The 57,671-nt window shown below is 60.1% G+C and carries 54 protein-coding genes, 2 pseudogenes and 1 CRISPR repeat array (2 of these 57 only partly in view); of the genes and pseudogenes, 26 read left to right on the top strand and 30 right to left on the bottom strand.

The features are described from left to right. Window positions 1-229 carry the 3' portion of a hypothetical protein gene (locus ACZ5GQ_RS03835; RefSeq protein WP_498857306.1) on the top strand. Its footprint begins 131 nt before the window's first position, so the window shows 229 of its 360 coding nt (coding positions 132-360); its start codon lies beyond the left edge, outside the window; it ends in the stop codon at window positions 227-229. Here the strand turns inward: ACZ5GQ_RS03835 and ACZ5GQ_RS03830 are convergent. Then, window positions 219-1,253 (bottom strand): DUF1152 domain-containing protein, encoded by a 1,035-nt coding sequence (locus tag ACZ5GQ_RS03830; protein WP_498857305.1) that lies wholly within the window; start codon window positions 1,251-1,253, stop codon window positions 219-221. The two genes, ACZ5GQ_RS03835 and ACZ5GQ_RS03830, sit on opposite strands and share 11 nt — an antisense overlap. A 90-nt stretch (window positions 1,254-1,343) precedes the next feature. Beyond that, on the bottom strand, window positions 1,344-2,108 hold the full coding sequence (locus tag ACZ5GQ_RS03825) for a Rossmann-fold NAD(P)-binding domain-containing protein (RefSeq protein WP_498857304.1): 765 nt from the start codon (window positions 2,106-2,108) through the stop codon (window positions 1,344-1,346). Between the two features lie 72 nt (window positions 2,109-2,180). Between ACZ5GQ_RS03825 and ACZ5GQ_RS03820 the strand changes: the two genes are divergently transcribed. The 4 genes from ACZ5GQ_RS03820 to ACZ5GQ_RS03805 are packed head-to-tail and all read left to right on the top strand — an operon-like array spanning window position 2,181 to window position 4,831. Then, window positions 2,181-3,080, top strand: coding sequence for an ABC transporter ATP-binding protein (locus ACZ5GQ_RS03820; protein WP_498857303.1), 900 nt, complete (start codon window positions 2,181-2,183; stop codon window positions 3,078-3,080). Further along, complete coding sequence (locus tag ACZ5GQ_RS03815) at window positions 3,081-3,839, top strand: ABC transporter permease (RefSeq protein WP_498857302.1); 759 nt, start codon at window positions 3,081-3,083, stop codon at window positions 3,837-3,839. Then, window positions 3,836-4,453 (top strand): hypothetical protein, encoded by a 618-nt coding sequence (locus ACZ5GQ_RS03810; protein WP_498857301.1) that lies wholly within the window; start codon window positions 3,836-3,838, stop codon window positions 4,451-4,453. Before ACZ5GQ_RS03815 ends, ACZ5GQ_RS03810 begins: the two co-directional genes overlap by 4 nt. A gap of 42 nt (window positions 4,454-4,495) precedes the next feature. Continuing rightward, window positions 4,496-4,831, top strand: a complete 336-nt coding sequence (locus ACZ5GQ_RS03805) for an RNA-binding protein (protein ID WP_498857300.1) — start codon at window positions 4,496-4,498, stop codon at window positions 4,829-4,831. Here ACZ5GQ_RS03805 and ACZ5GQ_RS03800 read toward each other — a convergent pair. Next, window positions 4,800-6,134 carry a signal recognition particle protein Srp54 gene (locus ACZ5GQ_RS03800; protein WP_498857363.1) on the bottom strand — a complete coding sequence of 445 codons (1,335 nt, stop codon included), beginning with the start codon at window positions 6,132-6,134 and terminating at the stop codon, window positions 4,800-4,802. The two genes, ACZ5GQ_RS03805 and ACZ5GQ_RS03800, sit on opposite strands and share 32 nt — an antisense overlap. A gap of 76 nt (window positions 6,135-6,210) precedes the next feature. On the opposite strand from ACZ5GQ_RS03800, the gene ACZ5GQ_RS03795 reads away from it, so the two are divergent. Next, the gene (locus ACZ5GQ_RS03795) at window positions 6,211-7,296 is read left to right on the top strand and encodes a DUF711 family protein (RefSeq protein WP_498857299.1); all 1,086 of its coding nucleotides are present in this window, start codon (window positions 6,211-6,213) and stop codon (window positions 7,294-7,296) included. On the opposite strand, the gene ACZ5GQ_RS03790 is transcribed toward ACZ5GQ_RS03795, so the two are convergent. Next, entirely contained in the window at window positions 7,293-7,709 is a 417-nt protein-coding gene (locus ACZ5GQ_RS03790) for a hypothetical protein (protein ID WP_498857298.1), read from the bottom strand. The two genes, ACZ5GQ_RS03795 and ACZ5GQ_RS03790, sit on opposite strands and share 4 nt — an antisense overlap. Window positions 7,710-7,816: 107 nt before the next feature. On the opposite strand from ACZ5GQ_RS03790, the gene ACZ5GQ_RS03785 reads away from it, so the two are divergent. From ACZ5GQ_RS03785 to ACZ5GQ_RS03775, 3 genes are read left to right on the top strand one after another with little or no spacing between them, the layout of a single operon-like run. Next, window positions 7,817-8,074 (top strand): hypothetical protein, encoded by a 258-nt coding sequence (locus ACZ5GQ_RS03785; RefSeq protein WP_498857297.1) that lies wholly within the window; start codon window positions 7,817-7,819, stop codon window positions 8,072-8,074. Window positions 8,075-8,106: 32 nt separating this feature from the next. Further along, window positions 8,107-8,985, top strand: a complete 879-nt coding sequence (locus tag ACZ5GQ_RS03780) for a hypothetical protein (RefSeq protein ID WP_498857296.1) — start codon at window positions 8,107-8,109, stop codon at window positions 8,983-8,985. A 57-nt stretch (window positions 8,986-9,042) separates the two neighbouring features. After that, window positions 9,043-9,879, top strand: a complete 837-nt coding sequence (locus tag ACZ5GQ_RS03775; protein ID WP_498857295.1) for a deoxyribonuclease IV — start codon at window positions 9,043-9,045, stop codon at window positions 9,877-9,879. On the opposite strand, the gene ACZ5GQ_RS03770 is transcribed toward ACZ5GQ_RS03775, so the two are convergent. After that, window positions 9,876-10,178: a CpXC domain-containing protein gene (locus ACZ5GQ_RS03770; RefSeq protein ID WP_498857294.1), complete on the bottom strand. Its 303-nt coding sequence runs from the start codon at window positions 10,176-10,178 to the stop codon at window positions 9,876-9,878. The genes ACZ5GQ_RS03775 and ACZ5GQ_RS03770 overlap by 4 nt on opposite strands. Before the next feature lie 183 nt (window positions 10,179-10,361). On the opposite strand from ACZ5GQ_RS03770, the gene ACZ5GQ_RS03765 reads away from it, so the two are divergent. Further along, a complete protein-coding gene (locus tag ACZ5GQ_RS03765; protein ID WP_498857293.1) occupies window positions 10,362-12,839 on the top strand; it encodes a tRNA(Met) cytidine acetyltransferase TmcA in 2,478 nt (825 codons plus the stop codon). A 21-nt stretch (window positions 12,840-12,860) separates the two neighbouring features. On the opposite strand, the gene ACZ5GQ_RS03760 is transcribed toward ACZ5GQ_RS03765, so the two are convergent. The 3 genes from ACZ5GQ_RS03760 to ACZ5GQ_RS03750 all read right to left on the bottom strand — a co-directional run bounded on the left by ACZ5GQ_RS03760 (window position 12,861) and on the right by ACZ5GQ_RS03750 (window position 14,526). After that, window positions 12,861-13,349, bottom strand: a complete 489-nt coding sequence (locus tag ACZ5GQ_RS03760) for an SAM-dependent methyltransferase (protein ID WP_498857292.1) — start codon at window positions 13,347-13,349, stop codon at window positions 12,861-12,863. Window positions 13,350-13,447: 98 nt separating this feature from the next. Then, a complete protein-coding gene (locus ACZ5GQ_RS03755; protein ID WP_498857291.1) occupies window positions 13,448-13,939 on the bottom strand; it encodes a flavin reductase family protein in 492 nt (163 codons plus the stop codon). Window positions 13,940-13,965: 26 nt separating this feature from the next. After that, window positions 13,966-14,526, bottom strand: a complete 561-nt coding sequence (locus ACZ5GQ_RS03750; protein WP_498857290.1) for a hypothetical protein — start codon at window positions 14,524-14,526, stop codon at window positions 13,966-13,968. Between the two features lie 194 nt (window positions 14,527-14,720). Between ACZ5GQ_RS03750 and ACZ5GQ_RS03745 the strand changes: the two genes are divergently transcribed. The 5 genes from ACZ5GQ_RS03745 to ACZ5GQ_RS03725 all read left to right on the top strand — a co-directional run bounded on the left by ACZ5GQ_RS03745 (window position 14,721) and on the right by ACZ5GQ_RS03725 (window position 20,633). Further along, window positions 14,721-14,888, top strand: a complete 168-nt coding sequence (locus tag ACZ5GQ_RS03745) for a DUF3311 domain-containing protein (RefSeq protein WP_498857362.1) — start codon at window positions 14,721-14,723, stop codon at window positions 14,886-14,888. Next, window positions 14,885-16,384, top strand: a complete 1,500-nt coding sequence (locus tag ACZ5GQ_RS03740) for a sodium:solute symporter family protein (RefSeq protein WP_498857289.1) — start codon at window positions 14,885-14,887, stop codon at window positions 16,382-16,384. The genes ACZ5GQ_RS03745 and ACZ5GQ_RS03740 overlap by 4 nt, the downstream gene beginning before the upstream one ends. 105 nt (window positions 16,385-16,489) lie before the next feature. Further along, entirely contained in the window at window positions 16,490-18,187 is a 1,698-nt protein-coding gene (locus ACZ5GQ_RS03735; RefSeq protein ID WP_498857288.1) for a zinc-binding metallopeptidase family protein, read from the top strand. A gap of 45 nt (window positions 18,188-18,232) precedes the next feature. After that, a complete protein-coding gene (locus ACZ5GQ_RS03730; protein ID WP_498857287.1) occupies window positions 18,233-19,399 on the top strand; it encodes a pyridoxal-phosphate-dependent aminotransferase family protein in 1,167 nt (388 codons plus the stop codon). A gap of 55 nt (window positions 19,400-19,454) precedes the next feature. Beyond that, on the top strand, window positions 19,455-20,633 hold the full coding sequence (locus ACZ5GQ_RS03725) for an MFS transporter (protein WP_498857286.1): 1,179 nt from the start codon (window positions 19,455-19,457) through the stop codon (window positions 20,631-20,633). A gap of 97 nt (window positions 20,634-20,730) precedes the next feature. Here ACZ5GQ_RS03725 and ACZ5GQ_RS03720 read toward each other — a convergent pair whose 3' ends face one another. Genes ACZ5GQ_RS03720 through tldD form a run of 4 tightly spaced genes read right to left on the bottom strand, consistent with a single transcriptional unit; the run spans window position 20,731 to window position 25,549 of the window. After that, a complete protein-coding gene (locus ACZ5GQ_RS03720; protein ID WP_498857285.1) occupies window positions 20,731-22,392 on the bottom strand; it encodes an SLC13 family permease in 1,662 nt (553 codons plus the stop codon). 12 nt (window positions 22,393-22,404) lie between these two features. Next, window positions 22,405-22,902, bottom strand: coding sequence for a hypothetical protein (locus tag ACZ5GQ_RS03715; protein ID WP_498857284.1), 498 nt, complete (start codon window positions 22,900-22,902; stop codon window positions 22,405-22,407). Window positions 22,903-22,950: 48 nt separating this feature from the next. Further along, window positions 22,951-24,210: a TldD/PmbA family protein gene (locus ACZ5GQ_RS03710; protein ID WP_498857283.1), complete on the bottom strand. Its 1,260-nt coding sequence runs from the start codon at window positions 24,208-24,210 to the stop codon at window positions 22,951-22,953. A 4-nt stretch (window positions 24,211-24,214) separates the two neighbouring features. Continuing rightward, the gene (tldD, locus tag ACZ5GQ_RS03705; RefSeq protein ID WP_498857282.1) at window positions 24,215-25,549 is read right to left on the bottom strand and encodes a zinc metalloprotease TldD; all 1,335 of its coding nucleotides are present in this window, start codon (window positions 25,547-25,549) and stop codon (window positions 24,215-24,217) included. Between the two features lie 83 nt (window positions 25,550-25,632). Between tldD and gcvH the strand changes: the two genes are divergently transcribed. The 6 genes from gcvH (at window position 25,633) to ACZ5GQ_RS03675 (ending at window position 30,401) form a co-directional block, all read left to right on the top strand. Then, on the top strand, window positions 25,633-26,058 hold the full coding sequence (gene gcvH / locus ACZ5GQ_RS03700) for a glycine cleavage system protein H (RefSeq protein ID WP_498857281.1): 426 nt from the start codon (window positions 25,633-25,635) through the stop codon (window positions 26,056-26,058). Between the two features lie 13 nt (window positions 26,059-26,071). Continuing rightward, complete coding sequence (locus tag ACZ5GQ_RS03695; RefSeq protein ID WP_498857280.1) at window positions 26,072-26,749, top strand: AIM24 family protein; 678 nt, start codon at window positions 26,072-26,074, stop codon at window positions 26,747-26,749. Window positions 26,750-26,852: 103 nt separating this feature from the next. After that, window positions 26,853-28,604 (top strand): succinate dehydrogenase/fumarate reductase flavoprotein subunit, encoded by a 1,752-nt coding sequence (locus ACZ5GQ_RS03690; protein ID WP_498857279.1) that lies wholly within the window; start codon window positions 26,853-26,855, stop codon window positions 28,602-28,604. 12 nt (window positions 28,605-28,616) lie between these two features. Next, window positions 28,617-29,108, top strand: a complete 492-nt coding sequence (locus ACZ5GQ_RS03685) for a succinate dehydrogenase/fumarate reductase transmembrane subunit (RefSeq protein WP_498857278.1) — start codon at window positions 28,617-28,619, stop codon at window positions 29,106-29,108. An 11-nt stretch (window positions 29,109-29,119) separates the two neighbouring features. Continuing rightward, on the top strand, window positions 29,120-29,479 hold the full coding sequence (locus tag ACZ5GQ_RS03680; RefSeq protein WP_498857277.1) for a succinate:quinone oxidoreductase: 360 nt from the start codon (window positions 29,120-29,122) through the stop codon (window positions 29,477-29,479). A gap of 10 nt (window positions 29,480-29,489) precedes the next feature. After that, a complete protein-coding gene (locus ACZ5GQ_RS03675) occupies window positions 29,490-30,401 on the top strand; it encodes a succinate dehydrogenase/fumarate reductase iron-sulfur subunit (protein ID WP_498857276.1) in 912 nt (303 codons plus the stop codon). Window positions 30,402-30,537: 136 nt separating this feature from the next. On the opposite strand, the gene ACZ5GQ_RS03670 is transcribed toward ACZ5GQ_RS03675, so the two are convergent. From ACZ5GQ_RS03670 to ACZ5GQ_RS03655, 4 genes are all read right to left on the bottom strand, one after another. Beyond that, window positions 30,538-30,660 (bottom strand): hypothetical protein, encoded by a 123-nt coding sequence (locus ACZ5GQ_RS03670; RefSeq protein ID WP_498857275.1) that lies wholly within the window; start codon window positions 30,658-30,660, stop codon window positions 30,538-30,540. Window positions 30,661-30,729: 69 nt separating this feature from the next. Beyond that, a complete protein-coding gene (locus ACZ5GQ_RS03665; protein ID WP_498857274.1) occupies window positions 30,730-30,948 on the bottom strand; it encodes a hypothetical protein in 219 nt (72 codons plus the stop codon). After that, a complete protein-coding gene (locus ACZ5GQ_RS03660) occupies window positions 30,935-31,279 on the bottom strand; it encodes a hypothetical protein (protein ID WP_498857273.1) in 345 nt (114 codons plus the stop codon). Before ACZ5GQ_RS03660 ends, ACZ5GQ_RS03665 begins: the two co-directional genes overlap by 14 nt. Before the next feature lie 498 nt (window positions 31,280-31,777). Continuing rightward, window positions 31,778-32,848, bottom strand: a complete 1,071-nt coding sequence (locus tag ACZ5GQ_RS03655; RefSeq protein ID WP_498857272.1) for a hypothetical protein — start codon at window positions 32,846-32,848, stop codon at window positions 31,778-31,780. A 554-nt stretch (window positions 32,849-33,402) separates the two neighbouring features. On the opposite strand from ACZ5GQ_RS03655, the gene ACZ5GQ_RS03650 reads away from it, so the two are divergent. Together ACZ5GQ_RS03650 and cas6 are read left to right on the top strand one after the other, a co-directional pair. After that, window positions 33,403-33,918 (top strand): hypothetical protein, encoded by a 516-nt coding sequence (locus tag ACZ5GQ_RS03650; RefSeq protein ID WP_498857271.1) that lies wholly within the window; start codon window positions 33,403-33,405, stop codon window positions 33,916-33,918. After that, complete coding sequence (gene cas6 / locus ACZ5GQ_RS03645) at window positions 33,915-34,826, top strand: CRISPR system precrRNA processing endoribonuclease RAMP protein Cas6 (protein WP_498857270.1); 912 nt, start codon at window positions 33,915-33,917, stop codon at window positions 34,824-34,826. Before ACZ5GQ_RS03650 ends, cas6 begins: the two co-directional genes overlap by 4 nt. Before the next feature lie 409 nt (window positions 34,827-35,235). Here cas6 and hutI read toward each other — a convergent pair whose 3' ends face one another. The 3 genes and pseudogenes from hutI to ACZ5GQ_RS03630 all read right to left on the bottom strand — a co-directional run bounded on the left by hutI (window position 35,236) and on the right by ACZ5GQ_RS03630 (window position 38,787). Then, window positions 35,236-36,462 carry an amidohydrolase family protein gene (hutI, locus tag ACZ5GQ_RS03640; RefSeq protein ID WP_498857269.1) on the bottom strand — a complete coding sequence of 409 codons (1,227 nt, stop codon included), beginning with the start codon at window positions 36,460-36,462 and terminating at the stop codon, window positions 35,236-35,238. A 9-nt stretch (window positions 36,463-36,471) separates the two neighbouring features. Continuing rightward, window positions 36,472-37,880 (bottom strand): annotated as a pseudogene (locus tag ACZ5GQ_RS03635) (aromatic amino acid ammonia-lyase). Then, window positions 37,843-38,787, bottom strand: a complete 945-nt coding sequence (locus ACZ5GQ_RS03630) for an arginase family protein (RefSeq protein ID WP_498857268.1) — start codon at window positions 38,785-38,787, stop codon at window positions 37,843-37,845. The pseudogene ACZ5GQ_RS03635 and the gene ACZ5GQ_RS03630 overlap by 38 nt, the downstream one beginning before the upstream one ends. A gap of 858 nt (window positions 38,788-39,645) precedes the next feature. Between ACZ5GQ_RS03630 and ACZ5GQ_RS03625 the strand changes: the two are divergent. The 3 genes and pseudogenes from ACZ5GQ_RS03625 to hutU form a co-directional block, all read left to right on the top strand. After that, window positions 39,646-40,146: pseudogene (locus ACZ5GQ_RS03625) on the top strand (amino acid permease); the annotation flags it as partial. Window positions 40,147-40,156: 10 nt separating this feature from the next. Then, a complete protein-coding gene (locus ACZ5GQ_RS03620) occupies window positions 40,157-40,741 on the top strand; it encodes an APC family permease (RefSeq protein WP_498857267.1) in 585 nt (194 codons plus the stop codon). 188 nt (window positions 40,742-40,929) lie between these two features. Continuing rightward, window positions 40,930-42,786, top strand: coding sequence for a urocanate hydratase (gene hutU, locus ACZ5GQ_RS03615; RefSeq protein ID WP_498857266.1), 1,857 nt, complete (start codon window positions 40,930-40,932; stop codon window positions 42,784-42,786). 512 nt (window positions 42,787-43,298) lie between these two features. Here hutU and ACZ5GQ_RS03610 read toward each other — a convergent pair. The 11 genes from ACZ5GQ_RS03610 to cmr4 form a co-directional block, all read right to left on the bottom strand. After that, entirely contained in the window at window positions 43,299-44,924 is a 1,626-nt protein-coding gene (locus tag ACZ5GQ_RS03610) for an ATP-binding protein (RefSeq protein ID WP_498857265.1), read from the bottom strand. Between the two features lies 1 nt (window position 44,925). Then, complete coding sequence (locus tag ACZ5GQ_RS03605; RefSeq protein ID WP_498857264.1) at window positions 44,926-46,098, bottom strand: DNA double-strand break repair nuclease NurA; 1,173 nt, start codon at window positions 46,096-46,098, stop codon at window positions 44,926-44,928. A gap of 34 nt (window positions 46,099-46,132) precedes the next feature. Continuing rightward, a complete protein-coding gene (locus tag ACZ5GQ_RS03600) occupies window positions 46,133-46,336 on the bottom strand; it encodes a hypothetical protein (protein WP_498857263.1) in 204 nt (67 codons plus the stop codon). Window positions 46,337-46,456: 120 nt separating this feature from the next. Continuing rightward, entirely contained in the window at window positions 46,457-47,356 is a 900-nt protein-coding gene (locus ACZ5GQ_RS03595) for a type III-B CRISPR module-associated Cmr3 family protein (RefSeq protein WP_498857262.1), read from the bottom strand. A gap of 11 nt (window positions 47,357-47,367) precedes the next feature. Next, a complete protein-coding gene (gene cas10, locus ACZ5GQ_RS03590) occupies window positions 47,368-50,268 on the bottom strand; it encodes a type III-B CRISPR-associated protein Cas10/Cmr2 (RefSeq protein ID WP_498857261.1) in 2,901 nt (966 codons plus the stop codon). After that, window positions 50,244-51,086 (bottom strand): type III-B CRISPR module RAMP protein Cmr6, encoded by an 843-nt coding sequence (gene cmr6 / locus ACZ5GQ_RS03585; protein WP_498857260.1) that lies wholly within the window; start codon window positions 51,084-51,086, stop codon window positions 50,244-50,246. The genes cas10 and cmr6 overlap by 25 nt, the downstream gene beginning before the upstream one ends. Beyond that, entirely contained in the window at window positions 51,083-51,823 is a 741-nt protein-coding gene (locus ACZ5GQ_RS03580; protein WP_498857259.1) for a hypothetical protein, read from the bottom strand. The genes cmr6 and ACZ5GQ_RS03580 overlap by 4 nt, the downstream gene beginning before the upstream one ends. Window positions 51,824-52,023: 200 nt before the next feature. After that, complete coding sequence (locus tag ACZ5GQ_RS03575) at window positions 52,024-52,416, bottom strand: hypothetical protein (protein ID WP_498857258.1); 393 nt, start codon at window positions 52,414-52,416, stop codon at window positions 52,024-52,026. Further along, window positions 52,413-52,808 (bottom strand): type III-B CRISPR module RAMP protein Cmr1, encoded by a 396-nt coding sequence (gene cmr1 / locus ACZ5GQ_RS03570; RefSeq protein WP_498857257.1) that lies wholly within the window; start codon window positions 52,806-52,808, stop codon window positions 52,413-52,415. Before cmr1 ends, ACZ5GQ_RS03575 begins: the two co-directional genes overlap by 4 nt. Then, on the bottom strand, window positions 52,801-53,268 hold the full coding sequence (locus ACZ5GQ_RS03565; protein ID WP_498857256.1) for a type III-B CRISPR module-associated protein Cmr5: 468 nt from the start codon (window positions 53,266-53,268) through the stop codon (window positions 52,801-52,803). The genes cmr1 and ACZ5GQ_RS03565 overlap by 8 nt, the downstream gene beginning before the upstream one ends. A gap of 18 nt (window positions 53,269-53,286) precedes the next feature. After that, window positions 53,287-54,129 carry a type III-B CRISPR module RAMP protein Cmr4 gene (gene cmr4 / locus ACZ5GQ_RS03560; protein WP_498857255.1) on the bottom strand — a complete coding sequence of 281 codons (843 nt, stop codon included), beginning with the start codon at window positions 54,127-54,129 and terminating at the stop codon, window positions 53,287-53,289. A 525-nt stretch (window positions 54,130-54,654) separates the two neighbouring features. Beyond that, window positions 54,655-57,671: direct repeats of the CRISPR family, unit length 24 nt; unit sequence GTTTCAACACCATCCTATGGTTTC (it continues 299 nt past the right edge of the window).

Here is a 57,671-nt window from a genome sequence, read left to right as displayed (position 1 = left end):
CGCCAGGCAGGAGGGCGCCTCAGAGGTGATGATAGCTAACCTGTCAAACAGGCTTGACAAGGTTGAGAGGGACCTGAAGCTCAAGGTCACCATGATGGAGGGCAGGTACAGGCAGCTTGAGGAGGCCCTGGACTACATACTCCAGAGGCTTGACTCGCTGGAGGACCTCATAGGCGAGGTTAAGGCGAAGAAGGCCATAGACGTAGAGCAGGAGAGCGTCAACACTTGATGGGCCTGCAGCCCTGCCTCACGAGCCTTCCTATGCCCTCCCTCCTGATGTCCTCGAGACTCATTGGCCTAGGGCTTGCGGCGCCCCTCATGTTAAATAGATCATACTCTAGGTCGAGCTCCGTGTAGACGCACATGGAGTTGAGCACCTGCCTGGCCTGTGATATCCCCATGGTGCCTGAGACCGCCTTTGCCAGCGGGCTCCTGTTGTAGACCGTAAGCGTGTCCATCACGTAGGTGGTCGCCAGGGCGGGCGAGAGCCTGACGGTCCTCGTGCCTCCCCTTATCTTCTGGTCTCCCCTCCTGCCCCTGAAGGCCAGCAGCGGCATCAGCGACGCCTCGGTCTCTATGGCCTTAGTGGCCCTGTCCAGCAGCTCCGCCTCCTCCTCGTTTATGCCGTATATGCCTAGCAGGCCCCCCTGGGAGGCCACGTCTGCTATGTAGGAGAGCACCTGGTCCGTCGAGAGCTCCCCGTCAGCGCCTGGGCCGTGCACAGCGATAAGGGAGTCGACGCCAGCCGAGCTGAGCCCTGCCAGAGACACGGAGTCCGCCAGGGGGCTCCAGAGGTTCTCCTCGCACCCAAGGGCCAGGACGTCCCCTCCAACGTCAACCCCCAGCACGAGCTCGACACCGAGCTGGTCCCTGGCTGCCTCAATAGCCCTTCTGACGCCCTCGCTCCCCTTGCTTATGTCAACGAAGAGGGCCTTCTCGCCCAGGAGCTCGGCCGCCCTGACTATCTGGGGCCTGATCTGCCTTCCAAACCTTATTGCATATGAGCTCCCGCTCACGAGGGCGGCTGAGTCCCCGAGTACGTCAACGTCCACCATGGCCTCAAGGGGTATTGGCCCAGGGTATGGGTCTATGGCGTACCTCTCCCATACCACGGAGCCAAGTATTGGCCTTCCGCCGAACCTCCTGACCTTCTGGTAAAGGTAAAGGGCCCCTGCGGCGTCTCCCCCTCCGCCTATGCCGAGCACCAGGACCCTCCTGTTGGTCACGGCCTCCTCAAGGCTCTTGAACTTCAACCCAAGGCCCCAGCAGGACGTGCCCCCTTTGCTTTTAAAAGGCTCCACCAGTCCCTATGATATGGATTCCCGTTACATGAGGAATCCATATCATAGGGACTGCAGCGTGGCCCCATCGAAGAGCACCGTAACGCCAGTGAGGTACTCCGGCGAGAAGGCGAGCCAGGCTATCAGGTCCCTCAGCTCCTCAGGCCTCCCAAGCCTCCTCAGGGGTGACATGGAGGCCACCCTTGACCAGTACTCGTCAACGCTGACGCCCTCCCTCCTCGCGAGCTCCCCTATTAGCCTGTCGGCCCCAGGGGTCCTGAAGCTGCCCAGCTCAAGTACTATGACCCTGAGCGACCTGGGATAAAGCCTGGAGAAGAGCTTAGCCATGGCCGGGAGGCCGGCCCTCAGCACATCGCTTACCCCGGTGGGCCACATGGGTGACCTTGAGGAGAAGCTGGAGACAAGTATAACCGTGGCCTTCCTCCCGTTTACCTTGGCCAGCCTCCCCATGAGCCTAGCAGGGAACACCAGGTACATGGAGGCCGCGTACTGCCACTCGTCCCAGCTGGCATCAGCTGGCTCGCAGGGCTCGCAGGGCGGGTTGCCGTAGCTCACGAAAGCCACGTCGACGTCCCCCAGGAGGGACCTGGCGTCGTCGACTATGGCCTCAGAGTCCCTTGAGGTGATGTCCGCGGGCCTAGGTATGGCCCTCACCCCGTACTTGGAGGACAGCTCCTTTGAGGCCTCCTCAAGCCTTGCCCTGTCCCTGGCGACCAGGAGCTCGTCGCAGCCCCTCGAGGCAAGGGCCCTGGCGGCCTCAAGGCCTATGCCGCTGCTGGCCCCGGTGACTATTGCATTGCAGCCCAACTGAGCCCCGGCCCCCTAGTATTATTAAAGGAAAATTAAGCCCGCGCTCACAGCAACCTGGGAGCTGAAGCTTTGGGCCAGGCTGTGGTGGAGCTGAGGGACGTTAGGAAGAGGTTTGGAGACAGGGAGGCCCTCAGGGGCGTCACCATGAGCGTCGGGGAGGGGGAGTTTCTAGGCCTTGTCGGCCCAAACGGCGCAGGCAAGACAACCCTCATAAGGGTCTCCCTGGGCCTCCTGAGGAGGGACTCGGGAGAGGTCAGGCTGTTCGGCAGGGACCCGTTCCTTGAGCCTGCCGCCAGGGAGAGCGTGGGGGTCATATTTGAGAGGCCCTCCCTCCCGGCCACAATGCCAGTTGTGGAGCTGCTCAGGAGGGCCGCAAGGATCTACGGCGTGCCTGAGGCGGAGGTCAAGGAGGCAGTTAAGCTGGCCGGCCTGGAGGGCCACGAGTCCAGGCCCTTCGGCCAGCTCTCAGCGGGGCTAAAGCAGAGGGCCGCCATTGCGCACGCCCTAATAGCCTCGCCTAGGTTCCTCGTGGCTGACGAGCCCACCAGCAACCTGGACCCAGTTGAGAGGGCGTCAGTGCTCGAGGTCCTCTCAAGGCTGAAGAAGGAGAGGGGGGTCACAATACTGCTCTCAAGCCACGTGCTCTCGGAGGTCCTGAGGGTGGTGGACAGGATAGTGGTCATAAAGCAGGGCGCCGTGGTGGCCCAGGGGGCGCCTGACGAGGTAATAGGGTCCATAAAGGTCGCCAGGGTAAGGGCGCCGGACCCGCAGGCCCTGGCCAAGGCGCTGAGCGAGAGGGGCCTCAGCGCCGAGGCAGGGGTCCAGGAGGTCACTGTCAGGCTGAGGGGAACCGACGACGAGAGGGCACTCCTGCTCGCCCTTGCAGATGCAGTGAGCTCCGGCATAAGGTACTACGGCATAGACCTGGTGGAGCCCGGCCTTGAGGAGCTCCTCAGGGAGGTGAGCTAATTGTCCCTCAGGAGGGCCCTTGAGCTGCTCTACCTCGACCTCTGGGACGCCCTCAGGCCGCCGGGCTTTGACATAATGCTGCTCGTGGTCGCAGCCATGGGCGGCGCCCTCTCAGTGCTTCAGCCCATCTCAAGCCCCGTGGCGGCCCTCGGGCCGGGCTTCACCTTCAGCCCCGAGTCGCTGGCGCTGTTCGTGACAACCATATACATCGCGATAAGGGCCTCGTCGGACCTTGTCAACATAGTGCAGGGCGGCATAATGCAGGTCTACATGAGCTACCCCATCTCAAGGAGGGCCGTGGCGGCCGTCCTCTACATAACCAGGTCCCTGCTGCCCGCTGCCATGCTCCTTGGGGTGCCAGCCATAGTGACTGCCATAATGCTCTACCCAGTCGTGCTCAAGGGGCCCGCCCAGTACGTGGCCATGTGGGTCTCTTACCTGGTGCAGAGCCAGCTCTACGGCACTGTCTTCCTGCTGCTGGCCAGCAGGTTCAGGTCCACGGGCACAGCAATAATTGCAAGCATATCGTTCTACTTCGGCTACGTGGCCCTCTCGGGCGTGCTCTACCTAATAGGGCTCCTGGACAACATACAATCGCTCGTCAACGCCTCAAACTCGATGGGGTTCTACTTCGACGTCTACTACGGCCTCACTGGACAGGCCGTCGCAGCCTGGCAGTACCTGGTGGTGCCCCTCTCGTACGTTGTGTTATTAGGCCTGTACTTCTACTACTTCGAGAGGAGGTTTGAGCCGACTTGAGGTGGTACAGGACAGCGGTCTCGAGGCTTCTGCTCTTCGTGGGCGTGGCCCTGATAATATCGAGCCTGGTGGCCACCTACTACGGCGTCCAGCTGGGCACCTCGTACTCAACGGCCGTGCCCTCGTCCCAGGTGGGGGCCGCGGTCGCAGTTGTCATGCCCACGACCTCCCAGGGAGTTGCAACGCTGAGGGTCACGGGGGCCTCCCAGGTGCTCTACCTGAGCCTGCAGGCCAACCCAATAGCCCTCCTCCCCCAGGTCAGGGGCCTCGGCCTTAAGGTTGTCACGCTCTCAACGGACGAGGACTTCAGGGCGGGCGTGATGATTGAGGTCGCGGGCCTCCAGGGGAACCCCATATTCGTCGAGGAGGCCTTCCAGAACGCGGTGAAGTACTCCAAGCCAGTGGACGGCGTCTACACTGTGAGGAGCTACGTGAACAGCTCCAGCTACCTCGTGGTGGTCGCCGTGCCGAGCAACTCTAGCTCAAACGTGGGCGTTAGCGTGAACTACAGGGTGACGGGCTACGGGAGGCTCTCAAACCTAGGCGCAGTGACGGGGGCCGTAGTCCTCGTGGCGGCGTCGCTGGCCTACGACCTCCTCAGGAGGGCTGCCTAACGCTTTTATTGCCAAGCCTCCACCCGCCTTGAGGCGAAGGATATGTCGCAGGGCCAGGAGAACGTGGTGCTCATAGGCAAGAAGCCCGTGGTTAACTACATGCTTGCCCTCATAGAGGTCTTCAACTCCTCCCCCTCGGCCGAGGTCAAGGTTAAGGCCAGGGGGAAGGCCATATGTAAGGCCGTTGACGTGATAAGCGCCGTGAAGGCCAGGTACTTCACGAACCTCTACGTTAAGTCCTTCTCAGCTGACTACGAGGAGGTGGACACGGGCAACGGCAACAAGGTGAGACTTCCGGCCGTGGAGATAACCGTTGCCCTGGCCCAGCAGGAGGGCTCCCAGCAGCCTAGTCCCCAGCCTGCAGGCCAAACCTCCTGAGGAGGGACCTGTCCCTCTTCAGCCTCTTGACCACGGCCTTTACCGACTTGTAGTAGGTCAGCAGCTCCTTAACGTCATTTACCGTGGTCCCACTGCCTATGGCTATCCTCCTCATCCTTGACCTGTCTATTATGTCCGGGTTGTCGAGCTCCTCATAAGTCATGCTCTCTATTATGTGAAGCCACCTGTTAATCTTCTCCTCCCCTAGCTTCACCTGCTCGTCGCCTACCTTGACTGGGAGCGTCGATATGGGCAGCATCTCGAGGACCCTGCTCAGGGGTCCCAGCCTCCTTATTGACTTGAGCTGGGCGTATATGGTCCTCATGTTGACCCTGCCCTTCTCTATGTCCTCCTCAACTACCTTTACCGCCCTCTCCTCAGCCTCGGCCTCCCTGACCCTCTCAAGGAGCGACCTCACGTCGCCAAGCCCCATTATCCTTGAGACGAACCCCTGGGGGTCGAAAGGCTCCAGCTCGTCCACCTTCTCGCCGGTGCCAACGAACTTAACTCTCGCCCCGGTGGCCGCCACTGCAGAGAGCACTCCTCCGCCCTTGGCGGTGCCGTCAAGCTTCGTAACTATTATTGTGCCGATGGGGGTGGCCTCGTGGAACCTCCTGGCCAGGTCGAAGGCCCTCTGGCCTATGGCGGCGTCTATTACAAGGGCCACCTCGTCAGGCTTCACGGCGTCCGCTATCCTCCTCATCTCGTCAAGCAGCGCCTGCTCGTCGCCGTAGCCGTGCCTCCCGGCGGTGTCAACTATGACGACCTGTGCCCCCCTTGACTCGAGCTCCCTTACCCCCCTGGCAGCTATCTCCTCAGCCCTCCCGGTGGGCTCGCCGTAGAACAGGGCCCCTGACATCTGGGCCAGCGTCCTCAGCTGCTCGAGGGCCCCGGGCCTGTAGGTGTCCGTCTCCACGAGGCCCACCCTGTAGCCCCTGGCGCTGTAAAACCTTGCCAGCTTCCCGGCCGTCGTAGTCTTCCCGGAGCCCTGCACGCCCACGAGGAGGATGACCCATGGCACCCTCCTGGGCTCCACGCTTGGGGGCTCCTCGCCCCCGAAAACCTTGACTAGCTCCTCGTAAACTATCTTAAGGAACCAGTCCCTCCTGCTGACGCCCGGAGGGGGCTCCTGCTCGAGGGCCCTCTGCCTTATGGTGTCGCTGAGCTTCTTGACAAGTGCAACGTTTACATCAGCCCTTATGAGCTCCCTCTGCAGGTCCCTTATGAACTCCTCCACCGAGTCCCTGTAGGTGGAGCCGCCGCCGAGGAACTTCCTCACGGCCTCCCTGAGGCCCTCGAGCACCAAGACCTCCTTCCCTTGGTTCCCTCGGCGATTGAGGCTAATAACCTCAAGGCCTCCAGTGGCCTAGGTGCGGGCCGTGAGCTTTGAGGTAAGGGCCGTAACCCTTCACCTGGGCACCGCTGAGGGCGATGAAATTGCTGAGTCCCTGGAGGACGCCGTCAGCAGGCTGCTTGACGCCGTCGACTCCGCGGCCTCCCAGCTCGGCATTAGGCCAACGTACGTGAGGGTGGCAATCCCAAGCCCAGGAGGGGCCAGCCTGGGCGAGCTCGCAAAGGAGCTTGAGCACCTCACCTCCCAGGCGTCAATAAGCGTCGGGCAGCTGGAGCTCAGCGTCAGCCAGGAGGACCTGAAGGCCCTGACCTCCGCCGGGCTCTACGCGTCCCTTATGCTCAGGGAGCCCTCGTGGGATGAGGCCAGGTCAGCGGCCTCCCTGGTAGCTGGCATAGCCTCAGAGGACCCGACGCTGGCCACCAGGGTGGCAGTCAACGTCTCAGGGGAGAGGAACTTCGTGACCCCTTACTACCCGCTGGCCTCGGCAGTCCCAGGCAGGGTCGGGGTCACGGCGGCCCTCACCTACCCATCTTACCTGGCCTCGGCGTACAGGTCGGGCGGGGTTAAGGGCATGGTAAAGGCCATAGCTGAGGCACACGGCAGGGCAGAGGCCCTGGCCAAGGCCGTCGCCAGCTCCCTGAGGGCCGAGTACATGGGCGTGGACCTCAGCGTCTCCCCCTGGATGGAGGACTCCTCGCTGGGGCTCGTTGAAGAGGTCGCAGGGGTGAGGATGCCGAAGCCTGGCTTCGCGGTCGGAGTCAGGCTCGTCAACGAGGCCATAGCTGAGGCCTCCAGGGGGCTGAGGACAGTGGGCTTCAACGAGGTCATGCTGCCGGTCGGCGAGGACTCAAAGCTCAAGGCGAGGGCCAGCGAGGGCGACGTGAACGCCAGGTACCTTGCGATGCTTAGTGGGGTCTGCGTGGCAGGCCTTGACATGGTGGCCGTCCCAGCCGACCTGCAGGGCGTCGCTGGCCTCATACTTGACGTGGCCTCATACTCAAGGGCCAAGGGCAGGACCCTCGGCGTGAGGCTCATACCTGTTGACGGGGCCGAGCCCGGGGACAAGGTGGACCTGGGCCGCTTCGGCGAGGCGCCCGTCATAGCAATTTAGCCAGTATATGTGAACTGACAGCTCGCCTGGTAGCCAGAGGCCGTGAACACGGTCACCGTGTAGGGCTCGTAAGGGTTAAGGGCCATGACGTACATAGTTATGGGCACGTAGTGCCTGGGAGGTATGTAAACCTGGGTTGTGTTGGAGGCGTCCTCAAAGCCAGAACTGTCATAAAGGTAAGCGCTAGAGACCTCGACGCCGGAGGTGCCGTTGTTATATGCTATTGCGTAGACCTGAAGCATCCCCTGAGGCGTGGTCGTAGCCCCGCAGGAGAGCAGCGAGACCCTCTGCTGCGTTACAGCTATCCCAGGGGCCCCTATCCTTGAGGCTATCATGGGGGAGAGCCTGGCCAGCATCAGAGCTATGAGAACTGCGGCGGCAAACATAGCTATGGCTGGCAGGTTCTCCCTCACCGGAAGCCCCGGCAGCCTAGGCCTCGGCGAGCTCTACGGCGTCCACGTACCTCAGGCTGTCCCCAGGCCTCTCCCAGCTGTACTCACTAAACATCGTGGTGCCCCCCGTGGCGACGCCCGGCCACATACAGATGCTTTACGTGAGGGGCTACGTAGTTGACGCCATGACACTTGGGCTCTCCCTCCTGCCCGTGCTCTTCCTGCCGCTGCTGTCGTGGAGGTGGGCCCCGGCGTTGCTGCCGTTTATAGCGCTTCTGGCTTTCTCTCCCTACGGGGGCTACCACTACCCTTACTTCTTCAGGTTTCAGTACCCCTCAATAATAATGGCCCCCGTCTGGCTCGGCACCATAGAGGGGCCTCACTGATATCAAGGGGCTCGCGGAGGGCCGCCGTCTACGTGGCCGCCGGGGTGCTGGTAGCGTCGGCTATAACTGCGGCCTTCTTCGAGCCCTACGGCCCGCTTAACTACATGGCCTTCACGGACTACCAGCTCCCCCAGTGGACTAACTTCAACATGACGTACTATGAGGACTTGATAAACGTCATAGACATGGTGCCCCGCAACGCCGCCATGATAGCGGCCCAGGACAACATGCCCGAGCTGCTGCCCAGGCCCAACGGCGACGTCCTCCTGGGCTGCGTGGAGGCCAACCAGAGCCAGTACATAGTAGTTAATGTCATTCACAGCGTCTACCTCTACTATGATAATACTGACGTGTGCGGTGAGAGCATGCTTGAGGTAGCGGACTGGGCCCTCAGGTCAGGCTATGGAATAGTGGCCGAGGAGGGGGGCACTATGCTGCTGGAGAGGAACTACTCGGGCAGCGTAGCGGCCTTCAGGCCCTACTCCTACAGCTACGGGGCGGGCAGCCTCTGGCCCCTCTTCACGGCCTGGTACGGCAACGGCTACATAAATGTGACGAACTTCCACTACAACAGGCTCGAGGGGCTCTTCACGGAGCCCCACGCGCTGAACTTCCTGCCCGGCAGGTACAACGTGACGTTTTATATAATGAACTACAGCCTGTCGCCGTCCACCAGGCTCTACGCGGTTGTCACAGGTTATTACATAAATGAAGGCGGCCACCTGACGCAGGTGACCCTCCTCAATGAGAGCCTGCCGGTGCCGCTGGCCCCCCAGGGGAGGTGGGTAAGGGTGACCCTGAGCTTCTCGTCGCCGACCCTGGTGGGGTTTGGCTCCGTGACGCTACTCTCCGACGACGTAAATGGAACCCTCCTGATAAGGGGCTTCACAGTAACTCAGATTTCCCCTTGAGCGTAAGTGTTCCCCCTTTTACCTCCCCCTGCCCAAAGCTTCTAGCCGGGGAGAGGCTTGACCAAGCTCAGGTTCGGCCCCGCTGGGAAGCCCACTAACTTCAGCGGGGACTACGAGGACGTGCCCCCTGTCCTGAGGCAGATGGGCCTTGACGCCCTTGAGTACGAGGCCGTCAGGGGGGTCAGGGTGACCAGGGAGAAGGCCGAGAGGATAAGGGAGGCGGCCCAACAGTACGACATAACGCTCAGCATGCACGCCCCCTACTTCATAAACCTCGCGAGCCCTGAGGAGGAGACCGTGAAGAGGAGCGTGGAGAGGCTCAGGGAGGCGGCCCAGGCCTCGGAGTGGATGGGGGCCTACGCCGTCGTCTTCCACCCCGGCTACATAAAGGGGAACTCGAGCAGGGAGGAGGCGCTCAACAGGGTTATTGAGGCGCTAAAGCAGGTCTTCGACGGCCTTGAGCTCAGGGTCGCCTGGCTGGCCCCTGAGACCACGGGCAAGGAGTCCCAGGTAGGTGACGTGGAGGAGACCATAAGGATATGCCAGTCCCACGACAGGCTCAGGCCGGCCGTTGACTGGGCCCACCTCCACGCCAGGACCGAGGGGGCTGACATAAACAGCGAGGACGACGTGATCAAGGTCATTGATAAGATAGAGAAGGAGCTGGGCTCGTGGGCCGTGAGGCCGCTGCACACCCACTTCTCAAAGATAGAGTACGGCAAGGGCGGCGAGAGGGAGCACCACACGCTGGGCGAGAAGGACTTCGGGCCCGAGTGGGAGTACGTCTGCAAGGCCTACGTGGACACGGGGATCGACGGGGTCATAATAAGCGAGAGCCCCATACTGGAGCAGGACGCCCTCCTGATGAAGAAGGTCTGCGAGAAGTACCTTTAGCCTGTCCCAGCTGTAGCCAGCCCCTTGACCTCAGGGCTTATCTCACTTATTAGCTTGGCCTTCTCAACGAGGGCCATGGCCTCCGGGACCAGCAGGTACCTCAGCCTGTAGAGGCCCTCGAGGGGCACGTAAACTGTGCCCTCCTCAACGTGGCCGCAGGTCTCACACCTGAAGTGGTGCTTAACCTCCACGAAGGCCTGCCCGTCCCTGACCACGGGGCCTGAGACCTCGTAGTGGTACTCCCCAAGGGCTCCGCACGACGGGCACACCGCGGGCCTCGTTATTGACCTTGTCTCCACGCCGGCCCCCGTACTACTCTTGTGAAGTGACTATAAAGGGGCGGAGGCCCTGCCGGCGGCAGCACAGAAGCCCAGTGCTTTGGGCAACGGCCGCGGCCAAGGGCCTTCGCTTAGGCCTTAAGTGCAAGGCCCGCCCTTAATAGGGCCGACCAGCCTTCAGACTTTTGGCCGTGGTGTCCCGACTTGAGGAGGAGCCCTGAGGAGAGAGAGAAGGTCAAGAGGCAGGCTGAGGAGGCTTCCTACGAGCTGGGCAAGGAGCTGCCTGAGTCCGTGCTCAGGCTCAGGAGGCTGCTGAGGAGGGCCATAAAGTACGCAGTGGCCTCGAACACGAGGGTCATGGTCGTCCTCAGCGGCTCCGACCCGGTAAAGGTCGGGGTCGCCACGGCCAGCGCCCTGATAACCTATGAGCAGGTCATGAGGTCTCTGAAGGTCAGGCCCCAGCTCAGGGTCCTCTACGCCTTCAACCAGGACTACGAGGACTCCCAACTGAGGAAGGAGCTCGTCAAGAGGTCGGTCAAGGAGAGGGGCAACCTCCTTAAGCTCACGATAATAAAGTCGGAGGACTCCAGGAGGTACCTGGGAACGACCTTCCAGGGCCTCGTGCTTGACCTGGTGAACGACCTCAGGCCCAACAGGGTTGGCATCCTGGTCGGCGTGGTCGAGGGCGGCGGCATAATAATATTCCAGGCCCCCTCGTGGAGCTCGTGGGACCAGCAGCTCACTGACTTCAGGAAGAACCTCCTGGTGCCAGGCCACGACCAGCCAAGGTACGTCTTCATAGGCTGGTTCAAGAGGAAGCTGCTGGAGCACCCTGAGAACATATTTGTCGTCGACCTTGACAATGACAGCATCATAAGCGGGCAGCCGACCAAGCTCCCGGCGGCCGGCGAGAGGAAGATAGTCCCGCCCGAGGAGGCGGAGTTCCCCAAGGAGCTGTACTCGCTGGCCCTGACCCAGGACCAGGTAAACGCCATAAAGCAGGCGGAGTGGCTGATAGAGCCCCCTAAGAAGGGCAGGAAGAAGCTGCTCGTGATAACTGCTGACAGGGGCAGGGGCAAGAGCTGCGCCGCCGGCATAGCTATGGCAGGCCTGGCCAAGGCGCTGTCTGGGGAGAGGCCCTTCAGGGCGGTGGTGACCTCGCCTGACCTGGAGAACACGCAGAGCCTCATGCAGCTGGCCGAGAGGGCCTTCAAGGCAGAGGGCCTTGACGTGGAGCCGGTGGTCGACAGGGGGCTCATAGCCGGCTTCAGGGGCAAGGGCATCAGGATAAGGTACGTGAGCCCCGACGAGGTCCCTGAGGTGGACGCCGACCTAGTGATAATAGACGAGGCCAGCGGCCTCCCGGTGCCCCTGCTGCACAAGATATGGAGGAGCCACTCCAGGGTCCTCGTGGCCTCAACAGTTCACGGCTACGAGGGCGCTGGCAGGGGCTTCAGCGTCAGGTTCCTCGGTGAGGTGAGGCAGGACCCAGACACGGACCTAAAGGAGTTCGAGATGAGCGAGCCCATCAGGTACTCCGCCAGCGACCCGGTAGAGAGGTGGCTCTTCGACGTCCTGCTGCTTGACGCTGAGCCCGCTGACCTTGACGACGCTGACCTCAGGGACATAAGGGAGGGGAGGCTGCAGTACCTGGCGCTTGAGCCCGAGGAGCTCTTCTCGAAGAGGGAGGACCTGCTCAGGCAGGCCTTTGGGATATACGTGCAGGCGCACTACAGGAACGAGCCTGACGACCTGGCGCTCATAGCTGACGCCCCGCACTACAGCATAAGGGCCATGGCAACTTCGTCAGGCAAGGTGGTGTCGGCCGCCCTGCTCGCGGAGGAGGGGGGACTTGACGAGGAGCTGAGCAACACGCTCCTGAACCAGGACAAGACTAAGGGCAACATAATACCTGACAGGGTGATAAAGCACCTGAGGGTCCCTCCCTTCGGGAAGCTTAGGGGCTGGAGGATTGTTAGGATAGCGACGCACCCCAAGGTGCAGGACAGGGGCGTGGGCTCGGCCCTCCTCAAGGGGATATACGAGGAGGCCGTCAAGAGGGGCTACGACTGGGTGGGCAGCGGCTTTGGGGTCAACGAGAAGCTCGTGAGGTTCTGGGCCAGGAACGGCTTCCAGCTGATCCACATAAGCCCCGACAGGAACCCGGTGAGCGGGGAGTTCACAGTACTCGTGCTCAAGCCCATAAGCGAGCAGGCCGCCAGGCTCGCGGCGACCGCCAACAGGGAGTTCAAGTACAAGCTTCTCAACAGCCTCCAGGACACCTACAGGGGCATGGAGCCCGACATAGCTGTGGCCATGCTTAACGCCACGGCGCCCCTGAGGGACGACGTGCCGCCCATGAGCAAGCTGAGGCTGCAGAGGCTCTGGGCCTACCTCTACGGCACCATGACGTATGAGACCAGCAACGACGTCATAAGGGACATAGTCATGACCTACTGGGAGAGGGCCCCCCTGGACAGGGGGCTGCTGAGCCGCGAGGAGGAGCTGGCCATAACGGTCAAGGTAATGCAGGGGAGGCCGTGGCCGGAGACCTCAAGGGAGCTCGGCGTCGGCTTTGAGGACGCCCTATCCCTCGTCAAGGCTGCGGTGAGGAAGCTGGCTGCTAAGTACTACGGCCTTGGAGAGGGCTCACTGCAGGCCCTAGGCTTTGAGGACTTCTAACAAAACCCTAAGGGCTAAGGGTTAAACGTCGGAGTCCCCTATGACGTAGACGTACAGGGTCCTCTGCCAGCCTCCCCTGTCGCCTATCACCTTAACTGGCTTCCACCCAGGTATCTGAAAGTCCAGGGTCACCACCCTGGTCCCAGGCTTCAGCTCCTGCTTCAGCTTCGGCTTCAGGGCCTCGTTGACGCTAGTCAGCAGATACATGTAGACCACGGTGGCCTCCCCTATGGGGACCCTGAAGAAGTCGCCGTGTATTATCTCAACCTTCCCGTCCAGCCCCTCCCTCTTGACCCTCTCGCTGGCCTCCTTGTAGAGCTCGTCCCTCAGCTCAACGCCCACTGCCTTCTTTATTGGGTACCTCTTGGCAGCCTCTATGACTATCCTGCCGTCGCCGCAGCCGAGGTCATAGAGGACGTCGCCCTCCTTGAGGTCCAGCGCCTGGAACACCAGGTCGAAGACCTCAGGCCTCGTGGGCACGAACGGAACCGATGGTCCTCCGAACGCCATCGCTATCCACCCTAGGTCGAACTCCTCCTGGTCACCCGTGGTGAGTACCCTTATACGTGTTGAGAGCCGCCATTTGATTTAAGCTAACTTGCTGTGCCTTAACACCCTTTAACAGTGGTGTATGCCCTGTTCTGGTAAAGCAGGGGGCACTTGATGGGAGGTGCACTGCCGTCAACAACCTCACCAACTATTATCGAGTGGTCCCCTCCGTCGTAGACCGCCCACCTCCTGGCCACCAGGTAGGGCCTGTCCCCTGGGAGCATGGGGCCGTACCTGCTCTCAACGTAGTTAACCCTCCTCAGCTTGTCGAGGGCGTCGCCCGGCTCCGCCATTATGCGGGAGATCCACTCGTCGTCCTTGGACAGCATTGTCACTATGAAGTACGGCGCCTGGGTCAGGACGCCGTGGCTCCTGCTGGACTTGTCTATGCATATAAGCACCAGGGGAGGGCTTATGCTGAGGCTCGTCATGGAGCTCACGGTCAGGGCTGCGTAGGAGCCCCCAAGGTCCCTGGCGGTAACCACGTAGACCTGCTGGGCCGCGGACCTCATGAACTGCTTTATCAGCTCCCCGGCGTCCAAGGCCTGCACCGGGCTAAGGGAGCTGAAGTACAAAATTAAGCTTCCTCGTTGTCTTCACTATTACCTTCCTCGCCCTCCCCGCCTCCCTCCCCCTCCTCGCCCTCCTCGGGGCTCCCCTTCATCTGCGCCCTGTAGACCTCGTATGAGACCTCCATGGCGTACTTCAGGGCTGCCTTAGCCTTCAGGAACTCCAGGGTGGAGTAGAGGCCGTCGAACTTTATCTCAGCGACGCTGCCGTCAGGCCTGTCCCTTATGGTCAGCTTGACCCCTCCTCCCTCGTCGCCTCCCTCCCTGCCCTGGTAGGCCTTTATCTCGGCCTCAACGGTGCTCAGGTACTCCCTGACCTCCTTGGGGAGGGCCATGGGCACCTCGGGCACAACCCTGACGTAGCCCTCGCCCCTGAGGAGCCTCGCCACCCTCCTCCTGCCCACCTTTATGTCCTCGGGCCTCTCAGCCGGGCTGGCCTTGCCCGCGTCCTCTATGTAGTCCAGCAGGGCCTTCAGGGCGGACAGCTCCTCCTCAAGCTCCTGTATCCTCTTCTTAAGGTAGGCCTCCAGCGTCTCCTTGCTAACTGCCCTCTCAGACTGCTGGCTCAAGCTCTGCCCCTGGGCTCCTTAGCTTAAAGAGGGCTTTCGCAGGGAGGGGCGAGTAACACCGGAAAATGTATACAGCCACAGCCCGTTCCCACTGAGCTAACACTTAAATGCCTGAGGCATAGGGTCAGCCCAAGGCGAGGTGGCGGTGATGGAATGGGAATATGTAGGGGCGCAGGGGACGCCTCTTAGAGGCGCTGCTCCTCCTGGCGCCCCTGGTAATGATACTCCCCGTGCCCCTTTACAACAGGGTGTCCCCCGAGCTCCTGGGGATGCCCTTCTTCTACTGGTACCAGCTGGCCTGGCTCCTTGTCCTCAGCGCCTGCCTGGCAATAGCCTCCAGGTGCGGGGTGAGCCCAAGGTGAACGCCGCGGAGCTCGCCATGTTCACGGCTACCGTGGCCGCCCTCTCGGCCCTTGGGTTCCTTGGGCGCCGCTTCAGGAGCGCTGGCAGGGGGCTCGAGGAGTGGGCCATAGCCGGCAGGAGGTTTGGGCCTGTCATCGTGTGGTTCCTGCTAGGCGCCGACGTGTTCACCGCATACACTTTGGTCAGCGTGCCGTCGCTGGCCTTCGACTCAGGGGCCATAGTTTTCTTCACCATACCCTACGCCATCACGTTCCTGGTTGCATACGTAACCATGCCAAGGCTCTGGGCCGAGGCCAGGAGGAGGGGGCACATAACCGCGGCGGAGCTCGTGGCTGACGCCTACGGGAGCAGGGCCCTGGGAGTCGCGGTGGCGGCCACAGGCATAGTGGCTGTGCTGCCCTACATGGCTGTGCAGATAGATGGCATGAGGGCTGTGCTCGAGGTCCTGCTCCAGGGCCTCTCAAGCCCGGGCCTTGTGTCTGAGCTCTCCCTGCTGCTGGCCTTCGCAGTCCTGGCGGCCTTCACCTACAGGAGCGGCCTCAGGGGCTCGGCCCTGGGCGCCGTGCTCAAGGACTTGCTCCTGTGGCTCACGGTCGTCGTCATGGCCGTGGTGGTGATATCAGGCGTCGGGGGCTTTCAGGGCCTCTTCTCAGGGCTCTCGAGGGACCCGCTGCCCACTGGCACGCTGACCCTCAGGGGCAGCCTATACGCCGACTACCTCAGCCTGGCCGTGGGCAGCGCCCTGGCCCTCTACCTGTACCCGCACGTGATCAACGGGGTCATGAGCTCCCAGTCGCCCAAAACCATAAGAACATCCACGGCGCTGCTGCCGCTCTACGTAATAGCTGTGGGCATATTCTCTTTCCTGGGCTTCGCCGCCTACCTCATGCCGGAGGTTCTCAGGTTCGTCTCCCAGTTCCCGGCGTCCCAGAGGGGGCTCCTGGTGGTCCCAGCCATGGCACAGCTCCTCCTCCCAGGCCCGCTGGCCGCGGTGGTGCTGGCAGGCATATTCATAGGCGGCATGGTGCCAGCCGCGATAATGGCCATAGCCCAGTCTAACCTGCTGGTGAGGGGGATAGTGAGGCCGTTGGCGAGGCTCAGCCCGGAGGGCGAGGAGGCCACGGCCAAGTGGGCCTCGGTCTTCTTCAAGTTCCTGGCCCTCGGCTTCGTCTTCGTGACCCCGCTGACCTACGCCATCCAGCTCCAGCTGCTGGGCGGCATAATAGTGCTTCAGACCCTGCCCCCGGTGACGCTGGGCCTTGTCATAAGGAGGCTTGACCCCAGGGCCCTCCTGGCCGGCCTCCTGGCTGGCCTGGCCTCGGGCGTCTACATGACCCTGCTCGCCAACAGGTTCGGGCCCATAAGGACCACCTCGATAGCCGTTGGAGGGGCGCCCATCTTCGTTGGCCTCATAGCACTTGCAGTCAACCTGGCAGTTGCCCTGGCGGGCTCCGCAGTTGCCCTCATGGCCAGCAGGGGTCCCAGGGCAAATTAATGAACGGCGGGCCTGGCGAGGCCAGCGAGGGCGCGCAGCAACGCATATCTTGTTCATAGCGCCCTGCCAAGGCGGTGAGGAGGGCTGAGCCTAAGGACTGAGGACGTGGTCAGGGCCCTGGGCCCCGCCATAAGCGACCACAGGGCCATGAGGGTCCTGGCCTCGCTCACGGCGTACAACAGGGTCCAGGGAACCATAGAGCTAGTCGACGCAGCCAAACACGTGCAGGAGGTACTCCTCGAGGAGGCCGGGGACTCGCTCGAGGTGGAGCTTGTGAAGTTCGGGGGGACTAACGTCCCGGACTGGGTGTCCTCGCCCACCGGGTGGGCAGTTCATGACGCCAGGGTCAAGGTTGAGGGGGGCCAGGAGCTGACCCTTGAGCTCCACCCCACCCTTGCGGCTGCCCACTCGCCGCCGGGCAGCGCTGAGGCGGAGGCAGTGGTGATTGACAGGTACTGGTGGAGGCCGGAGTCCTACTCGTCAGCTAGGGGCAAGGTCGTGGTGAGCCCCGGCGATCCATACATAGTATACAGGTTAGCCAGCGAGGCAGGGGCCGTGGCCGTTGCGCTCTACAGCGAGTCCGCCCCGCCCGACGCGGTGCCCTACAAGAGCCTCTTCCTGAGCAGGGGCGAGGCCGCCAACAGCACCCTGCCCGCGGTCTCAATACCAAGGTCCATGGTTGAGCCCCTGAGGTACGGCAGGAAGCTCTCGGTAACTGTGGACTCCGACGTGAGGAGGGACCCCGGGTTCCCCATAGTAATAGCGTGGCTGGGCGACAAGGACGGCAAAGGGCCCGCCGCCATGGCCCACGTGTGCCACCCCACGCCAGGGGCCAACGACAACGGAAGCGGCTCCGCCTCCCTGGTAGAGGCGGCCGTGGCGATGTCAAGGCTCATAGACAGGGGGCAGCTGCAGCAGCCCGAGGCCACCGTGAGGTTCATCTGGATGCCCGAGTACACTGGAAGCGCTGTGGCCCTGACCAAGACGCTCAAGGGGCAGGTGACGCAGCTCCTCAACTTTGACATGGTGGGGGTCGAGCCCGGGGACGGCAACGGCCCCCTGAGGGTCGTCGCCAGCAGCCTCTCAGCCCTGGGCCAGGCTGACGCGGCCCTCTACGAGGCCTCGGAGGCCTCGGCCGAGCTCCTTGGCTTTGACTCGCTGAGGCTCGTGCCCTACGAGGGGGGCAGCGACCACGACGTGGCCTCGGCCCTGGGCGTACCGTCAGCCATGCTGAACGGCTGGCCTGACTTGAACTACCACACGGACCTCGACGACCTTGACAGGGTGTCGAGGCGCATGCTAAGGCTCTCGTCGCTTATAGCCTCCTCCTCGCTCTACATGTTGGCCAAGTCGCCCCCGGACCCAGCTGCGTTTAGGTCAAGGCTTATCTCCACGGTCTCGCAGAGGCACTACCTTAACGGTGACCAGGCGGCCGCCCTACTTGCGGGCAGCCTGATGGCCAGGGCGCTGGGGGTCCAGGAGGTCTCCAGCGCGCCCGAGGGCTGGCCGCCCAGGGTTGACGCTGTGGTCAAGGCGAGGCCCCCCATGGTTGAGGGCCCAAGGACCATAGCCAGGAGGTCGCTCGACGCCGCCATAAGGGTTGAGGAGCTCCTGGCCACCTCGGGGCCCATGGCCAGCACGGTCTACCTCAGGGAGGGCCTCATGCTGGCCACGCCCGAGAGGCCCCTGGGGGAGGTCATAGCGCTGCTGGCCGCCGAGTACGGCACCGCCTCGGTCTCGGCGGAGAGGCTCACTGACCTAGTGAACCTCCTGGCCGACGTCAAGATCATAGAGCTGGGCTGAAAGTTCAGCAAGCCGTTTTTACTTAAAGGGACCCAGCTGCCCCCTGTGGAAGCCTTGTTCACTGAGAGGCTCATAATGACCCCTGGGCCCACGGAGGTGCCGTACAGGGTCATGATGGCCATGACGAGGCCTGAGACCAACTCCGACCTTGACCCTGACTTCCTCAGCTTCTACCAGGACCTCAGGTCCAGGGCCTCGAGGCTCTTCGGGGCCTCAAGGTCAAGGGTTTACCTGATGATAGGAGAGGCCATGCTGGGCCTCGAGGCGGCCGTGGCCAACCTGATATCGAGGGGGGACAAGGTGATCGTAGTTGACAACGGCGTCTACGGCGATGCCTTCGCGGACCTGGTAAGGTCCTACGGAGGGGTCCCAGTCAAGCTGGGCGCCAGCTGGAGGAGGGCAGTGGACCTGGGGGACCTCGAGAGGGCCCTTGAGAGGAACAGAGACGCCGTGGCTGTTACCGTGGTTCACTGCGACACCCCGTCAGCGATGCTGAACGACCTGGCCGGCGTGGCCAAGGTGGCCAAGTCCTTTGGCGCGCTGGTAATAGCTGACGTGGTGTCAACCATAGGGGCTGTGCCGCTTCAGGTTGACAGCTGGGGCGTCGACATAGCCATAGGGGGCAGCCAGAAGGCCCTCAACGCCCCGGCCGGGGTCACGCTGATGAGCGTGAGCGAGGAGGCCATGGAGAGGGCCCGGAGGGTCGGCTACCAGGGCTTCTACATGAGCCTCCTGCAGTGGGAGTCGTGGCTTGACTCCAAGGGGGTGTTCCCATACACGGTTAGCGAGCCGCTCCTCTACGCCGTTTCTGAGGCCATAAACGTAGTGCTCGAGGAGGGCCTTGACGCCGTGTACTCAAGGCACCTGGCCGCCAGGAGGGCGGCGTGGGCCGGCTTTGAGGCCCTCGGGCTCAGGCACTACCCAGACCTCATGGAGCACAGCTCGCCCACGGTGACAGCCGCTGAGGTGCCGGAGGGCGTTGACGAGGCCAAGCTCAGGGACCTGGCCTGGAGGAAGTATAACACTATGATAGCGGGCAGCTGGGGGCCCCTGCAGGGCAAGGTGATAAGGGTGGGCCACATGGGGGTCCAGGCCTCGCCCGAGAAGCTGGCAAGGGCGTTCCTGGCGCTTGGGAACGCCATGAGGGACCTGGGCCTCAGGGTGAGCCCTGAGGAGGCCGCCAGGGCCGCCCTGGAGTCCTTCAGGTACTGAACGTTCAGCAGGCCGTTTTCCTTCAGGGGCCCCTGCGCTAGGCCTGGTGTCAAGCTTGGACAGGAGGCAGGGGCTGGTAATAGCGTCAACCACTGTGTCAATGATAGTCTACGGCCTCGTGCTTGGCCTGGTGCCGGTGGCAGCCATATGGTCCTCGGCCCCCTCCTGGGCAGTGACGGCCATGTACCTTACTATACCCGTCGGGACCCTGGCGGGCAACCTGATCATAGGGAGGCTGGCTGACATCATAGGGAGGAAGCCGTCGTTCATAGTGACCCTGGCCCTCTACGGGGTCGGCTCCCTCATAACGCTGCTGAGCGTCAGGGGCAGCATCTACGCCCTGCTGGGCGGCCTCGCCGTGGCCCAGGTGGGCCTGGGGGGCGAGATGCCTGCCATGCTTGCCTACCTGGCCGAGGTGATAGAGGAGAGGTGGAGGGCCGCGGCCCTCATACTGGTGACTGACGTGTCAAACCTAGGGGTCCTGGTGGACGGCCTCATAATGATGCTCTACCAGGGCAGCACGATACCTGTGTCGGCGGCCGTCGACGCCCTGGGCGCAGTGCTCGGCGTAACAATAGCTGTCATACTGGTCATGAGGTTCATGATGCCTGAGTCGCCCGAGTGGCAGTCCGTGCCGAGGGAGTCGAGGGGCAGGGTTACTAGCCCAGGGGAGGGGCCAGGCATAGCCTTCAGGGTGACGGCCCTCACAGCATTCGTTATAGCGACGGCCCTGACGTACGCCTTCCTGGCCCTGACCATAGGCCCCTACCTCTTCCCCTCCAGGACTGGGCTGCTGCTCGTCATCTATAACGTAGGCGAGCTGGTAGGGGGGCCCGTGGCGTTAGCAGTGTTGCCCTGGGCCAGGAGCAGGGGCCTGGCCCTGATAAGCTACCTGGGAGGGGCCGTGACCATGGCTGCGGCCGCGGCCATGCTTGGGCTCCTGGCCAACAGCTTCGCGCTGTTCGTCTACATATTATTAATAAATGGAGTGTTCGGCGAGATGGCCTGGGCAGCCAGGGTCCTCCTGGAGCCCCTGGCGTTCCCAGTGCACTACAGGGGGACGGCTATAGCCATAGTCAGGGTGGTCCCCTACGCCCTCTACGCGGCCTCGGTCTTCTACCTGGCCAACGTTACCACGGGCGAGTACATGCTTTACAACGTGGGCCTCTGGGCTATAGGGGCGGCGGCCGGGGTCGCATGGTACCTCAGGGGGCCTGAGGTGTACAGGCATTAAAGGGCCCCCGGCTAACAGGGAGGGCGCGCGATGAGGAGGATGCACCTCTGGAGAGCCCCGGGGGCGGCCGTGACCGGAGCACGAGCTGCCTGAGCGCCTAGAGCAGGTGCAGCATGAGGGCCGTTACCACAATTACTGTGGCGGCCACGGGCACGCCGGCCTTGGCGAAGTCCCTGGGCGTGTAGCCCCCGGCGGAGTAGACCACCAGGTTGGCGGGGTGCGAGAACGGGGTTATGAACGTCGACGACGCCGCCATGGAGAGGGCTATTACTGCTGTCAGCGGGTGGGGCGAGCTTATCGCCAGGGGCCCAAGTATTATGGCTGAGGCCACGTTGCCCACCAGGTTGGCCAGGACGACGCCTGCAAGCATTAGCAGCAGGGGGGAGGAGGCCAGGAAGCTCATGGCGCTCCCCAGCCCTGAGCTGACCAGCGCCTCGCCCATTGAGAGGTAAGTGCCCACGAAGACTATGGCTGGCCAGTCAACGTACAAGTAGACCCTCCTTAGGGAGCCCGGGTGGGGGAGTACTGAGAGGAGGGCCCCTGCCAGGAAGCTCAGTGCCATGTTGAGCCCTGCCGCCGACGCCGCCAGGGCCACGGAGAGGCCAAGGAGGCCCGAGGCGGCCGCCCTCACGTTAAGCGACCTGACGGGCGTCGTGGTCAGGGGGGTGAGCCTGAAGGCCTCAGCGGCCTGGGCCACGGCCTTCTCCTCGCCCTCGACAAGCACTATGTCGCCCGGCGACAGGGCGTAGCTCCTTATGCTCCTGAGGCTGTTCCTGGTGGACACGCCAACCACCCTGACGTCCCTTAGCCTCATGTTGACCTCATAAACCGTGTCGCCGACCACCGCGGAGTCCCCGGTGACCAGGAGCTCGTAGAAGGGCCCCTGGCCCAGCTCGGTCCTGAGGCCCTTGGCGCTCATTATTACGGGCAGCCTGTCCCTCTCCACGGACAGTATGAGCCTGTCCCCCGCCCTTATGGTGTGCCTTGAGTATATTGAGAACCTCCCCCTCAGCAGCCTTATCCTGGCCCCCAGCTTCTCCTCAGCCTGCCTTATGGTGAGGCCAGCCAGGTCGCTCCCCTCCTCAACGCTGGCCTCTATCAGTATCTCATGCCTTCCAACCGCCTCAAGGCTCGGGGCCCCCTTCACGCTGCCCTTGACCAGCAGCGGCACCAGGGCCACGGCCACCCCGAGGCCCGCCAGGGCGGCGGCGAGGCCAACAGGAAGAGTGGAGAACACCCCAAGGGGCCTCCCGAACCTCTGGGTCCAGAGGCCCTCAAGGACTATGTTTGATGACGTGCCGATTATGGTATACCTGCCGCCCAGTATGGCAGCGTAGGAGAGGAGCATCAGGTACCTCGAGGCGGGCCTCTTCATGCGCGAGGCGACGCTGTAGACTAGCGGCATAAACATGAGGGTCAGGGCCACGTCGCTCACGAAGCCGGAGCTTAGGAGGGAGATAAGCAGCACTATGACTATTACCAGGAGGCCTCCCCTGACCCTCGAGGCTATCCTGTCACCTATGACGTCCAGTACGCCTGAGTCAGCGACAACCCCAGCTATTATCATGGCCGAGGCCAGCACTATGACCGCCACCGAGGACAGGTTTGAGAGGGCCTGCGAGGGGCTCACCAGCCTCAGGGCGACCAGGGCCAGGGCCGTTAGGACCCCAACTATGTCGTGCCTCAGCCTCCTTGAGACGAGGAGGGCCACGGAGAAGGCTAACACTGCGAGGGCCTCGTAGGCCTTAGCTGTGAGCAAGCGCAGCACCCTCTAGGGCACTGTGACCTCGTATGTGGCGGTCTCGTTGGCGGAGTCTACTACTACCATGTAGACCTGCTCGCCGGGCCTGAAGGGCACGCTGTCGCAGCTGACCCAGACCCTGGCGTCGGAGTAGTACTTCATGGTTATGTTCAGGCCCCTCTGGCAGGCCACCGTGCCGTTGGGCCACCTCAGCGCGGCGTAGGTGAGGGTCACGTTAGGGGCGCCGTCGTAGAAAACTATGGCGCTCACGTTGAGCTTACCGTCAGCGTTGATGGGCACGGCCTCTACGAAGACCAGGAATGAGGGGGCGTAGGTGGTAGTCGTTGATGACGTGGTCGTTGCAGTGGTTGTAGTGACCGTCTCCTGAGATGACGTCGCAGTGGCGCGGGCCGTGGTCCTCGGGGCCCCGCGCTGCCGCGGCTGGGACAGGGCGTAGTAGCCGGCTGAGAACATGGCGACGAGGAATATGGCTATTACTATGGCTGCGAAGGCCTTGGACAGCGCCAACCCTTACCCCTGGACTGCGAAGGCCCATTAGTTAAAAAATCGCTTAGCTCAGGGCGAGAGCCTGAGGCCCTTCACAAGCAGGGTGCCGCTGACCACCCTCCCGAACCTTGACCTGTCAGGCGCCATGCCAACGACTCCTCCCAGCAGAGACCTGAGGTCCCCCGAGAGCACGAACTCCCTGAGGCCCCCCTCGGAGTCCCAGGCCAGGGCGGCGCTCACGGCGAACTCGCCCGTGTCGAAGTTGCTCGTGTGCACCCCCTGGACCTGGTCTATGAAGACCGCGTCTCCCAGGTCGCTCTCCGAGGGGGCGTCGAGCACCAGGTAGCTCATTGATATCGAGGGCAGGGTCATGAATGTCCTCCAGGAGGAGTGGGTGTTGTCGCCGCCGGCCTTCCTGGCCCAGAACGTGTTTGACAGCGGCGTCCTGAAGGTGCCGGACTCTATGAGCATCACCTCCCTCGTCGGGAGGCCCTCGCCGTCGAAGGCCCTTGACCACGCCCCTCCCGGCAGCCTGGGGTTGTCAACGGCTGTAACCCTGCTGCCGACGAAGTCCCCCGGCCTGAGGGGCGACCTGCCCCTGTAGACGCTCTCAAGGCTCACTGCATGGTTGAGCAGGGGGAACAGGAGCTCCGATATGGCCTTAGCGGTAAGGGCCACGGGCCTGTCAACGGACTTAAGCGGGCTCCTGGTCCTCGTAAGCTCCACCTTCCTCTGGAGCTCCCTCATGAAGGAGTCCACGCTCACGCCCCTGGCCACCCTTGAGTCGCCGTACTCGTAAACCTCGGGGCCCACGTAGCTCTCGCTCATGTAGTTGCCGGTCGCCGCCGCCCCCACGAAGGAGGTCGTGGAGCTCACGTCGATGCCCTCTGTGTTCTTAACCACCACTGACGCCGTGCCTCCCCACGCCCTGGCGGAGATTATGTTCAGCCCCCCGCCAGAGTAGGAGAGGACCGCCTCCATGAAGCCCCTGAGCAGGTCCCAGGGCTCCTCGAGGGAGCTGTCGTAGGAGTCCTCAAGGGGGCTGACGGGCTCCGGGCCTGGGAGGGCGTTGGCCGGGTCAGGCTGCGTGGCCTCCATGGACGAGAGGGCCATGTTGACGAGCTCCTCAGTGCACCTGTTGGAGTAGGCGAAGCCTACCCTGCCGTCCTTTATCACCCTGAGGCCGCAGCCCTCCTCCACGTAGGTCATGCCGTACTGGCTCATCTTCTCCCACGAGAGCTCCACGGAGCGGGACCTGACGAACATGACCTCAGCCTGGGCGCCCGCGGCCGAGGCCCTCCTGAGGAGCTCGTCAAGGCTCAGCTGCACGCTCTCACCCCACCTTGAGCTTCGACACCCTGACGTAGGGTCCCCCGGTGCCTACGAAGACGCTCTGGCCCGACTTGCCGCAGACCCCAGGCCAGACCCTGAAGTCCCTGGAGACCCCGTCTATGTTGCCTATGGTCTCTATGGTGTAGCCAGCTATCCCGGCCCCCCTTATGGGCTCCCTCACCTCGCCGTTGACCACCCTGTAGCCCTCCTGTATGCCGAACTGGAAGGTGCCGTCGCTGCTCGTCTGTCCCCCCATGACTGACTCCATGAGGAAGCCGTCCTTTATGTCCTCAAGCAGCTCGTCCAGCGTCATGTCGCCCGGCTTGAAGTAGGTGTTCCTCATGCGGACTATCACGCTGCTCCTGAAGTCCTCGGCCCTCCCGTTGCCCGTGGGCTCCTCGCCCAGGGAGGCGGCGTACGACCTGTCGTTCATGAACTCCCTCACGACGCCGTTCTCTATTATCTTGACCTCCCTCCCCCTCACGCCCTCGTCGTCATAAGGGGTTATGCCTATAGCCATGGGCTCGTCGAGCTGGGGCGAGTCGGAGACGTTGACGAACTCGGCCCCTATCCTCTTGCCCCTCAGCTTCCCCAGTATCCCGTTAACCGCCAGGTCAGCCTCCGCCAGGTGCCCCAGGGCCTCGTGGGCGAACACGCCAGAGACGTCGGGGCTCAGCACGACCTGGTACTGCCCAGGCCTCACAGTGACCCCCCTGAGCTGGGCCCTGAGCCTCCTGAGCAGGGTCTCCACGAGCTCGTTCACGTCAAAAGCCTCAAGGGCGTAGCCCAGGTAGGTCGAGGCCGAGGCGTAGGCGGAGGCCACCACGTCGCCCTCTCGGGCCACGGCGGTGAGCGATATCCTTGATATTGAGTAGCTGAGCTCCAGGTCCCTGCCGTCGCTGCTCCAGTACCCCTTGTCGTACTGGACGTGGGCGTAGCTGACAGTAATTGACCTGACCCTCGGCTCCGCGGACCTGACCTGCTCCCTGACCTTCCTCAGCTCGTTCATGACCTCAGGCGGGTCCCTGTCAAGCGGGTACCTCTCGCTGACCTTGACCCTGTCCCTCAGGGGGCTCAGCAGGTAAACCTTGGCGTTCCCCTGGCCAGAGGCGGACCTGACGGCCTCCCTGGCAGCCTCGGCCGTCACCTCAGAGGAAGTCGTGTAGTAGCCCCAGGAGCCGTTGACCAGCGCCCTGAGGGCGTAACCCTCGGAGATGCCGTAGTTGTTCACCAGGTCCCTGGCCTCGCTGCTGGTGACCACCAGCGTCTTGGCCCTGTAGTACCTCAGGTCTGCGAAGGAGTGCGCAAGCCTAAGTGCCTCGTCTATGACCTCCACTTCCCCGCGCCTGCCCCTAACCTTAGTGTTGCCAACATTTAAAGCATTAATATTTGCTGGGGCACCAAGGCCCGGTGTTGGGCTTGGCAAGGTACCAGGTGACCGTGGGTAAGACCACCTTCACGGTTGACGACTCCCTCCTCTACACGGCCAGCGACGAGTGGGTCAAGGTGGAGGGCAGCTCCGTCAGGGTTGGCATAACTGACTACGCCCAGAGGCAGCTCAAGGACATAGTTGGCGTTGACCTGCCGAAGGTGGGCCAGGAGGTCCAGGAGAACATGGACCTGGCGGTGCTGGAGTCCGTCAAGGCCACCGCCGAGGTCTACTCGCCGGTGACGGGCGTCGTTAAGGAGGTTAACGAGGCCCTGCTCGACAGGCCCGAGCTCATAAACAGGGAGCCCTACGACGGCGGCTGGATAGCAGTGATAGAGGTCAGGGGGAGCCTGGACAGGTCCAAGTTCCTGGACCACGCGGCCTACGTGAACAACGTGAGGTCAAGGGCCAAGTGAGCGGGTGTGGCCCTTGGCTAACTTCCAGGTGATAGGCGGCGACCTGCAGAGGCTCCTCATAGAGCTAGGCGACGGGGACAGGGCCTACGCCGAGGGCGGGCACCTGATATGGAAGTCAAGCACTGTCAGGATGAGGGCCTCCCTGCAGGGCGGCCTGCTGGGGGGCCTCAGGAGGCTTGTCACAGGCGCGACCTTCTTCGTCCTGGAGCTCGAGGGCCCTGGCCAGGCCATGCTCTCGGGCTTCGCCCCGGGCTCAATAATAAGGCTCAACCTGGAGCCGGGCAGGTCGCTGCTGGCCGAGCACAGGTCCTTCCTGGCGGCTGAGAGCTCCGTGAAGTACGAGACAAAGCTCGTGGGCCTCGGCTTCGGCTGGCTGGGGGGCGAGGGCCTCTGGATGGCCAAGTTCGAGGGGCCCGGGGCCGTGTTCCTGCACTCCAGCGGGGCCGCGCAGGAGATAGAGCTGGCCCAGGGCGAGAGCATCGACGTTGAGGCCGGCCACCTCCTGGCCATGGAGCCCACGGTTAAGGCCAGGGTCTCCTTCACCGGCGTCAGGACCATGTTCTTCGGCGGCGAGGGCATATGGATGGCCCACCTAGAGGGGCCCGGCAGGGTCTGGGTTAGGTCAATAAGCAGGCAGCAGATGATAATGGGCCTCATGCCTGAGATAGCGGAGCTGATAAGGGGCTCCTAACGAAGGCTTGAAGCTTAAGATAAGGCCTAGGTATTTGATTTTTAACCTTCTGGGCCAGTCTACAGTCAGGTATCCAAAGCCTGTGAGCTAGAGGCGGGACTGAATGCCTGTGGAGACCATATATCACGATGTTGTAGTTATAGGGTCAGGCATCGCAGGGCTAAGGGCCGCCGTGGAGCTCAAGAGGAGGTACGGCGACAAGCTAAACGTTGGCATAGTGAGCAAGCTGCAGCTCATGAGGAGCCACAGCGTCGCCGCGGAGGGAGGCACGGCGGCGGCCCTCTACCCCCAGGAGGGGGACAGCTTCGCCCTTCACGCCTGGGACACTATAAAGGGCTCTGACTTCCTTGCTGACCAGGACGTCGTCTGGAACTTCGTCAAGCTGCTGCCAGAGGAGATACTGCTCCTGGACCACTGGGGCATGCAGTGGTCGAGGAGGCCTGACGGGAGGATAATGCAGAGGCCCTTCGGCGGCCACAGCTTTCCTAGGGCCACAATGGCCGCAGACAAGGTAGGCCACGCTGAGATGAGGACGCTTTACAACAAGCTTCTCCAGTACGACGGCTGGGAGAGGTACGACGAGTGGTTCGTCACGGACTTCATAATCGAGGACGGCGTGTACAAGGGCCTCTTCGCCATAAACCTCAAGGACGGCAAGCTCTACATGTTCAGGAGCAAGGCGGCCATAATAGCCATGGGCGGCCTCGGCAGGCTCTACCCGTTCACGACCTACTCCCACACGGTGACAGGCGACGGGATGGCGGCCGCCTACAGGGCGGGCCTGGCCATAAAGGACCCCGAGATGGTCCAGTTCCACCCCACGGGCCTCGTGCCCAGCGGCATACTCATAACTGAGGGCGCCAGGGGCGAGGGCGCAGTCCTCAGGAACAAGAACGGCGAGAGGTTCATGGCTAGGTACGCGCCGAAGTTCCTCGACCTGGCGCCCAGGGACGTGGTCTCCAGGGCCATATACACCGAGTACCTCCAGGGCAGGGCCTTCATAGACGAGGTCAGCGGCATGCCCTACGTACTCCTCGACATGACTCACCTGGGCGAGGAGAAGATAAATGAGAAGCTGCCCGCCATAAGGGAGATAGGCATAAGGTACGTCGGCATAGACCCCGTCGAGGAGCCCCTGCCCGTGTTCCCGGCGGCCCACTATCACATGGGAGGCATCGCCACTGACATATACTACCGCGTCATGACGCCTGACCACAAGTGGGTCAAGGGCCTCTTCGCAGCGGGCGAGGCAGCAGCGGCCTCGGTGCACGGGGCCAACAGGCTGGGAAGCAACTCTACCGCGGAGTGCCTGGTGAGCGGAAGGATAACAGGGATACTTGCAGGGGAGTACGCCCTCAAGGTGGGCGAGCCCTCGAGCCCGGAGCCCGACGTTGCCAAGAAGGAGGAGGACTTCGTCTGGGGCCTGGTGAAGAGGGAGAGCGGCACGCCTTCGTACCAGGTGAGGAGGCAGATGCACAACATAATGATGAAGGACTTCTACGTCTTCAGGAACGGCACTGACATGAGCGAGGGCCTCTCGCAGCTCATAAAGCTCAGGGACTCCTACCTCAACGAGGTATACCTGGAGGACAAGGAGAGGATATACAACACTGACCTGGTGCAGGCCCTTGAGACGTACAACATGCTTCAGGACGCGGTTGTGGTTGCGGCCGCGGCGCTCAACAGGACCGAGAGCAGGGGGGCCCACTACAGGACTGACTACCCGAAGAGGGACGACGTGAACTGGCTTAAGCACACCATAGCCGTCAGGGACGCCAGTACGAACCTAGGCGTCGGCTTTACATACTGGCCAGTGACCGTAACCACCTGGAAGCCAGTGGAGAGGCACTACTGAGGGGTGAGCCCAATGGCTAGGGAGCAGAGCGGCGCGGTGGAGAAGGAGAACAGGCCTGGCTTCTGGAGGTCAAGCCTTAACCCCTGGACCGTGAGGACAAAGAACAACCCTGAGAGGGTCGCCTTCGTGCTCCACAGGGTCACGGGCTTCATAATCATTGCCTTCCTGCTGGCGCACATACTTGAGACTGACTCGCCCGTCTGGTCCCAGATAGTCTACCACGTGAACGGCTGGACCTTCTGGAACCACCTGATGTCAATTGAGGGCGGGCTTGCCTTCAGGATAGGCGAGTTCATAGTGGCAGGCGCCGTGCTCTTCCACGCGCCCAACGGGGTGAGGCTGCTGCTCACCGAGTTCTTCGGGGTAGGCATAGGCAAGCCCGGCGACCCGAAGCCGCCCTACGTGCCCTTCACCTTCACCGCGGCCCAGAGGCAGTGGCTCTACGCCGTTTTTGTGGTCTGGATAGTGCTCTGGATCATAGCTGGGGTGATAATATTCTCGTGAGGTGATGGGTTGTGTCAAGCGGCAGGGCCTCTAGCATCCAGATCTGGCAGTACATAACTGCAATACTCCTCATAGGCCTGCTCGGCTTCCACCTGCTGGAGAGGGTGCCGTGGATCTGGGGTGTGTCAACCATGGACCAGACGCTGACGGCGGCCTTCGTCTACAAGGACTACACGCACTTCGGCTGGGCCCTCCTGCTCCTGGCCTACGTGGCCCTGTTCCACGGCCTCAACGGCGTTAGGGGGATGCTGCTGGAGCTCAGGCAGGGCAGGCTCTACACCGCGACAATAAACGTCCTGTTCTGGATAGTGTTTATACTGTTCGCAGCCATAGCAACGATAACTGTAGTGAAGCTGCCCGCGTACCCGTGAGGTGAGAGCAATGGCAATGGACATAGAGGCCGCGAGGAGGCTTCCGCCCAAGCAGGTGACCATCAGGATAAGGAGGTACGACCCTGAGACGAAGAGGACCTGGTGGCAGGAGTACAAGATAGAGGCGCACAGGGGCATGACAGTGCTTGACGCCCTGCTTAAGATAAAGGAGGACATAGACCACACCATAGTTCTCAGGTACAGCTGCAGGCAGGGGATATGCGGCAGCTGCGGCATGGTGATAAATGGGACGCCGAGGCTGGCCTGCCAGACCCAGATAACTGAGGTCGCCACGGAGGCCAACCCGGTCATAACCGTTGAGCCCCTCTACAACTTCCCCGTAATAAGGGACCTCGTGACTGACTTCACCGACTTCTTCAACAAGCACAGGAGCGTGAAGCCCTACCTGATAAGGAACGACAGGGAGGAGCAGGAGAACCCCAAGGGCCAGTACGACATGTACCCGGACGAGTACCTTCAGATATACCAGTACACTAACTGCGTCTACTGCGGCCTCTGCTACGCGGCCTGCCCGGTGGTGGCTGCTGACCCTGAGTTCCTGGGGCCGCAGGCCCTCATGTACGCCCTGAGGTTCGTTAACGACGTCAGGGACGAGGGGTGGAAGGAGAGGTTCCTGATAGTTGACACGGAGCACGGCTGCCACAGGTGCCACTTCGCGGCCTCGTGCAGCGCCGTCTGCCCGAAGGCCGTCGACCCTGCAGGGGCAATACAGTCGCTCAGGAGCAAGCTGTTCAGGTTCAGGCTAGGGCTGTTCAAGAGGAGGGTTAGCAAGATAGTCAGCCCGCCGCCTGAGAAGGGCGAGAGGGTGCAGCTGCCTCCTGAGGCCACGCTGCTGCCCGGGGTTGACCTCAAGAAGCTCGAGGAGGAGCCGGTGGTCATCAAGCTGCCTGAGGACTACTGAGCGGCTAGGGCCCTTCTTTTCCTGGCCCCTCCGGGGCCTAAGCTCGCCTGTTTTTCTCCCCAGCTGCGGGGCGAGGGGGCATGCTAAGGCCCTGGGGCCTCCCGAGACCCCTTTTGCGGTACGGGGCCGTTTGGATCTAAGCCTGGAGGGCCCTGATGACCCTGGACATGAGGCCCGCCGCCTCTGGCCCCAGGCCCTCGGCGCAGCTAATGACCTTGATGGCCCCGCCGCCCGGGCTGCTAGACGGCAGGGCCAGCACGAGGCCGAACCTGCGGCCCCTGCCCTTAAGCTGGCTGCACGCGTCGACCGGGGCGAGGGAGGTTACGTATTACCGTTTCGAGGTTCGGGTTGAGCCTGCTTGGGTCAGGTAGGGGGCCACGCAGAGCTTGAGGGAGGAGGCGATCAGGTTAGGATCAGCCACCTTGATGAGGCGGCAGCCGTCCTTTAGGTTCTCGACGCCCACGTACGGGAACCTCTCCTTCCGAAGGCCCTCCATCGCTGCGCCGACCCTCTCCTCGACAGCCTTGAGGTGCCTAACGGGTTCCATGAGCTCCCGCAGCAGCGGCCTCAGCCACGAGGGTGGCCTTAGGGAGGCGCGGGGGTTCAATGCTGATGCGCTTAGCCAGGATCCTGGCGTAGCGCTCTGGGCCCACGATGCAGTTTACTACGGCGCTGGGAACCGGCCCGCTCGTGTAACATGCTCTGCCCTGCTCGGAGAGGTCAAGCAGGAGCCTGATCATGTCGACGTCCCAGAGCCCCACGGCGGTGGCCACGGCCTCCCTGAGCCCCTCCTTGATTGACTTGACCTGCTCGCTCTCATTTTCGAGGACCTCGAGCAGCCTGTCCATATACTCGTGACAATTCACCTCTATACCCACATACCCGCTCCTGCCGCTCGATATATAGAGATCAGCTCGCTGCAGGCCCCGGCCCTGACGCACGTCTCGACAGCGAAGTAGTAAGTTAAGTCCTCGCCGAGGCCCTCCAGCTCACGACTAAGCTCCTCAACGTCAAGGTCATCGAACGTGCCGCTCAGCGAATGGCCGAGAAACCTGCCGCCGCGGAGCGAGGCGAGGTCAACCCTTTCGACCCTGGCGTCCGGCAGGAACTCAACCCTCCTCGAGTACTCATCCCCAACCTCCTCGTGTGGCGGGGGCCCCCGCGAGCTCCGGGGCCCTAGCGGCTACGCCCTCCAGGAGCCTGCCGAGGCCCTCTATGCTGGCCCTTATCTCAGAGATCCTTGCCAAGCCCTCACCCCGGCTGCTCACCCATGACAACTATGCCCCCGAAGGACATGCTGTTGACCCTTCAACACTCTGTACAGTGCAACCGCGCCCCTGAGCGAGGTGGACCAAGGACCTGACGGCGGCTCCTAGCTAGTCAGGAGCCCGATGAGCCCCTCGCCCGCCCAATTTCTCAAAGGCGCCGAGCGCTTCCAGTATGCTAGCAATGCCGACCCCCTCGGCCGTGAGCGAGTACCACATCTCCTTGCCGACCTTCTCGTTGTTCACGAGCCCCAGGCTCTTGAGCTTCCTCAGGTACTTGTCTATCGTGTTCTCACTTAAGCGATCGCTGCCATAGACCTTCTTGACGGCCTCTATTATAGCCTCCCTGCAGACCTCCGCCCCCTGCGCCTTCCTCCTGCGCCGGTTGCCCGGGCAGTGGTCGTTCACGTACTCCTCGAGCCTGCCGCCCGCCACGTCACTGAGGACTTTGACAACGCTGAGGAAGAGCTCATTGCCCAACAACTCGCCCAGGCTTGCCAGCGCCAGCGGCGCCACTGAGGACCTCAGCTGTATTGGGCTCTCGCACGAATATGTGCCGCCGCGCTCAGGGCAGTTCTCAAGGACAAGCATGACCTTGTGCGCGCTCTCTTCATCGCGGCCCTTCTGGGAGTACTTGACGTAGGCGGCCAGGGCGAGGGCCGCGAAGATCATAGCGGTCGTAACGCCCCTCAGGCCGCTACTGATGTTAAAGACTATCATGTCATAATTTTCTAGGGCCCTGTCCCGGCCCAGGCGCTCCAGTATGCGGCTCGATATCTCCAGGGGGTCCCTGGAGTCTATATCGTACAGGTCGTTAACGTCGTGGCACTGACGCCATACATTACTGAAGGTTCGCCTCAGTTCCAGGTACGATTTGACCACCTTCCTGACGTTCTCGTCCTGAATCTCTTCCGCCGCGCGCTGGAGCTCCTCGGACTGGTCGCCGCGGTCCTGGGAGCAGGCGCCCTGAAGGAGGTCCTTGACCCTGCCCCACCTGTTAGTTGACGACTCAGCGGGCACCAGTAGAAGCAGCCTGGGCTTTGCGTCTTGCGGAATGCTGCTGCGGAGGGCCGCCTCCATGACGCTAGCCGACTGGCTCAGGGCCATAACTACGAGAACAGTCTGCTGCCCCTGCACGCTATCCTGGGAGCCAGGTTTAACATCGCTTTCATGTCCCCCCACTATAGCCCCCTCCTTCACTGTGCGCAGCATCGAGCCTCTTAAGTGGTTCCAAGGGTTCCCACCTATAGCCTTCTCCAGCAGGGCTGCCCGCAGTTAGAGCTCCGCCCGTCGGGACAGCGGCGTCAAGTTGTCTTACGGGCCCGTCCTGGCCTAGAGCTGTAAGCGGGCCTGGCCCGACAGAGGGGTGCCGGCTCGGGCGAACTAGGCTCAGTAACCCTGGTCGGGCTTGTCGTCAGCTCCAATGGCTTCAGCTCGTCCAGCGGCACGTGCCCGGGGCCCTGCGGGCCTCACCCCTTATGTTAAAAATATACCCCACTAGCTATGCCCTTCAGCGCAGCGTTCGCCGTGGTGAGGGGCCTGTTAGAGTAGGACTCCGAGGACGTCCAACTCGTTCCTTGGGGGCCTAGCCTTTCAGCTGTCACAACCCCCTCCTTAGGCGAAGCTTAAGTGCCCGCTTTACAGGTAAATTAGTCACTGAAGGTTAGTGACGGTCCAGCGGCGGCCTTGGACAATGCTTTTAACGTGCGAGGGCCTCTAATACCGCGTGAGCCACTATGTCGAGGCTCCTGCTCTCGGCCGGCAGCGGCCTAGATGAGGTCATAGCTGACCCGTCTGACGGCTACAGGGCTGTGAAGCTGAGCCCGGGCCTGGACGCGATGGACTACATGGCCGAGGGCGCAGAGCTGGTGGCGTCGAGCAACTACTCCTCAGTGGAGCTGCTCCTCCCAGAGGGGAGCGACGAGATGGCGGCGCTCTCTGCCCTGGGCGCCCTGCTCTCCGCGGCCGGCGTGAGGGCGAGGCTCCACCTAGGCGGGAGGGTCCTTGACATGAGGCCCCTGCAGCTCCTGTGCGACCCGCCCCAGAGGCTGGTGAGGGCGTCGTACCTGCTCTACTCGGGCGTGCCGCGGGATGAGCTAGAGCAGGCCATGGGGGTCGGGCACAAGACGCTGATGAACCTTGTGTCGCAGCTGAGGTCGTGGGGACTGTTGGTGGGAAGGAGGGGGCAGGCGAGGGGGACGGCGTGGCTTAAACTGCTGGTCAGCCTCTGGAGGCTCGAGGGGTTGGTATGACGTTCACGGAGCTGCTGAAGCTTGACGACGACGCCTTCACCCTAACTGAGCTTGAGCTCGACGTGGTCCCTGAGAACGACGTGATCTTGCAGCCAATATCTTCTAAGGCCCTGAAGTCGGCGGCGGCCGAGGGCGGCTGCCTCTCGGGCCTGTGGGACCTCTACTCCAAGAGGAGGGCTCTAGTCACCTTCAGGTGCCTCAGGGACAGCAGGGGCAGGAGGCTCTACTCCCAGCCTTCAGGGCCCCCGATAACCGTCGCCAGGGGCGAGAGGCTGCGCGGCTCTATAGCCGTCCTGGCCCCACGCGGCGTCGAGCTGGACCTCTCAAAGCTCGTGTCGTGCGACGGCAGTGTCAACGTTGGTCCCGGGATGCTCAGGTACACCGTGACGTCAGCGAGGCTGCTCAGGCCGTCCCAGCTCTCTGTAGGCCTCGGCAGGGAGGGCGGCCTTGTTAGGCTGGACTTCGTCACCCCCACGGCCATACCAGTCAAGGTCATGGCGCCCCCGTGGGCGTCAGACATGACCAGGAGGGTCCCTAACCTCTACAGGCTCCTCCCAGAGCCCGCCTACCTGGCGGCGTACGCCGCCAAGGCGCTCCTTTCAGCGGTGGGCGACCCCAAAGGGGTCCAGCTCGCGCACTACTACGTCGGCAGGCTGGCGGACCTCTACATGGTAGAGGTTGACTACAACTTGAGGACCGCCACCGTCGTGGTCGGCAGGGACTACCTGGGCAGGCTGAGGCTGCTGAGGGGCTTCACAGGCTGGGCCCTCTACAAGGTCAAGAGAGGCCTGGGCTCAGCGCTGCTAGACAGGCTGCTGGCCGTGGCGGCCGAGATCGGCGTGGGCAAGCTGAGGTCCATGGGGATGGGCGAGCTCAGGGTCAGCGTGAGCTCCCCTGGGCAGGCGTGAGCTCCCGAGCGCCTGTAGCCTCCGCCTGACGCCTGCACGTTGTTTAGCCGTGGAGTCCCACGCCGCGAGGGCAAGCCATGGAAGCTGGATCCCTAAAGCCCGTTCCAGAGGGCTTGGCTACGCCTGCCTGAGGCTAGCTAACTCCAGGACTAATTTTGCCGTGCTTAGTTATGGCTTGGCGGGCGCGCTGCTGAGGGCCTGCAAATCATTTTCAATTAATATGTTCCAGCGCAGGGCAGGCGCAGAGCCTAGCTGGCTGGCCCAGCCCTTAGGCATTGCCGTCGGGAGGGCCGCACCGTAGGAAGGCACGTGGCGTGCCGTGGCGGCCAGCCACCGTGGCCTCACGGTGGGAGCCCCTTAGGGCGCGGTAGTTTAGGAGGACGTGGCGGGCATCTAAGGTAGAGGAGCGCTAGGCTACCACTATCTCCCCGTCCTTGATAACTGTAAGCACCCTGTCCCTGCCCCAGTCGTAGCCAAGCTGGCTGACCCTCTCCAGATCCCATATGATTAGGTCGGCGGCGGCCCCAGCCTCTATGCGCCCCCTGTCCCTGAGGCCGAGGCTCATCGCTGCGTTTACCGTTGCTGCCGCCAGCGCCTCGGCCTGCGTCAGGCCGTAGAGGTATATAGCGAGGTCCATGGCGGTCTGCATGGAGAGCATCATGCTGTTCGCGCTGAAGTCAGTGCCGAGTGCCATGGGGATCCCATAGGACCTGAGCAGGCTCACGGGCGGCCTTGAGGAGCCCATTGTCGCCAGGAGGCTAGCGGGCAGTAGGCCTGCAAATGAGCCGGAGGCCGCCAGCGCCCTCACCGACGACTCGTCGGAGACCTCGAGGTGGTCAACCGAGGCGGCGCCGGCCTCGGCCGCCGCCTGGGCGCAGCCTATCCTGGCAAGCTGGTCCGCGTGGGCCCTGACGCCGAGGCCCCAGCGCCTTGCCGCTGAGAGGATAAGCCTGGCCTCACCTGGGGTGAAGGCCCCCTCGTCGCAGAACACGTCGACGAACCTGGCCAGGCCCGCTGCCGCCGGCACGAGGCGCTCAGCGAAGCCCCTGACGTAGGCACTCCTGGCCTCGCCCTCCCTAGCGTCGTAGGGCGGCACATGCGCGAGCAGCGTGGGCACCACCGTTACCCTGGACCTCCTAGCAACCTCAGCTATCACCCTCAGGAGCCTCAGCTCGCCGTCGTAGTCTAGGGCGTAGCCAGTCTTCACTTCGGCTGTAGTGGTGCCGAGCGAGAGCGCCTTGGCCAGCCTGACCTCAAGGAGCGCCGCAAGCTCAGCGTCGCTCGCTGCCCTGGTGGCCCTCACCGTCCTGTATATGCCCCCTCCCCTCCTCAGCACATCAGCATAGCTGACACCGTTGAGCCTAGCCTCGAGCTCGTCGTCCCTGCTGCCTGCAAAGACGGCGTGCATGTGCATGTCAACAAGGCCAGGCGTCAGCAGCCTGCCCGAGGCGTTGAGCTCACGCGTCGCTGGGACCCTTCCCCTGACGGTGCCCCTCTGGCCGAGCGAGACTATAACGCCTCCCCTTATGGCTAGCTCCCCTCCCTCAAGTGTCCTGACCTGGGAGCCCCTCCTCACTGGAGGGGAGTCAAACAGCACGATGTTAGCGTTGTATATTACCATGTCGGCCTCTGTCATCAGGCTCACCTAGGCGAGGCTGGCCAGGAAGCTGAGGCCGTCGAGGCCTGCCTCCCTGATCACCTTTACCTGTGACGCCTCAAGGGCGGCCCTCGGGTCCCTCAGCCCCCCGCCGCCCTTAACGTGGGAGGCCTCGCCCGCCAAAGCGTCCTCGACCGCTATGAGCCTGGCAAGCGCCGAGACGGCCCTCAGCAGCTCGAACGCTGAGCTAGGCGCCATGGAGACTACGTCCTCCTGCGCCCCGCTCGTGGGTATTGAGTGTACTGACTGCGGCGAGGCAAGCGACCTCAGCAGGGCTGCAAGAGCCGCCGCGGTGTACTGGTAGATCATAGCTCCGACTACGGAGCCCTTCACGACAAGGAACTCCGGCAGGCCCGTATCGGCCGAGCTCAGCAGGTGGGCCGTCCTCCTCTCAACCATGTTGCCCACGTGGGATAACGCCACCTTAGCTGTGTCGGAGGCCACCGCGGCGTTAACGGCGTGGAAGTTACACACGTGGTATACCTTGCCTTCAAGCACTATCGGGTTCTCCGACGATGAGGACGCCTCATCCTCGAGCAGCCTCCTTGCAAGGCCCAGGGCCTCGATGCTGCCCCGTAGACCTGGGGGACGCACCTTATGCAGTAGGGGTCCTGGACCCTCGGCGACGCCTGGCAGGAGCCCTGGAGCTCCCTGGCCACCTCCCCCACGGAGGCAGTGAGCTTTGATGTAGCCACGGCGTCCGAGAAGTGCTGGGGGTTACAGCCCATCACTGCCAGAGACCTCTTCATGACGTTGATCGACTCGCGCACGAGCCTGAGCGCTGCGCAGACTCCAAGCATGGCCATGCCAACGCTGTAGGCGTCCGTGTTTATGAAGGCTAGCGCCTCGCCGGCCTCGAGCTCGAGGACCCTGAGGCCAAGCGATGAGAGGGCATCGGAGCAGCTGACCCTCCGGCCCCCGAGGAGGGCCTCCCCCTCGCCGTAGAAGAGGCACCTGGCGATCCTAGCCATGGGGGCCAGGTCGCCGCTTGCCCCCACGCTCCCCTGGAGGCTCACCGACGGCGTCAGGCCTCCGTTAAGCGCTTCAACTAGCCTCCTCGTTACCTCGGGCCTCACGGGCGCGAAGCCCTGGGCCAGCTGGGAGGCCCTGACAGCCATTGCAGCCCTAACAACCTCAGCTGGGGCCTCTGGCCCGACGCCCACGTCATGCTCTACTAACACCTCGTGCTCTCTCCCGATCCAGTAGCCCTGCTCCTTCCCTGCCAGGGCGCCGAGGCCGGTCGTCCTCCCGTAGACGACTCCCTCGGCCCTCTCGTAGGAGCTCCTGGCCGAGGCCAACAGCTCATATGAGGCGTCGCAGACGGCGACCCTGTCCCCAGCGGCCACGGAGCAGACTTCCTCAAGCGTGAGGCGCTTGCCCCTGCAGAGCAGTACCATTATCTTTCATCCCCCTGAGAGAGACGTGCACCGCGCTTAGGATGAGGGAGGCTGCAAGCCTCGCTGTACCTCCCGTGGGGTCAAGGTACGGGACCACCTCGACAACGTCAACCCCGACCAGGGCCGACGCCGACGAGGCGACGGCGCGTATCACCCTTAGGCTCTCGTATGGCGTCATGCCCAGCGGCGTGGGGCTGTTGACCCCCGGCGCAAATGCCTGGTCGATGTGGTCAATGTCGATGCTCAGGTACACCTCCCTTCCCCTTACGAAACCCGAGATCTCCTCCAGGCTAGACTCGGATGACTCCAGCAGGGCTGACCTGGGCACGACCTCTATGCCGAGCTGCTCAGCCCTTGACGGCGCATAGGGAGGGTTAGCGTAGTCCGCAACTCCTATGACCATTGCTCTCAGCCCCCTCACAGACTCCGCCAGCTCCCTCAGCCACGAGCCGCTGGTGACCCCCTCGCTCACCCTCCTCATGTCATAGTGTGCGTCAAGCACAACAAGGACAGCCCCTGAGCTCACCGCTGGGAGCGAGGTCCAGCCCGTCACCGAGTGGTCACCTCCAAGAACGACCATGGGGACACGCCTTGACCTGGCGAGCTCCAGCGCCTTGGAGGCTGCCTCAACGGCTCTCCTCGAGGTCTCTTTAAAGTCACCACCGACAACATTAACGTCGCCAAGATCGTCAAAGCCTACCTCCATCGTGCCGTACTCGTGGGACAGGGGCCTCATGGAGAGGAGCTCCTCCCTTATTGCAGCTGGGGCGAACCTCGCCCCTGGCCTGCCGGCAGTTGACCAGTCCCACGGGACGCCGAGCAGAGGCACATAAGGTCTGAGGTCCCTAACTCTAACATCCTCAGGGTCCTTGAGCAGGCTTACGGGCTGCCTGACTATTGAGGCCAATCAGACCGCCAGGCGGCTGGTGACGTGGGGGTTTTAGAGGTTGATTTCTTGGCCTACACTAAGCGTTGCCAGCGCTGCTAGCTGGAGGCCTTATTAGGCTACACACGTGATGCAACGCTGATGGTGTTAAAGGTAAACATCCCTGGTAGACAAATAAAAGATGCTTTTAACATCAGTAAACAGCGTCTTGTGCCTTAAAAGGGATGAGGTTAACTGTACGCCAAAGAGCTTCATAGCTGATGGCAAACTCACGCCGCCCTGAATTTAATCGCTCACGGCTTTCTATCATATGGGGAAGCAGCGCCACGCCTCTGATATATAGTAATGGCTTCATTTACTATGAGCTAGAAGCTAGGTTACTCTCAGTTCAAGTTTTATTAAGTTCAAGACTTTAACTTAATAAAAAAGTTTTGTCACACTGATATATACTTATGTTACGTACATATCATGCCAGCAATTAACGATATTATTTTGTTTCAACAGATACAGTATTGTATGTAAAATGTTGTATGTAAAATTACAGGGAGGGGGCAACGGATGGCCTCACAAAAGGACCCCTCTAGCGGGGAGGGCGGGCTTGCAAAAGGGTTCTATCACCATGGTTATTAGTTGCTAACGGCCTGGCGGCGAACGGGCCTGTCGCTACTGCTGCCCTCTATTTCACCACGCTAGCCTCCTTCGTAGGCGGCTCTCTGCCATTGGTCCTTTTGTTGGCGTGGCTTATATACGTGGGAATGACTTATATAGTGTATCAGTGGAGCAAGTACATAGCATCATCATATATATGGGCTGTAATTCAGAAGAAGGGTTTCAGGAGCTCATACCTTTCCTTTGTCATAGGAGGGTGGGGGTACTGGTACTATCTATGTGACCGGCACAGCTGGCTTCGCAGTCCTCGGGCTGGCAGGGTTTGCATCGCTGATATCTCCCTCACTTTACAAGGCATACCCCTGGATCTGGATACCGATAGTGCTAGTAATATTATTTGAAGTGGGTGCCCTGGTCTACTTTGGAGCTAAGACCAGCACTACCTTTAATCTCATAGCAGGGCTCGTGGAGGTCGCCTTCCTCTTAGGAACAGGAGTAGCGCTAGTCGCGCTCAACGCTTCAAAGGTGACGTATACGCCCTTTACAACTATACCCCTCGGTAAGGACTGGCCGATAATACTCACAACTATGATATTTGCCATAACCACCTACGGCGGCATGAACCAGACAATACCCCTGGCCGAGGAGGCTGAGGAGCCTAAGAGAAACGTCCCCAAGGCGCTCTTGTGGCTTGCGTTACTTATTGGCATCCCGCTGATATTTAATGCGTACGCTCAGGAGATAGCGTTTGGAGTTAACAAGATGTTTTGACTATGCCCAGTTGCCAGATCCTGGCATACTGACGTATAAGCAAGCTATAGGGCCTATTGCGGCTATAGTATTCGCGATCCTAGTCATCTACGCCTTCGATGCTTCTGCGACGGGATTTATGAACTCAGCTGTCCGCGCAGCGTATGGGATAGCTAGGGATCAGGTGCTTTTCCCCAGCTGGTTCGCAAGTATTAACAAGTACAAGGTTCCAGGCAAGAACGTTATAGCAACCTCTATAATAGTTGCAGGAACAGCCATAGCGGCTGGTCTTGCGTGGGGGCCTGTGATGGGCAGCGTGTTCCTACTGACCTCAAACGGGTACTTTAACTTCCTGAACCACCTCTTGGCCTCTGTGGGACTCATTAACTATAAGAGGAAGAACAAGGAGAGGATTGGCATAGTCACAATATTGGTTTCTGCTGCGGTTGTCATAGCGCTAGGGGCCGCAATAGTGCTGTCAGCCGTCTCGCCGCCGCCGCTAGATTATGCTGGCCTGACTTCTCTGGCCTGGTTCATAATAGGCACTATAGTCTACCTTGTAGAAATGAGAAGAAAGCCAGAGAAGGTTAGGGCCTTCGGAGAGTTCACGCTATGATAAAGTAGGCTGTGACAAGTGTTCTTAATAATAAGCCGATAGTCCTTTTTAAGGGGTTTACTCCTGAGGGCTATAAACCTTGTAGCCATGACTAAACTTTGATGGATAGTATTTTATAAAGATGTGCATACAACTTTTAAAATACTCCATTATTAATACTCAAAGCAGTGATCAAATAGGTGGGAAAGATGTCCGTGCCTTCTAGGTATAAGGGACAGCCGATCGAGGAGCTCATATCTGAGGGGTTCTACGACCCAGAGACGAGGACAGTGCACGCCATCAAGGGGCCCGAGCTCCACGTCAGGAGTAGGGACTGGCAGGTAGAGGGAATACTTAGGATGCTCTTCCACGTGCTCGACCCCGCGGTAGCCAAGGACCCTAAGAACTTGATAGTCTACGGCGGCACGGGGAAGGCTGCTAGGTCGTGGGATGACTTTGAGGCCATAGTTAACACCCTCCTTACAATGGACTCTGACGACACGTTAGCGATACAGAGCGGCCAGCCCGTAGCGCTGTTTAAGACGGACGCGAGGGCCCCGAGGGTAGTTATGAGCAACGCCATGCTCGTGCCCAAGTGGGCTGACTGGAGCTACTTCTGGCAGCTCGAGAAGAAGGGGCTCATAAGCTTCCACCAGATGACGGCGGGCTGCTGGGCGTACATAGGCACGCAGGGCGTACTGCAGGGCACGTATGAGACCATCGGCGCGGCCGCCGAGAGGTACTACGGAACGCTTGAGGGGAGGCTCTACGTCAGCGCAGGCCTTGGCAACATGGGAGGGGCGCAGCCCCTCGCAGCTAAGATGCTCGGAGGGGTTGCGCTCGTAGCGGACGTTGACAGGAACATGATACAGAGGATGATAGACACTGGCTACCTCGACACCTGGACCGACGACATAGACAAGGCCATAGACATGGCGCTTGAGGCAAAGAGGTCGAGGACCCCGACCAGCATAGGAGTGCTTGCTAACGCCGTTGACCTGCTGGACAGGCTCATTAAGGACAACGTGGTGCCTGACGTGCTGAGCGACCAGACCCCAGCCCACGACCCGCTCGCGTACGTGCCGGAGGGCATGAGCGTTGAGGAGGCAGCAAGGCTCAGGTCGCAGGACCCAGACAAGTATATACAGCTCGCGAGGCAGACCATGAAGAGGCATGTACAGCTCATGCTTGAGCTGCAGGCCAGGGGAGCCGTTACGTTCGAGTACGGCAACAACCTCAGGAAGCAGGCCTACGACGCCGGTTTGACAGAGGCCTTCAAGATACCTGGACAGATGGAGTTCATGAGGCCGCTCTTCGAGGAGGGCAGGGGGCCCTTCAGGTGGACAAGCCTCACGGGGGACCCCAACGACATATACAAGCTTGACGACGTGCTGCTGCAGCTCTTCGGCAGGAACCAGAGGCTAGCGAGGTGGATAACGGCCGCGCACAAGTACGTCAAGTTCCAGGGCCTCCCAGCCAGGGTCGTCTACCTGGGCTACGGGGAGAGGGCGCTCTTCGGCAAGGTGGTGAGCCAGATGGTTAGGAGGGGTGAGCTCTCAGGCCCAATATGGTTCGGCAGAGACCACCTTGACGCAGGGTCTGTCGCCTCGCCCTACAGGGAGACCGAGAACATGCTTGACGGTAGCGACGCCGTGGGGGACTGGCCAATACTTAACTACGCGCTCAACACCGCGGTCGGCGCCACGTGGACCTGCTTCCACCACGGGGGAGGGACTGGGATAGGCTACGCAATACACGCTGGCTTCGGCATGGTAGTAGATGGCACGGAGCTGGCCGAGCAGAAGGCCATAAGGCTGTTCACTGTGGACCCAGGAATGGGAGTGGTCAGGCACGCCCACGCGGGCTACCCGAGGTCCCTCATGGTTGCCAGGGAGAAGGGCATTAGGATACCGATAATCAGTATGCTGGAGCAGAAGAGCGAGAGGGTAATAGAGGAGGCAAAGAAGGAGGGGAGGGCCTCGGACTTCACCTACAACAGGGTGAAGAAGGACCTGGAGGAGTACAAGGCCAAGAAGGACAACTACAGGGCGCCGTTCAACACGTAAGACCTCTGCCACGAGCGTTCAGCTTTTTTACATGCGTGAGACCCCGCGGCCGCGAAGCCCACTACGACTCTCACCAGCGCCAGCGCTCAGGCTATGTTGTTAAGCGCATGGCCGTCCCCTAGGAGCCGCTGGCCCTCGCCAGCCTGGGTGAGCTGCTTGACAGCAGGCCCTTTCTTAGCCTCGCGAAGGTCCTCGGCAACGCAGCTGGCGGCAGGCTTCAGTTGGGTGACAACTGTTCGGGCCCCCGCAGGAGGAAGGGGGCGTGAGGTGAAGACCTGCAGGAGGGCTGCAACAAATGCCGTCAGGAAGGTCTATGGGCACGAAGACAGGGTGAGAACGCCATAGACGAGCATGTCAAAAAGCTCGAGAGCCTAGGGCTAGTCCACCGCACTAAGGTAGGCGAGGAGACTTGGCGCTCGCCAAGTAAGTGACCAGCACAGCTGGCATATTGGAGGCCCTTGTCGCCTTCAGGGTCATGGGCGTGGCCTAGAGGGGCTAGTTTCTCGACGCTGCTAGGTGGTTCTGTCGTCACCCTTGACCCACTCCTCGACGAACCTGCCGCTGCTGTACCTCCTCAGGGCCCCACACGCGTCAAACTTGACGAGCGCGGGGACTGGCAGGCCATCAGACAACACGAGGCCCTCGCCAGGCCTCAGGCCGGGGAGAAGGTTTGCGAGGTCCTCACCGAGGGACTCGCTGGCCGCGCTGACCTGGCTAAGGTCCTTAGGCTCAACCATTCTTAGCAGCAGCTTGGTGCTGGTCTGGCTCAGCACGTCAATGTCGAGGCCCCTCGGCCTCTGGCTTACTAGGATCAGGCCGACGCCGAACTTCCTCCCCTCCCTGGCTATTCTAGCGGCCCAGTACCTTGTCTGGGTGTTCTCGTCAGCTGGGACTAGCACGTGGGCCTCCTCAATCACTACAACGACTGGGGTAGGATACCCCTTAGGTTGCGTGGCCCCATTGTATAGGGACCTCTCGTAGATCTTCCTCTCGTTCAGCAGCCTCCTGAGCAGGTAGCTCGCGATCACGTCCGCCTCGTTTAGGTCCATCTCGCTCATGTCGTAGATGTTGAGCTTGTGAGGCACCACTAGGTCCTCGAGCTCGCTGTAAGCTGAGCTGCTGAGGACCGACCTCAGGCTCCAGAAGGAGTCGTCCAGCCTGTTCAGCAGGCTCAGGGCGCTCCTGGAGGCCTGGGAGCTTGACATCTTCCCGTTTGAACCGCCTGTTTCCGACGATAACGAGAGCTTGTCCCAGCAGCTCTTAACCACGCACATAAGGGATGAGGCAAAGTCCTTCTCCGAGCACTTGGACAGAACCTGCTGGCACTTGCTGTACTCGTCGTTGTTGTCAACTGAGGGGTTCACGAGCCTGTCCCTGTAGGCCTTAAGCAGCCTAAAGGCCTTCTTGACGAGAAGGGACTCGACCACAGCGTTTGACGGCAGCCTCAGGAGCTCAACGAGCTCCTGGTCAGAGAGCGTGAACGGGTCGAGCTTGCCCTTCTGGATAACGACGAGCCCCTTCAGATCCGGGTCGTCAGCGAGTCCCAGGTACTCCCCGTGGAAGTCAAGGAGGACAACGGTCGCCCTGTAGTTCTTGACGAGGCCCTTTACAAGGGTGCACGTGGCGTTGCTCTTCCCGTAGCCTGTCATCGCCAGCACTGCGACGTGCTTGAAAACCGAGTCGGCTGGGAGCGAGACCTCGACGCCGCCCTGGCTCAGGGCCTCGCCGACTCTGACGGGGTTCTTCACGCTCAGGGCCAGCCTCACCTCGTTGTCGGTGGCCGGCCTCACGCATGAGCCTACGAGCGGCGGAGACCTCGCGCCTGGCGTGAAGGAGCCCCCTGAGAGCTGCCCGAGGATCCTAAGCGTCACCCTATAATAGTTTCCAGTGGCCAGCTCACCAACGCCTGTCACCCTGGTGAAGAGCTTCTCAAAGTAGGGCTCGTCCCTCGGGACCCTGCCGGCGTCAACGATGTAGTTCCCGTGGTCGACCCCGGTCACTATGGCCAGGTACTTCCTGTCCCCGTCCTCCTCAACTATCACGAACTGGCCAGGCGATAGTGACCTGCCCCTTGTGTACGCCTCCGCCGAGAGCGGCGTCGAGTGAGTTAGCACGCCGTGCTCGCACCTGGGGTTCATGTCAGCTCACCCCCGCGAGGAGCCTGACCTCGTCATCTCCCATAAGGCCAGCCAGTAGGGAGGCCAGGCCCCTGGGCGACTTGGCTAGCCTGTGGGCCGCGGAGAGTGGGACAGGGTAGCCGTTGTTTAATTCAACCCCCATGACTGAGCTCACCGCCTCCCTCGCGAGCGCCTCCCCCTCAAGGTTTGGGGAGAGCGCCTGGAGCCTCAGGACGCTGGACCGCGGCGACAGCTTGACGAGGACGTCAACGTAGTTTAGCCTGCTGGAGGCCTCCCTAAGGCCCCCAACGCTGGGGAGCGACCGGTAGTTGAGCACGCTCCCCAGCGTGCCCTGCCTTGCCACAAGGTAGCCGGGCCCCTCAGCTGCAAGTGAGAGGAGATCCAGGTCGCTCAGCTCGGCGTCACAAAGGGTCCTCAGGCCTGACCTCTTGGCTATGAACACTAGCAGGTCCCCGCTCTCAAGGGCGTGCGAAAGCAACGAAGAGGCTTGCCTGTAGAGCTCAAGCTGCTCCACGCCCAGGGCTAACTCAGCGTCGAGAACCGCGGCCCTGTATAGCAGCCTCGGGGCGGCCAGGCCCCTCAGCTCGAGGGCGGGGAGCTCGTCCCAGAGCTCCTCTTGGCTCCTGAAGCCAACGGCCCTTGAGGCCGCCTCCAGCAGCTGCTCCACGTCGTCTTGTGAGCTCCTCTTGGCCCTCTCGGGGGTGTCCCAGCCAAGGAAGGAGACGGGGCTCCCATCCATCAGAACTAGCGTGGGCCCAGGGACCATATCGAGGGCCCTGGAGACGGCCATTAGCTCAAGCACCTTCATGTACCTGAGGGCCCTCCTATTGTGGTCGAGAGGGGGAAAGACGAGGTAGCTGTCCTCGAGCGGCCCAACGTAGAGCCTGTTGCCAAGGGCCACGGCGCTCACGTAGTAGTAGCTGAGGCCTCTCGCTGACCTCGAGAGGCTCTTGCCCCCGTCCTCGGCTAGGTAGCTGTAGAGCCTTGGCTCGTCTGGCAGGGGCCTCCAGGAGCCCCTCACCTTCTCAAGGCAGGCACTAAATGACGGGGAGGCCAGGAGCCTTCCCAGGACCTCCTCGGGCTCCGGCGCCCCGCCAGGCGCCTCGGCCGCCATCGTCTCGCCACAGAGGACGGCGCGGGCGACGGCTTTAACGATGATGTGGCGGTATCCCAAGACGGTCACAGGCTGCACTGGACAGTCACTTTGGTTAAGTGGTCGTGTTACCTGTTAAGGGAAAGCTGCAGCTGGCCTCAGGCCGAGGGCAGTCAGTACCTGAGCTCCTTAGCGTCGTCCCCAGGACACTTATGGCCTCGACGTACTGCAGCGGGGCGTCCGTGAGGTCTACCACAAACGAGTTAGGGGCTAGCGCGAGCATGAGGACCCTCCAGCTCCGCGCGTACCCTGTCCTCAAGGGCCATCCCCCCGTAATTATACTATGATAATTAACTGAAGGCTAGTGGGAAAAGGAGCTTAAACGCCCTTCTTATAGGTCATCATTTAAGTTTGCTGCGGGACTGAAGGTCCTGGCAGGTTAAAGGTTAATAACGGACCCCCACCCCTTAGACGCGTACCTGCCCACGTACTTCAAGTCATCTAGCACCTTCACTCCTGGCATCAAGGCCATCTCCATGGGTAGTCTCTTGCCCTGATCGAAGCCTAAGGAGATGAGCCTGTACACGATCCTCCCCTTAATGACGTCATAGGGGGACACGCAGGCCCTGCCCTCTGATCCCCCGCTCTCGGGCCTCCACTTCACGGCACGCGTGAGCTCAGCATCTGAGTAGCCGGCGCAGTTACCGCTGATGTCCTCTCCGTCAATTATGGCTGGGGATGCCAACAGCCTGAGGCTTCCACCCCCTATGTCTACGTCGACTGCCCTGACCCTGGCTGGCCTCGACTCCCCTCCGAAGGGACCGACGTATCCGTCCAGCTTTGACGCTCTGTCATCATTTACGTCTATTAGCACGCCATACTCTTTGGGTTCTTCGCCGTTAATTATTTGCTGAGAAACGTAGCGGAGGTCAATGAGTTCCTCCATGTATATGTAGTTCGGGCGGGTCGTCTTAGTCGCGTAATCAAGGGCTATACCGATCTTGCGGCTCACGGCGTCCTCCTTCACTTCCAGGTCCACGTACTTCCTCTCCTTGCCATGGCTGACCCTGCACGTGAGCTTCCTTGGGTAATGGTGGACGCAGATCGCCTCTGAGGCCTCGTCGCTGCCCCTGACATATAGCAGGGGCCCTGAGAAGCTAGGCGCCTCGGTGCCCAGGCCCCTCGATATGTAGGCAAACTTGAGGAACCCGTATATCGTCGAGGGCAGCGGCAGGGGTTCGACGAATCCCATGTTCAGGGAGCCCGTTATAAGTATCGAGCTCAGTCCGCCCCACCTGAATACCACGGGGCCTAGGGGCGTTATGAGCAGCTTCGTCAAGCTCCCACCCCCTACACATTCATATAATTTACCAGCTTTACTATCGACTGGACCAGCTCCATTGGCCTCCCAGGCCTTCCCGCGCTGCCCCGTGAGCTACAGGCCTCGCCCATGCAGGTCGGCCTGCCAAGGTACTGTATCAAGTCATTATAGAGCTCCTGAGATATTTTAGTCCTCTCGTCCCCCCTGACCAGCAAGTTCCTCTCTACGGCCCTCATTATGAGCCCCTGGTACACGACGTCCGAGGAGCTGTACCTGTCGAGCTCTAACACGTCGTAAACGAAGCTCCTGCTTAACATCCGCTGCTCTATGAGGTCGTAGATTTTCTCTGCTAGATATAACCGATTCAGGTCGAGCTCGCCTTTCTCATTCCTGAGGCCCAGCGCGCTGTATTCAAGCCCTACGGCGCCCCTGCCTGACGACGCAAACATTACGTCCTTACCGATGCTCTTATCCTTTAGCTCTAGGAGGCTGGCCGCCATGTAGATGGCTATGGCCATTGGGTCCTTGTAGTGCGATACGTAAATGGCGTAGCTCCTCCCGTAAGGCCTAAGGGAGTCAACCAAAAGGCCATTGTAGCTCTTGAAGCCGTCAGGGAACGCGTCAGGGGTAGGGCACACATCACCCTCACAGTACTTCCAGTACGCATGCCTAGTAGCCCTTACTATCTCTAGGGCCACCAGCTCATCCTTGCTGTCGTTAATGTTCAGAGGGAACCTCACCGGGGAGATTGCTAGAACGTCGTCGCCCCCTAAGTAGATGGCATAGCCACCGTAGGCCTCTATGAGCTCCTTGTCTATTATAGCCTGCATCGTCAGCGCCCTTGACAGCGCGTAAGCGTAGGCCGGCGTGAGCGGCAAGGCGCCGTGCTGCGACGTCCCCAGGCCATTGCCACCATAGAGCCTCCTCCTGAGATCAGATATGCGTTTCTCTACATCGTCAGCGCCCTTCAGCAGCTCGTTGAGGCTATCCTTTGCGTTAGGCTCAACGTCGGCCAGGGCCTCTACAACATACTTAATGTACTTGCTTATGGTGAGCTCGCTGGAGAGCCCGCACTCGTTAGCCCCTCCGCCGGCCTGCACGTTTGACCTGTCGGGGAGCAGGCCGCTCCAGAGGCCCTTGCCCATGCAGTCTCCGTCCGCCTTTATCACAGCATAATAGACGCTGCCATAGCTGGTGAGCAGGTCGTTGAAGAGCTTCTGATCAACCTGCAGTATGTCTAGGTAAAGCTTTACCTTGTTGACGGCCTCCCTGTTGCCACCAAAGTAGCTGGCCACCTCCTCCGAGAACTGGGAATCCATTAAGCTCTCGGCCCCTTTGTTCTTTAGCGAGTGCTTCAGGCGCTCCCTGAAGCTAGCCATGGCTAAGTCAGCGGTCGACGGAAAACTGAACTTCTCATCGCTGACCTTCAGGTCGAGCTTCTCAAGGACCTTGCTAAAGCTCTTGCTCAGGTTCCGCTTGACAGCGCAGTATGGGCAGAGCCTGTCGCTGACGTCGCTGCCCTCAGAGTGATCAACGTCGTCCTTGCTGTCATGATAGTATAGCGCGGCCGGCAGCACGCCGCACACCGTGCAGACCCTGTAGTTGCCCTTGCTTGTCACCTCGCGGACAGCACCACTTATTGTGGTGCCATACGAGTACTTAGCAGCCCTGTAGCTCAGGGCCCTCTTAATCAAGTACTCAAAGAACAGGGAGTACTCGAGCGGCACGGGGCCCTCCCTGCACCTGAGGTCCTCAGAAGATAGCCCCAGCCTCTTGACGTAGTCATTATATACTTCACTTACGCTGACCGCCTGTATGATGGGCTCCACAGGCGGCTCTCTTTCGGCTTCCTTGATGTACTTCCTAATCGTGTCATCTATGGTAGGGTCATTGTCAAATGAAGACAATATGGTCTCCGCTACCTGCTCCCAGGACTCCCTGAACCCCTTACTTATGGCGTTCCTTATAGAGGCCCCGTCCTGGTCCGGCAGGAGCAGGATTACCTTGTCGCCCATCATTGATATCCTTGGGTTGCCCTCCAGCTTGGCGTACTTTTCAGCATAGTACTTAACGCGCTTCGCCTTGTCCTCAGCTAACTTTCTTACCTTCCTGTAGAGCCACGCTATGAAGAAGTGGTTCAGGCTCAGCTCAGGCCTTAGGACTACGTCAGGGCCGTATCTATCCACGAAGTCCTTTATTGAGCCCCACAGCAGGGCTGAGACGAGCCAGCTGGAGGCCCAGAGGTCCCTGGTCTTGCGGCTGTAAGTTATGAACTCCTGCACAGAGGGAAAGTCAACTACTACGACATGTCCATGGAACTGTGGCCTGTCGGAGCTGCATGAGACTATGTTAAGCATGGCCGCCGTGGCACTACCATGGTCGAAGACCGTGTGGGTTGGGGCCCTGGTGTCGGCGAGCGGCGGCACGTTTGGGAACACCTCGTACCATATGAGCGGGGCAAGGAAGTAGGCCAGGTGATACCTTAGGTTAGGGCTTTCCACGCCATTTGCTATTATGCTAGAGAGCTCGTTCACGTAGCTGGATATCCTTGACCAACTGAGCTTCCATGAGCCCTCACCTACTTCAAACCTCATCCATGGCGAGAAGACGTTGAGCTTATACTTCATCTTTGTTATCATAAGCCCGCTCTCGCTGCCCTCGTAAGTCTTAGCTATGACCCACCTGTCTATGGCTGACGAGAGCTTGTCAGCGAACCTCACGTCATCTGGTATGTCCCTGTCTGGCCGCGAGCACTGGAAGCCCAGCCTACTGATCAGGTAACAGGCGTGATCCTCGTGACCCCCGCTTGGCGGGGGCTCGCCGGCTGAGTCGTTTAGTATGTTTCTGGAGATAACCCATGCCTTCCAAGGGGGGTCGTGGAAATAGGCTATGACCTTCTTCCTTATCAACGAGTCCCCTGGCTCGGACACCTTACCTCCACCCCGTTCAAGTCGAGGTCAAGAACGCCATAACCTCTCGTGGTCCTCCTACCCCACCCCATCCTCATAGAAAGAAGTATTGACTTGAGGAGGGCCTCCGCGGCCCCGTGGCCGCAAACCCCGGAAAGCCTCGTCTTGTCAAACGAGATGAACGAAACGAACTTGACGCCCTCGTTTATGGCCACGAACTTAACGGGGTTAGGGCGCACGTCATACTCGTCACCAACGCCCTTGTAGTGAGGGTTAACTATGTCATAAGTGAGCTCGGCGGACCTGCTGGACACGGGATAGGCGTCCAGGAACTCAACAACCCCCATGCCATAGGACCCCTTGCCTCCGCCCTCCCCGAAAACGCAGTTGGTAAGGTTCTCGTCGTTCGTTAGCTCCAAGAAGTAGTCCCTGAGCAAGCCCTTTATAATGGAGCCAGGTATGTAGGGGGTGTCAAGTATCAGGTCCCAGGCCAGGGGGACCTCAGTTATAAAGTACACGGGGCTCCAGCCGGCTATCAGCTTGCTCTTGGTCGTAAACGATATCTTGATATAGCACCTGCCCGAGCCCTTCAGCGCCTCCTCTACATCACGTAAGTACTGGGCTATCAAGTTGTAGTGGGACACGTTGACCGGCTGAACCAGGACTCTCATTGCCTCCTCCTTGGCCTTAAGCCGCGCTTCGCTCAACACCTCGCCTGGCGCTTTGTTCGGTGAGTTGCTGCCCGTCGCATTTAACGGCTTTTTAGCATTTAACAGCTCTTTAGTATACACGTCGGAGAACGTTTTGATGGCCTTAAGGAGCCTGTGGCCCTCGCTCACCGTCCTCCCCTCCCGCTATTAGCAGCAGTATTACTGCCACTGGGTTGACGTCTCGACCCCCTTGACTGATGTGCGGCCCTTGAGCCGCCAGCACCGCCACCAGTAGTTCTGGGCCCACCGCCTCCACCTCTAGCTTTAGCCCCAACGCCGGTGCTGGCTCTAACTCCGAGGCCGTTACTAGTTATATTATCGACCAGCTCCTTTATATTATCGACCAGCTCCTTTATATTATCGACCAGCTCCTTTATATAGGCTTCTATCAGGTCACGAACATTATCATCTATGTTCCCTTTGTTGTAAAATGAGAGGCTTCTCTGTCCACTAGAAAGCTGGCTAGCTTTCTTGAGCTCATCTGGGTAGAGCCACTTATTAGCTGAGTTCTGATCTAGGATCCTGCTGACGAAGACCAAATGTATTTTACCTGAACCACCTTTATGAACCCCTATATGAAAGAGCCTCTGAACGGCCTCAACGTGATCCTTGAGCGAGAGGAATGGCAGTACATATACCTTCAGCGACTGCTGGCCCTGAGGGCCAGGCTTCACCACGGGCGACACTATGAACATGGACTGCCTCCTTGGATCTGTCAACCTATCGTTATCAATGAGTAAGTAACCGGTGAACTGACTGTCTTTAACGTTTTGTTCAAATTTTGTGAGGTTTTTCACAATATTATTCAGATCGTTTTTCGCATCACTAGTGGAACCGGTCTCAACTTGCACATCAGAGCCCTGCATGCTGCGCGGCCCCTTGGCCTGCCGTGGCAGCCCGTAAATCCATGTATGAATAAATGGCGCTGGATCTATACTCTTGAGGTTATGTGTATGCTTGATGGTCAGCTTAAGGAAAGACCTGTGAATAGCTTCCATGACATATAGCACGTCCTGGACGTTGGGGCATGTGATCTCTTTGATAACGTCAGGCCCATCGGTTCCCGCTAGGTCTGGAAGGCGAGGCGCAGGGGGACACTAGAGCTATCCCACTTATTGTTCTTAACCTGTAAGTTCGTAGCTCTCATGAAGTGATCATAGAACTTTTTGAAGGCCCCAACCAAGTCACCCTCCAGAACGCTTTTACACACATCCCCGCCGACCTTGAACCCATTACAGGTGACAGGCGCAAAGCGGCCGAACCCCCTGTTGGCCCTCCTCCCCACCCCGATGTAGGCCAGGGTTATCAGGACGGCGTCAACTATAAGCTCGTCATAAGTGCTGTTAGGGGCTAGCCTGATGATGTCCAGCCTCAGCTCCTCAACCTTCTTAGGCAGGTAGTCCTCTACGTTGCTCCTGCCCATCAGCAGGAAGTTAATAAAATCGAATTGTGTCCTCACTTTCCCTTTTTGCGCATTAGTTCAATGCCAGGCCATCTACTGACGCTCCCGCAGCTGGTCCTGAAGGCGTAGAGGGATCTCCCCTCCTCGGACCCCAGGATCTTTGAGACGAAGTCCTCGGCCTCTGAGTAATTACTGGTGTTGCTGGCCGCAAACCTGTTGTATACAGTCCTCAGGAGCCACCTCAGCCTCCCCACCACTTCATCCTCGTCAACGCAGCTAGACGTGCGGCCCTCGTAGTCGCCTCCCCACCAGGGCGTGACGCTGCGCAGGCTCAAGGAGGCCACAAGCTTGCTGGAGAAGTGGCTGTCAACATCTTTGGCTGCCTGCTGCAGCACGTTCCTTGCCCAGTCAGTGGTGAGCTCCTCAGCGCCCTTGCCACCCTCAGCCATAGGGAAGCGCCTCCAGCACCTCCTTTACCTCCTCAAGGTAGGGGGCGAGCCGCCTGGCCTCCTTAACGCTGACCTGTTTAGCCACGTCAAGGAGGTTGATGTAGAGCTCCAGCGAGCCTCCGTCAACACTTATGCTCTTGCCCACCTCCCTGAGGGCCAGCAGCAGGATGGCCACATACCCGGCGTAGCCGGCCCCCTCCCTGGCCTCCATCTCACTGCAGAGGGCCTGTGAGTTAGCCCCGCCTCCGGAAAGGTAACGAAATACCTCCGACACCGCGTTGTAGTCCTCAACCTTTGCCAGGAAGAACGTAAAGGCTGGGCCAAAGCCAACGCTTAACATTAACGACGGGAACTCCTTAGCCCTCCTGACCAGCCCTGGGTTGCTGCCCTTAGCCAGTGAGCACTTGGCTGACGCAACCGCTTTACCTATGTCCGCCGCGAACGAGACAGGGTCCCTCAATGAGGTCACCTCATGGCGTCACCTGCTTGACGGGGCGCCGGTGGCCTCTATTTTGATCTTGATGAGGCCCTTGCCCACGGTCTCCTTGCCCCCTATGAACATGGCAAACTCCTTTCCGCCCAGGTAGTTGACCGGATTCACGTTGCCACAGGCGTCTTTGGCCCTCCCAGAGTCGATTATGCCACCTACGAACACCGTGCCGTGGGGCACATACTCCTCGGTCCAGAGGCCGCCCTCCTTTACCGTCTTGGTCTTATCGTCTATGATGTTCCTGGTCACGCGTATTAGGGCCGACTCCACTACCTCAAGCCCTACGTCATTCTTCAACACGTATATCTTGTCTACATTATTTATGAGGCTGCCTAGCCCCTTAATTTTGCTATTACTGTTAAGGCTCAGGACCTTCTCTACATGGACGTTGTAAAGGAGCAGACCGACATCGATTGTGGAAGGAGTCTCGCCGTAGAGGTTTGACGTGTCGGCCTCCAGGGCTTTCACTATGTCCTCGACCCTGCTCCGCAGGTACTCCGTCGTCACGTAGACGTACCCGTCAAGGCTAGCAACGGGGTAGAACGCAGGCACTAGGTCTGTGAACACGAGCCTGCCTCCGTACTTATCCTCCTCACCAGGCTCGGGGCCGAAGGCGCACCTCACGAAGTTCCCATCTGCACCGTTAACGGAATTCCTCTCAAGGTACGATCTGAGGGCGCCCTTGAAGCTCGAGCCGTATACTATGGGGTATCCTATGGGGTCCCTCTGGAAGGGCAGATCAACGGTGCCCGGCGCGCGGCCCTCGCCGACGTGAACAGGCGTGACAGCATAGGCTAGAACAAGATAATTGACAGGCTTAGATGAGTCCACGAGAGGCGAGCACCTCCTGCCTTTTAAGTATATGCGTGATGTTATATAAAAGTATTGCAACGCATGGGCTTCAGGAGCTTAATATACATTGGCTTAGCAGCAGAGCGTGAGTTACCGGCCCCTTACCTGACCCCCTATATATTAATTATTATTTAATTTTGCCTTATTAGGCTAGCCATCATTTCGGCACCATTTCATGGTTTCTGGGGAAGCTGAAAGACATATGGGGTAATTGGTCTTGTTGTGAGTTTCAACACCATTTCATGGGTTCGCACGCAGTCAGCCACGGCCGTGCTCCCAACGTCTTGGTTTCAACACCATTTCATGGTTTCCTGGGGCTGAGGTCTACGTAGGGAGGTGGGTATCGTATAGCAGTTTCAACACCATTTCATGGGTTCGGATGCGAGATACTACTACAAGACGGAGCCGTCGACAGTCACGTTTCAACACCATTTCATGGTTTCTGACGTGCTGTTTGACGCCAAGGACGGCTTCGTTAACGAGAGGTTTCAACACCATTTCATGGGTTTAAACACCATCCTATGGTTTCGGGTGTATCTTGCGAACGCGTTCGCAGTTAGTATGCTGCCGTTTCAACACCATCCTATGGTTTCTCGAAAATGACTATACATGGTGCGCCACGTTATACGCTAAGTTCGTTTCAACACCATCCTATGGTTTCAGGGTGCTGGTGTCAGCGGACGCGGCCAACGCCGTTGAGTTTCAACACCATCCTATGGTTTCTCGAACTTGATGAGTTCGCCGCGTTCCAAAGATTCTATCTGTTTCAACACCATCCTATGGTTTCGGTTACTTCATACTAATAACGCTGGACGTGGAGTGCAAGAGTTTCAACACCATCCTATGGTTTCTTTTAGGCCCCGATGAGGTAAGAAACTTAGTGGCCCAGGGGTTTCAACACCATCCTATGGTTTCCCTTATCACGGCCTCCACCTTCTCCGCCACGGCGGGCGGCGGTTTCAACACCATCCTATGGTTTCTTATACCTTCGCCTCAAAGAGCTCTCGAAGAAGAGCAACAAGTTTCAACACCATCCTATGGTTTCAAGCGTTGATGACGTTATACCACACGGTGTCCATGTGCCGTTTCAACACCATCCTATGGTTTCACGTAAAGCAGTGGCTCGCCAACGGTTTCGTTTCAGCTATGTTTCAACACCATCTCATGGTTTCTGATGTGATGGAATACCTTGCAGAGAAGGGCATAATCGAGTTTCAACACCATCTCATGGTTTCAGTCAACGGCTTTGAGGAGCTGGCGAAGGCGTCCGCAGGTTTCAACACCATCTCATGGTTTCATTGTTCAAAGAGTGGGAGAATATACCAGATGATACAAGTTTCAACACCATCTCATGGTTTCTTGAAGATAAGATTCACGATGGACGAATATGACCAATCCAAAAGTTTCAACACCATCTCATGGTTTCCACGTTCCTGGACACACGCTCACCTGTGCTCGTGTAGGCACAGTTTCAACACCATCTCATGGTTTCAAAGATAACGCCAAAGGACCTTGAGAACATAAAGATAACCATGTTTCAACACCATCTCATGGTTTCACTGGTGCTAGGCGAGGGCTTCATTTCTGCTGTAGGCCACGAGTTTCAACACCATCTCATGGTTTCGCTGTTCGCTCTCACTGACAGGGGAGCTCTGAGATACCTTGTTTCAACACCATCTCATGGTTTCGCAAGAAACTCCGCCCGTTGGCGGATGATGTTGGAACAGAGGTTTCAACACCATCTCATGGTTTCTGAAATTGAAAGACGACTAAGCTTGGCCAAAAAAGAGGAAATGTTTCAACACCATCTCATGGTTTCTTGCAAATGCATTCGCTGCAGGTATGCTGCCAAGCAACTAGTTTCAACACCATCTCATGGTTTCTAATAAGCATTGGCTGCATAGAAAACGGTGAGAGCGAAGACGAGTTTCAACACCATCTCATGGTTTCTAACATGTTCGCCTTTAGGGTGCCGCTGCCAAGGAACAGTGTTTCAACACCATCTCATGGTTTCGCTGGTATCGCGATCGGCGGCCAGGACATATTAAAATATTTGGTTTCAACACCATCTCATGGTTTCAGTCAACGGCTTTGAGGAGCTGGCGAAGGCGTCCGCAGGTTTCAACACCATCTCATGGTTTCATTGTTCAAAGAGTGGGAGAATATACCAGATGATACAAGTTTCAACACCATCTCATGGTTTCTTGAAGATAAGATTCACGATGGACGAATATGACCAATCCAAAAGTTTCAACACCATCTCATGGTTTCCACGTTCCTGGACACACGCTCACCTGTGCTCGTGTAGGCACAGTTTCAACACCATCTCATGGTTTCAAAGATAACGCCAAAGGACCTTGAGAACATAAAGATAACCATGTTTCAACACCATCTCATGGTTTCACTGGTGCTAGGCGAGGGCTTCATTTCTGCTGTAGGCCACGAGTTTCAACACCATCTCATGGTTTCGCTGTTCGCTCTCACTGACAGGGGAGCTCTGAGATACCTTGTTTCAACACCATCTCATGGTTTCGCAAGAAACTCCGCCCGTTGGCGGATGATGTTGGAACAGAGGTTTCAACACCATCTCATGGTTTCTGAAATTGAAAGACGACTAAGCTTGGCCAAAAAAGAGGAAATGTTTCAACACCATCTCATGGTTTCTTGCAAATGCATTCGCTGCAGGTATGCTGCCAAGCAACTAGTTTCAACACCATCTCATGGTTTCTAATAAGCATTGGCTGCATAGAAAACGGTGAGAGCGAAGACGAGTTTCAACACCATCTCATGGTTTCTAACATGTTCGCCTTTAGGGTGCCGCTGCCAAGGAACAGTGTTTCAACACCATCTCATGGTTTCGCTGGTATCGCGATCGGCGGCCAGGACATATTAAAATATTTGGTTTCAACACCATCTCATGGTTTCCGAGGACTCAACGTTCCAGACGTACGTGCCGTGCCTCAACTGGTTTCAACACCATCTCATGGTTTCCTGTCAGGGTTATTGCATAAGTCGATGGCCCAGGTAGTGGAGTTTCAACACCATCTCATGGTTTCCTGCGCCTGTGATAGAGGACCGCCTCAAGCTCTGCTTTGTGTTTCAACACCATCTCATGGTTTCCCGTGGCTCCCAACAGGGCCACGGTGGTGCTGAACCAGTTTCAACACCATCTCATGGTTTCTACATACAGCGGTTCAGCGGCATTGGTTTACCTCCCCAAGTTTCAACACCATCTCATGGTTTCTAATTTTTAGGGGGGTCCAGGTGCCGGGGCTACCTATGTCATTGTTTCAACACCATCTCATGGTTTCTGGTTGTTAGGGACGCTGAGACCGGTAAGGTGCTCAGGGTTTCAACACCATCCCATGGTTTCTCTGGATCAGCAGGGACAGGTGTGTATGTACATTCTACGAGTTTCAACACCATCCCATGGTTTCTTTGTTTTTTTGGCGTCCTCCCGCTGGCGGGCCTAACGTTTCAACACCATCCCATGGTTTCGAGATATGACGTTAATATCTCTA

The organism is Caldococcus noboribetus (assembly GCF_055389385.1).
This window is presented reverse-complemented; position numbering and strand designations above follow the sequence as displayed.

Excerpts from the sequence above, each read along its gene's own strand:
- ACZ5GQ_RS03805 (WP_498857300.1), top strand. The coding sequence starts at position 4,496 with ATGTCGCAGGGCCAGGAGAACGTGGTGCTCATAGGCAAGAAGCCCGTG.
- ACZ5GQ_RS03760 (WP_498857292.1), bottom strand. The coding sequence starts at position 13,349 with ATGGCGTTCGGAGGACCATCGGTTCCGTTCGTGCCCACGAGGCCTGAG.
- ACZ5GQ_RS03690 (WP_498857279.1), top strand. The coding sequence starts at position 26,853 with ATGCCTGTGGAGACCATATATCACGATGTTGTAGTTATAGGGTCAGGC.
- ACZ5GQ_RS03685 (WP_498857278.1), top strand. The coding sequence starts at position 28,617 with ATGGCTAGGGAGCAGAGCGGCGCGGTGGAGAAGGAGAACAGGCCTGGC.
- ACZ5GQ_RS03675 (WP_498857276.1), top strand. The coding sequence starts at position 29,490 with ATGGCAATGGACATAGAGGCCGCGAGGAGGCTTCCGCCCAAGCAGGTG.
- ACZ5GQ_RS03665 (WP_498857274.1), bottom strand. The coding sequence starts at position 30,948 with ATGGAACCCGTTAGGCACCTCAAGGCTGTCGAGGAGAGGGTCGGCGCA.
- ACZ5GQ_RS03650 (WP_498857271.1), top strand. The coding sequence starts at position 33,403 with ATGTCGAGGCTCCTGCTCTCGGCCGGCAGCGGCCTAGATGAGGTCATA.
- cas6 (WP_498857270.1), top strand. The coding sequence starts at position 33,915 with ATGACGTTCACGGAGCTGCTGAAGCTTGACGACGACGCCTTCACCCTA.
- hutI (WP_498857269.1), bottom strand. The coding sequence starts at position 36,462 with ATGACAGAGGCCGACATGGTAATATACAACGCTAACATCGTGCTGTTT.
- hutU (WP_498857266.1), top strand. The coding sequence starts at position 40,930 with ATGTCCGTGCCTTCTAGGTATAAGGGACAGCCGATCGAGGAGCTCATA.
- ACZ5GQ_RS03610 (WP_498857265.1), bottom strand. The coding sequence starts at position 44,924 with ATGAACCCCAGGTGCGAGCACGGCGTGCTAACTCACTCGACGCCGCTC.
- ACZ5GQ_RS03580 (WP_498857259.1), bottom strand. The coding sequence starts at position 51,823 with ATGCAGGGCTCTGATGTGCAAGTTGAGACCGGTTCCACTAGTGATGCG.
- cmr1 (WP_498857257.1), bottom strand. The coding sequence starts at position 52,808 with ATGGCTGAGGGTGGCAAGGGCGCTGAGGAGCTCACCACTGACTGGGCA.